We start from the raw sequence: 57,671 nt of genomic DNA, 5'->3' as shown, positions 1-57,671 counted from the left end.
GCTCCGACGCCGCCGCCACGGCCGCCAGGATGTATCCCGCCTGGGCGATGGACGAATAGGCCATGAGCCGCTTGACGTCGGTCTGCCGGAGCGCCGCCACGTTGGCCACCGTCATCGTCAGCACGGCCAGGACGACGAAGGCGGTCTGCCAGGCCTCCTGGGCTCCACCCATCCCGCCGTAGAACACCCGCAGGATGGCTGCGAACGCCGCGCCCTCCGACACCACCGCCAGATAGGCGGTGATGGGCGTGGGTGCGCCCTGGTAGGCATCCGGCAGCCAGAGGTGGAAGGGCACGGCGCCGGCCTTGAAGGCCAGCCCCGCCAGCAGGAAGGCGACCCCCAGGGCCAACATCGGCACCGGCACGCCGGCGGCCGCCTCGCCCTGCAGCACCTGACCGACCTGGCGCGCCAGCTCGACCAGGTCGAAGGTGCCCGTGACACCGTACACCAGCGAGACGCCGAAGAGCAGGATGCCCGAGCTCAAGGCCCCGTTGAGGAAGTACTTCAGCGCCGCCTCCTGGGAGCGCGGGTCGGTGCGCATCAGCCCCGCCAGGGCGTAGGAGCTCAGCGACAGCAGCTCCAGCCCCAGGTAGAAGGTCAGCAGGTTGGCCGCCCCCGCCATGAACAGGGCCCCGGTGGTCGCCAACAGCAGCAGGCTGAAGTACTCGCCCGGGGCGATGCCGCGCTGGGCCACGTAGTCGATCGACAGCAGCGCCACCAGTGCGGTGGCGATCAAGAACACCGCCTTGAAGAACGCGGCGTAACCGTCGCTGGACACCATGCCACCCAGGATGGGACCCGGCTGGGCGACGTCGCGGCGGATGACGATCATCGCCACGACGACGCCGAGCACGGCCAGATAGCCGATCCAGTCGCGGCGCCCTGCGGCCGTCCCCGGGGCCGCCGCGCCGGTCTCACCGCCCTGCCCCGCCGCCTCGTCGCGCCCGCCGGCGAAGGCGTCGGCCAGCAGGAGGACCATGGCCGTCACGGCCAGCACGATCTCGGGCAGGAGATAGATCAGTTCCCCGGCCGACAGCACCGGCATGCTCACATCCCTCCCAACTTGGCGACGAACTGGGCGACGGGCGTGCTCAGCACCTGGGTCAACAGGCCGGGCATCCACCCCAGCAGCAGCATGGCCGCCACCAGCGGCACGAAGGTCGCCAGCTCCCGCGGCGTGACGTCAGGGAGCCCGCTCCACTCGGGCCTCGGAGCGCCCATGGTCACCCGCTGCAGCATGGTCAGGTTGTACATCGCCGCCCCGACCAGCCCGACCAGGGCGACGTAGACCGCGGTGGGGAACACCGGCAGCGTGCCCATCAGCGTGAAGAACTCGCCGATGAAGGTGCTGAACCCGGGCAGACCCAGGTTGGCGAAGGCGGCGATGCCCAGGAAGGTGGCCCCCACCGGCGTGGTGCGGAACATGCCGCCCAGCCGGTCGAAGTCCCGGGTGTGGGTGCGGTCGTACCAGAAGCCGACCAGCAGGAACAGCAGCGCCGACGCCAGCCCGTGGGCCACCATCATGAAGACCGCCGCCATGGTGGCGGACTGCCCCGCCTCCAGGATCACCTGCGGGTCGCGCCCCGCCAGCTGGGCGGCCTGGGCGACCCCCGGCGCCGCGGCGGCCGCCGCCAGCGCCAGCACCACGAACCCCATCTGGCTGACCGAGGAGTAGGCCACCAACCGCTTGAAGTCCCGCTGCCCCAGGGCGGTGAAGGCGCCATAGAGGATGGCGACCACGGCCAGCGTCGCCAGCGCGCCGGCCAGGTCGCGGGCCACGTCGGGCAGCGTCGGCCACGTGATCCGCATCATGCCGTAGGTGCCCAGCTTCAGCAGCACCGCCGCCAGGATCACGCTGATGGGCGTCGGCGCCTCGACGTGGGCGTCGGGAAGCCACGTATGGACGGGCCACATGGGCGTCTTGATGGCGAACCCGACGAAGAGCAGCAGGAACAGGGGCAGCTTGAGGGCCTCGGGCACCGCCGCCGGGGCGCGCCGCGCCAGCTCCACCATGTCGAAGGTGCTGGCGCCGGTGAGCAGGTAGAGTGCGAGGATGCCGACGATCAGCACGATGCTGCCCACCAGCGTGTAGATGAAGAACTTCAGCGACGCGTAGTCCCGCCGCGGACCGCCCCAGACCCCGATGAGGAAGTACATCGGGATCAGCGACAGCTCGAAGAACACGTAGAAGAGCAGGTAGTCCAGGGCCAGGAACACGCCGAAGATCCCGGTGACCAGGAGCCCCAGCAGCACCCAGTACTCCTTGACCCGCTCCTCGATGCCCCAGGAGGCCAGCGCCGCGATGGGGGCGATCAGCGCGGTCAAGGCCACCAGCGGCAGCGACAGGCCGTCGACGCCCAGGTAGTACCAGGCGCCCAGGGTGGGGATCCAGCGGTAGCGCTCCACGAACTGGGGCCCGCCGGCCGCCGGGTCGAACCCGGCCCACACCGCGGCCACCAGCAGCAGCGGCACCGCCATCGCCACGGTGCCCACCAGGCGAATGGCCCGGTGGTTCTCGCGCGGGATCAGCAGGGTCAGCAGCGCGCCCGCCGCCGGCACCCCCAGGATCAGGCTCAGGTAGGGCAGCGACGCGGACATCACCACAGGCCTCCCGTCCGTTGCAGGATCAGCAGCGCCAGCAGCACCACCCCGGCGAACAGGGTGAGCATGTACCCCTGGACCAGGCCGGTGGACCAGCGCCGCACCACCTCGCCCACGCCGGCCACCAACCCGGCCACCCCGTTGACGATCCCGTCGATCACCAGCCGATCGAACCCGGCCGCCAGCCGCGCGACCCAGGACGAACCGGCCAGCACCACGACCTCATAGGCCCGGTCGAAGAACCACTTCTCCTGGAGGACGAAGTAGGGCGTCGCCAGGGCGCTGCGCAGCGTCGCCGGCGAGATCCACCCCAGCCCGTAGACGACGATCCCCAGCAGGATGCCCGCCACGGCGAACAGCGTGCCCGTCAGGACCACCAGCGACTCCGGCTCGTGGGCGGCCTGGTGCTCCCCGAAGGTGATGAACTCGTGGACCGGCGCACCGAACAGCGCCGGCGCCAGGAAGCCGGCGGCGAAGGCGGGGATGGCCAGCAGCACCAGCGGCCAGCGCAGCTCCGGCCCGCCCTCGTGGGCATGGGCGAACCGCTGCTCGTCCCGCGGCCTGCCGAAGAAGGTCAGTACCACGGCCCGCGTCATGTAGAAGGCGGTCAGGCCCGCCGTCACGGCACCGACCCAGAACAGCACCGGATAGCGGGAGTGATAGGCGGCCAGCAGGATCTCATCCTTGGAGTAGAAGCCGGAGAAGGGCCAGATGCCCGCCAGCGCCAGCGTGCCGACGATGAAGGTCAGCGCCGTCAGCCTCATCTTCCGGCCCAGGCCGCCCATCTCGCGCATGTCCTGCGTATGCACCGCGTGGATCACCGCGCCGGACCCCAGGAACAGCAGCGCCTTGAAGAAGCCGTGGGTCCACAGGTGGAACATGGCCGCGCTGTAGCCGCCGACGCCCAGGGCCATCACCATGTAGCCGAGCTGGCTGACCGTCGAGTAGGCCAGCACCTTCTTGATGTCCGTCTGGACCACGGCGATGGTGGCCGCCAGGAAGGCGGTGAACGCGCCGAGGAACGCCACCACGGCCAGCGCCGTGGGCGCCTCGGCGAAGATGAAGTAGGTCCGGGCGATGAGGAACACGCCCGCCGCGACCATGGTGGCGGCGTGGATCAGGGCGCTGACCGGGGTCGGGCCGGCCATGGCGTCGGGCAGCCAGACGTGCAGCGGCGCCTGGGCCGACTTGCCCACCGCCCCGCCGAAGATCAGCAGCGCGGCGACGGTCATCGCGCGGGTGAAGTCGGGCGTCCCCGCGCCCGCCTGCTGCTCCACCCACGCCTGCCAGTCCGCGAAGCGCAGGCTGCCCGTCAGCTGGAACATGTACCAGAAGCCGGCCATCATCAGCACGTCGCCGATGCGGGTGGTGATGAAGGCCTTGTACGCCGCCGCCTGGTTCTCCCGCTCCTCGAACCAGTGACCGATCAGCAGGTAGGAGCAGGCGCCCATGATCTCCCACCAGATCAGCCAGAACACGGCGTTGTCGGCGATCACCAGCCCCAGCATGCCCGCGGTGAACAGGGAGATCAGGGCGAAGTACCGGTTGTAACGGGCGTCGCCGTGCATGTAGCCCAGGGAGAAGACGTGCACCATCAGGCTGACGAAGGAGACCATCAGCAGCAGGGCCGCCTCCAGGTTGTCCACCCGGAAGCCGACGTCCAGCGCGAAGGAACCGAACGCCAGCCACCGCCAGGCGGCCTCGTAGGCGTCCGGCCGCGCCACGGCATCGCGGAACACCCCGAGCGACAGGGCCGTCGCCGCCAGCATCCCCGCGACGCCGATCCAGCCCGCCCGCTCGCCCAGCCGGCGGCCGACGAACACCGTCAGGACGAAGGCCGCCAGCGGAAAGAGCGGGATCAACCAGGCCGACTCCACCACGCCGCCTCACCTCGCACTCCCGTCCGTTCCCTCATCCATCGGCCCATCGCCGGTACGCCGCCGGCAGTGGGCGGTCGGCCGCCCCACCGCGCGATCCGCCGACCCAGCGCGTCAGCCGCGCATCAACCGGATCTTGTTGATGTCCACCTCGCCGCGCCGCCGGACCACCATCAGCACGATGCCGATGCCGATGGCCGCCTCCGCGGCGGCGATGGCGATGATGAACAGGCCGAAGATCTGCCCCTCCACCGACCCCGGGTCCAGGTACCGGTTCAACGCCACCAGGTTCAGGTTCACGGCGTTGAGCATGAGCTCGATGCACATCAGGATCCGGATGGCGTTGGTGCGGGTCAGCGCACCCCAGAGGCCGAGGCCGAAGAGCAGGGTGCCGACCACCAGGTAGTCCAGCAGCGGAACGCCGCCCATCACCGGCCCACCTCCCTGGCGGTCCCGGCCGCCACCGCGGCGCCCGCGCCGGAGGTGCCCCCCTGCGTCCCCGACACCGCACCGGATGCCGCCGGCTCCGCCGCGGGCCGTCCGCCGCCGGCGGGGGACGCCTCCCCGCCGCCGGCATCGGGGGTCGCCGGCGCGACCCGGCTGCGGGTGCGGCCGCGTTCCTCCGCCGCATCGCGCCGCGTCAGCCCGATGGCACCGATCAGGGCGGCCAGCAGGGCCGCCGAGGCCACCTCGAAGGGCACCGCGTAGCGGGTGAACATCTCCCCGCCGATGGCGCGCAGGTCGTCGGCCACGGGGTCACCCAGCGGCACCCGCGGCAGCTGGGCCGCCGCCAGGCCGGCCAGCACCACGGCCACCAGGACGCCCGCCACGACCACCGGGATCCACCCGTAGTACGGCGAGCGCAGGCGGCGGCGCAACCGCTCGGCGGGCGGCAGCTCGCCGGGGCCCCGGAGCTCCTCGGGGTCCGAGAGCATGATGGCGAAGACCACGACGGTCAGGATGGCGCCGACGTAGACCAGCACGTGGAGCAGGGCGAAGGTCGGAGCCTGGAGCAGGATGAACAGCCCCGCCATGCCCACGAAGGTCAGCCCCAGGAACAGGGCGCTGTGGGCGATCTGCTCGCTGGTCACCACCCGCCAGGCGCCCAGCAGCACCACCGCCGCCAGGATGGCGAAGGCCACGGCGCCGCCGCTCATGGCTTCTCGCCCCCGGCCAGCCGGACGGCGTCGTACTGCTTCCAGATCTCCGCCAGCTGCTCCTTGTTGAAGATCAGGTTGGGCACGGAGTAGTCCGCGATCTCGAAGTGGTTCGCCATCTCCAGGGCATCGAAGGGGCAGGCCTCGACGCACAGGTTGCAGACCATGCACCGCGACATGTCGATGTTGAAGACCTTGGGTCGGCGCAGGCGCTTGCCCTTCTCGTCGGTCTCCTCGATGACCTCGATGACGTTGACCGGGCACGAGCGGGCGCAGAGCCCGCACGCCGTGCAGTTGAGCTCGCCGGTCTCCAGGTTGGTCTTCAGCACCGGGATGCCGCGGTAGCCCTTGGGCAGGTCCGGCCGCTCGTCGGGGTAGTTCACCGTCACCGGCGGCCTGGCGGCCGATCGCCAGGTGACGGCGTGCCCGATCACCACGCTCTTGGCCGCCTGCCAGATCTCCGCGAGGATGCTCACCCACCGTCACCGCCTTTCAGACCAGGAACAACCCGGTGATCACCAGGTTGAGCAGGCCCACCGGCACGAGGAACTTCCAGCCCAGGTCGAGCAGCTGGTCGATGCGGATCCGCGGCAGCGTCCAGCGGATCCACATGGCCAGCAGGACGAAGGCGTACGTCTTGATCAGGAACCACACCACCGGCGGCAGCAGGGGTCCGTTCCACCCACCGAAGAACAGGCTGGCCGCGATGGCCGACATGGTGAACAGGTTCGTGTACTCGGCGAACATGAACATGCCCCAGCGGATGCCGCTGTACTCGGTGAAGTAGCCCGCCACCAGCTCCGACTCGGCCTCCGCCATGTCGAAGGGCGTGCGGTTGAGCTCGGCGATGGCGGCGATCAGGAAGACGATGAAGCCGAGGAACTGCGGGAACACGAACCAGTAGGTGCGCTGGGCCTCGACGATGTCCTGGAGGCTGAGGCTGCCCGCCAGCATCACGACGCCCAGCACCGCCAGCACCAGCGGGATCTCGTAGGCCATCAGCTGCGCCGCCGCCCGCATGGCGCCGATCAGCGAGTACTTGTTGTTGGACCCCCAACCGGCCATGAAGATGCCGAACAGGGTGAAGGACGAGACGGCGCTCAAGAACAGCAGGCCCAGGTTGAAGTCCGGCTGCACGCCGAAGTCGGGCCCCACGGGCAGGATGACGAACAAGAGCACCGCCGGCGCGAAGACGACCACCGGCGCCGCCGCCCAGACCCAGCGATCCGCCGCGGCCGGCATCACGTCCTCCTTGGAGAACATCTTGATGGCGTCGGCGATCAGCTGCAGCCATCCGTGGGGCTTGCCCACGCGGTACGGGCCCACGCGGTACTGGATGCGCGCCGACACCTTGCGCTCCAGCCACACGAGGAACATGAAGTTGAGCCCGATGAAGGCGAGGGCGATGGTCGCCTTGAGGATGGCCCACAGCACCGCCACCAGCCCCTCCGGCATCAACGGTCGACCTCCCCGAGGACGATGTCGATGCTGCCGATGATGGCCACCACGTCGGCGACCAGGTGCCCCCGCGCCAGGAGGGGCAGCAGCTGCAGGTGGACGAAGCAGGGCGACCGCCAGCGGGCCCGGTAGGCGTTGGTGTCCCCCGCCGCCACCAGGTAGACGCCCACCTCGCCGCGCGGGCCCTCCACCCGGTGGTAGACCTCGCCGTACGGGCGGATGGCCCGCGGGACCTTGGCCATCACCGGGCCGTCGGGCAGCTCCTTGACCGCCTGGCGGATGATCTTCGCGCTCTCCAGCATCTCGTACATGCGCACCACGGCCCGGTCGTAGACGTCGCCGTTCTCGCCCACCGGGACGTCGAACTCGAACCGATCATAGGGCAGGTAGTTGTCCACCTTGCGGACGTCGTACTTGACGCCCGAGCCGCGCAGGACCGGTCCGCTGGCCCCGTAGGCGATGGCCACCTCCGGCTTGAGCACGCCGATCCCCTTGGTCCGGCGGACGAAGATGGCGTTGTCGATGAGCAGCCGCATGAACTCCGGCCAGTAGGTGCGCTCCAGCTGGTCGAGGAAGGCGAGCAGGTCGTCGAGCCACCCGTCGGGGACGTCGTTGCGCATGCCGCCGATGCGCAGATATCCGTACAGGAACCGCGCCCCGGTGGCCCGCTCGAACAGCTTGTAGCAGTACTCGCGCGCCGTGAAGGCGTGCAGGAAGGGCGTCACCGCCCCCATGTCCAGCCCGAAGGTGCCGAACCACAGCAGGTGGCTGGTGATCCGCTGCAGCTCGGAGAAGATCACGCGCAGGATCTGGGCGCGCTCGGGGACCTCGATGCCCGTCAGCTTCTCCACCGCCTGCACCAGCGCGAGCTCGTTGGTGATGGCGGCCAGGTAGTCGTTGCGGTCCGAGAAGGGGACCGTCATCGCATACGTCATGTACTCGGCGATCTTCTCCCAGTTCCGGTGCAGGTAGCCGATGTCCGGCTGCGCGTCGACCACCCGCTCGCCGTCCAGGGTGAGCACCACCCGCAGCACGCCGTGGGTGCTGGGGTGCTGCGGCCCCATGCTCATGGTCATGGTCTGGCGCCCGCCGTCCAGGGCCTCGACCCGCACCCGGTCGCCCAGGCGCGGATCCAGCTCCAGCGGCTGCACCGGCTCCTGCGTCAGGCTCACGGCCCTCACCTCGCCTTCCGTCCACCCGCTCCCCACCGTCGCCCCATCGCCCGCCCTCGGGCAGGCACCGGGGGTCCCGTCCGCGCCGCTCGCCTCCCCCCGGCGCGCCCGACTCCCTCCGCGCCGTCCCGCGGCGCGCCCTCACCGCGGACGCACCTTGCGCTCCCGCTTGGGCCGCCGGTCGACGAAGTCCTTGCGCAACGGGAAGACGTCGTCGGGCGTCCAGGGCGGCATCAGGATCCGCCGCAGGTCCGGGTGGCCGCGGAAGCGGATCCCGAACATGTCGAAGGCCTCCCGCTCGTGCCATCCGGCGCCGGGCCAGACCTCGACCACGCTGGGGACCTCGGGGTGGTCCTTGCCCACGTTGACCTTGACCGTCAGCCGCCGGCGGTGCCCCACGCCCCGCAGCTGGTACACCACCTGCAGCGCGTCCTTGTAGTCGACGCCGCACAGGTCCGAGAGGTAGTCGAAGCCGAGCTGCGGGTCGTCGCGGAGGAACCGGGCCACCTCGAGCCACCGGTCCACCGGCACGGTGACGATGGGGCAGCCGTCGGCCGTGGCCGCCACGGGCTCGAAGTCCACGTCCGGGAAGGCCTCGCGCAGACGGGCTACCACGGGGTCGGTGGCCGGTTCCTCCCCCGCGCCCTCGGCCGCCGCCTTCTTCTTCGCCTTGGGGTCCACGAACGTGCCCTCGGCCGGCAGGGGCAGGGCCTCCAGCAGGGGCTTGTCGTCCTGGTGGATGTGGATCGGGCGGTCATCCCCGGCTTGCCCGGGCGCCGCCTCGGAGCGTTCCGCCACAGGTCTTCCCCCCATCGTTCCGGCGCGGTCTGGTGGCGTCCTCGCGGCCCGCGGCCGACGGGGCCGGCTTGCCATGGGGCCCATCGGGCGCAGGGGCGCCGCCGCGGCCGACGTCGGCCCGCCGGCGTCCCAACGCGCCTGCTCCCGGGCTCCCGGCGCGACGCGTCACGGCGCCCAGGCAAACGCCAGCCCCGCTCCCCGCGGGGCTGCGCCGTCTTCCGCTGGTCAGGCCGGCAGGTTCGCCCGGGCCACCTTGTCCTGCAGTTTCATGATGGCGTAGATCAACGCCTCCGGCCGCGGCGGGCAGCCGGCCACGTACACGTCGACGGGGACGATCTTGTCGACGCCGTCCACCACGTTGTAGCCCTGGTAGTACGGCCCGCCGTTGGAGGCGCAGGCCCCCATGGCGATCACGTACTTGGGCTCCGCCATCTGGTCGTACAGCGTCTTGATCACCGGCGCCATCTTCTCCGTGACCGTGCCCGCCACGATCATCAGGTCGGCCTGGCGCGGCGAGGCCCGGAACACCGAGCCGAGCCGGTCCAGGTCGATGCGCGAGGCGCCCGCCGCCATCATCTCGATGGCGCAGCACGCGATCCCGAACAAGAGGTACCAGAGCGAGTTCTTGCGACCCCAGTTGACCAGGGTCTGCAGGTTCGTGGTGATGACCCCGGGCAGGTACTCCCACACGCCCGGCAGGCGCTCCGCGGCGCGGTCGATCAGGCGGTCGGGATCCGTCTCGTCCCAGGCCACGTCGGCCAGGGTGATGCCCGACGGGCCCGTGACCCGCGGGTTGCTCACGCCCATCGTAACACCTTCTTCTTCCACGCGTAGACCAGGCCCACCGTCAGCATCCCGATGAACACGGCCATCTCCACGAAGGCAAAGGGCCCCATCTGGGCCAGCTCGCGGAACCGCACGGCCCACGGGTAGAGGAAGACCACCTCGACGTCGAACACCAGGAAGATCAGGGCGAAGACGTAGTAGTGGATGCTGTAGCGCACGCGGGCGTCGCCGTAGGGGCGAATCCCCGTCTCGTAGGTGGTCAGCTTACTGGGGTCGCGCCAGTCGCGCCGCAGCAGCCGGCTCAGGGCCACGTTGACCATCGGGAACGTGACCCCGGCGACGAGGAAGACCAGGACGTCGATCCAGACCCGGGAGTCCAACTGGCCGCCCCCCGTTTCCCCACCGGTGGACGCCACCGCGGCGGTGGCCACCGGTATAGAAAGGCGACGGGCGGGACTTCGTGAAATTCGGAACATGACGGAGCCCGCCCGAAAGCCATCCACATTATATGGAGAAGAAAAATTCGGTGTCAACCAAAGGCGCGGCAGCGCCCGCCGGGGCCCGGGGCGCCACCGGGACGGCGGGCAACGCGCCCCGCCCGGCATGGGGGTGTCGTCCCGGCGCCGACCGGACGCCGCGTGCACCCCCTCCCGGCGCCACCCTGACCGGCCCGGTGCCGTCGCCGCGGGGTTCCCCACGCCCGACGCGATGGTGACCTCCCTGGTGCCGAACCCCCCCTGCACGACGGGGGCACGCTCCCGCCACGCCATCGAGGCGATCGGCGATGACGACCCGGTGCTCGCGGCCGGCTTCCGCGCCACGAGGAGCGGGGGCGTCGGCGACCGACCCCGGCACCCGGGCCCCTTGGCGATGTCACCCGCCGGCTGCGCCGACGGCCGGTTCGTCCCCCGCATCGGCCGGGTGCCAGGCCGCCACGTTCCAGAGGAACCCGCCCGGCGAGCCGCTGATGGGCCCCGCCACCTCCGGGCGCACCGCCAGCACCTGGATCTCCTGCCAGAGGAACAGGGCCGGCTGCAGCTCCACCAGCCGCTCCTGGACCTTGCGGTAGGTGGCACGGCGGTCGCCCCCGCGGCGCCCGGCTTCGAGCAGCCGGTCCAGCTCGGCGTCGTGCAGGCCGGTGAAGTTTAGGTGGCCGCCCGAGTGCCACAGGGCGTAGCCGTCGGGGTCGACGCCCACCCCGACCCCCAGCAGCGCCGCCTGATACCGCCCCTCCCGCAGGGCGGCCACCAGCTCGCCCCATTCGAGCCGGCGCACCTCGACGGCGATCCCCACCTGCCGCAGCCAGTCGGCCAGCATGACCGCGGCCTGCTCCCGGTACCGGTTCTCCCGGTGGGTGAGGAGCTCGATCACCAGGGGCCGGCCGTCCCGCTCCCGGATGCCGTCGCCGTCGACGTCGCGCCAGCCTGCCGCCGCCAGCAGGTCGCGGGCCGCCTGGGGATCGTGGCGGGGCAGGGGCGCGGGGCCCGCCCACCAGGTGCCCGGCAGGGCCGGGGACGTCAGGGGCTCGGCATACCGCCCGAAGAGCTCGCCCACCAGGGCCTGTCGATCCACCGCCAGGTCGATGGCCCGGCGCACCGCCGGGTCGGCCAGCACCGGGTCGCGCAGGTTGTAGGCCACATAGGTGTAGCCGAGGTCGGGGAACTCCACCAGCCGCAGGGGCGACCCGCTCTCCACCGCCTGGCGGGCCGCCTCCGGGGAGAGGCGGCCGGCGTCCACCTCGCCGTCGAGGATCGCCCGGTCCAGCTCGTCCTGGTCGCGGAAGAACCGCACGACCACGACGGGATAGCCCGGCGTCGCGGCCGGCGGCAGGTCGTCCCGCGCCACCAGGCGCGCCTCCACCCCGGGCACCCAGCTCTCCAGCCGGTACGGCCCGGAGCCCACCGGCGCCCTGGTGTGGAAGGGGTGTTCGGGGTCGAGGGCCTCCGCCTGGCTGGCGAAGGCGTGGGCCGGCACCACCGGGAGGGTGAAGAGCTCCAAGGCCGGGGCGTAGGGCTCGGCGAAGGTCACCACGACGGTGCGCGGATCCACGGCCCGCACCGCCCCCTGGGCGAGCCACCGCGCGTAGGCCGCCTGGGCCCGCTCCTCCCAGGCGTCCGCATCGATCCGGCCCGCCTCTCGCTCCCGATCCAGCCGCTCCAGCTCCGCGAGGTACTCCGTCGCACCCGCCAGGGCCGCCAGGTTGGACGCACCCATCCGATCGGCCGCGGGATGCAGGCGGGCCGTCAGGGAGAACACCACGTCATCGGCCGTCACCGGCTGGCCGTCCTGCCAGGTCGCCGCCGTCAGGTGGAGGGTGTAGGTGCGGCCGTCGTCGCCGACCTCCCAGGAGACGGCCAGATCGGGTTCGACCTCCATGCGGTCGTTGTAGCGCACCAGGCTGCGGAACAGCAGGGGCTGCAGGGGATGCCGCTCGGTGAGCAGCGGGTTCCAGCCCTCGAAGCCGCCGAGGCTGCCGATCACCAGCTCGGGAGCGCCGCGGTCCGCGCCCGGCCCCGGCGCCGGCGTCGCGGCCGACCCGGCGGGCGCCGTGGGCGTGCGGCGGGCGGGGCCCGCCGCACGCCACACGCCGGCCACGGCGATCAACACCAGGGCGAGGATGAGCGCCGCCCCCAGCCGGCGCCGCAGGTTCAGGGTCTGCTCGGACAACCGGCATCCTCTCCCCGTTGCGGTGAACCCGGGGACGAACCGGCCCACGCGCGGCGGCACGACGGCGGCCGTGGGGCGGGCGCCCTCCCGGGGCGGCCCGGTCCGCCCCCGGCCGGCGGGGGCGGACCGGGCCCAAGACGCGCGGGCCGCGCGCCGCCGTCGCCGATCCCGCCCCGACCGACCCGATGCGGCCGCGCCGGCGCGAGCCCACGCCTAGCGCCGCCGCGGCAGCTCGACCAGCCGCGCCCGGGCCTCGCCGCCATCCAGCTCCAGCCACGCGTAGCTCGGCGCCGGGGCCCGCCGCGGATCCGTCGGCGAACCCGGGTTCAGCAGCAGCACGCCCTCCCGCCGCTCGATCAGCGGCTGGTGGCTGTGCCCGAAGATCACCACCGCCGGCCGCGGTTCGTCCGCGGCGAAGGCCTCCAGCGCGCGCCCCGGGGTCGTGGGCGCCCGGCCCAGGTGCCCGTGGGTCACCCCGACCCGCACCCCGTCGCGCTCGAAGACCGCCCGGGCCGGCAACCGGCGGCACGCCTCCGGGTCATCCACGTTGCCGTGGACGGCGATCACCGGCGCCAGCAGGGCCAGTTCGTCATAGACGTCAAGGCTCACCAGGTCGCCGGCGTGGACGATGAGGTCCGCCTGGGCGGCCGCTTCGAGCACGGACGGCGGCAGCGACCGGGCCCGTCCGGGAAGGTGGGTATCGGAGAGCACCAGGACCCTCGTCGGCACGGCGCCGGCCTCCCCCCCTCGCCCCGCGGACCGCGCATCAGGCGCCGACGTCCACGGCCGCGCCCGTCTCCGCCGCCACCCGGGCGAGGTAGCCTTCCCGCAACCGGGCGAAGACCGGCCCCGGGCGGCCGTCGCCCACCGGCCGGCCGTCCACCTCCACCACCGCCAGCACCTCGGAGTTCGTGCCCGAGAGGATGACCTCCGACGCCCGCTCCAGCCACTGCACGGGGATCGCCTGCTCCCTGACGGGGATCCCCGCCTCCCGGGCCACCTCCAGCACCACCATGCGGGTGACCCCGGGCAGGATGTTGGCCAGCGGATGGGTGTAGAGGACGCCCTCCCGCACCACGAACACGTTGCTCGACGTGCCCTCGGTGAGCAGGCCGTCGCGGACGAACAGGGCCTCGTAGGCCCCCGCCCGGGCCGCCCGCTGCTTCGCCAGCACGTTGGGCAGCAGGCCCGTGGTCTTGACCCAACACAGGCCCCACCGGTTGTCGGGTACGGTGATCGCCTTGACGCCGCGGCGCACCGCCTCGGCGGGCGGCGTGCCGCCGGGCCGGGCGATGGCCACCACGGTCGGCTGGAGGCCGTCCGGCCAGGCATGGGCGCGGGGCGCCACCCCGCGGCTGACCTGGACGTACACCGACCCGTCCCGCACCCCGTTGCGCCGGATCAGCTCCTCCAGCACCTGGGTCCAGCGGGCGCGGTCGTAGGGCAGGGGGATCTCCAGGGCGGCCGCGCTCTGCTCGAGGCGCTCCAGGTGGTCGTCCAGGCGGAAGAACCGGCCGCCGTAGCAGCGGATCACCTCGTAGATCGCGTCGGCGAAGAGGAAGCCGCGGTCTTCCACCGGCACCACGGCCTGGTCATACGGGACGAAGCCTCCGTTCAGGAAGACGACCTCCGGCGGCAAGGGGTTCCCCTCCCTCTCCGGACCCGGTCCGGCGCACGCCGGCGACGGTGGCCCGGACGCATTCCAACCCGTCGGGCCGGTACAGGGCGTTGCCCACCACCACGGTATGGGCCCAGGCGGCCATGGCCGCCGCCTGCTCGGCGGAGGCGAGTCCCCCGCCGTAGAAGAGCCGGGCCCGCCTGAGGACGCCGGCGGCCGCCCGGACCCACGCCGGCTCCCCGTACCGGCCGCTGTACTCAATGTACACGATGTCGGCTCGCAGGAGCCGCTCGGCCACCGTCGCCCAGGCCGCCACCTCGTCCGGCCCGGCGGGCGGACGGGCGGCCGTCAGGCGCGCCACCGTGGCGTCCGGGTTGCAGACGACGTACGCCTCCGTCACCACCCGGTCCCAGGGCACCGGGATCCCGGGGGCGATGCGGTCCAGCCGCTCGAGGGCCTCGCGGTGCGCCCCCACCAGCCAGCGCGGATCGCCGGTGTTGAGGACCATGGGGATCAGGTACCAGTCCGCCCCGGGCACCACCGCCTCGGTGCTCGAGACCTCCACGGCCACCGGCAGCCCGCTGGCCCGGGCCACCGCCATCAGCTGCACCACCGCGTCGCGGCGGATGCCGTCGCTGCCGCCCAGGATCAGGGCGTCGGTGCCGGTGGCGGCCAGCCGGCCCACCACCTCGGGGGCGATGGGACGGGCGGGGTCCAGCTTGACCGCATGGCGCCAGCGGCGCCAGTCGCCCCCGTCCATGGCGCGAACCTCCTCCGGACGCCGGGCGCGACCGGCGGGACCGGCACAGCGTGCCCGGCCACCGGGGCCCTCCCGGCGATCTCGCGCCCGGCGTCGCCGCCCGCCCAGGGTTCGGCACCGGTATCGCAAGACCCTGCCACCACGGAGGGAGACGTCGTTCCCGTCACCATGGCCGCGCCGGCCCCGGGCTCCGTCGTCCCGGCGCCGGCCAGCGCCCCTCCGCCAAGAGCCAGGCGCACGGCAGCACCACCAGGGTCAAGGCCGTCGAGGTGAAGAGCCCCCCGACCAGGACCGCCGCCAGCGGCACCTCCAGCTCGCCGCCCCGCCCGGGGGCCACCACCATGGGCAGCGACCCCAGCAGGGTGGTGAGCGCCGTCATCAGCACGGGCCGCAGGCGGCGGCACCACGCGAGGCGGATCGCCGCCGCCGCGTCCATCCCCGCCGCCCGGTGGCGCCGGGCGGCGTCCACCAGGACGATCCCGTTGTTGACCGCGATCCCGGCGAGGACGATGCCGCCCATCACCGCGGTCAGGCCGATGGCGTGGCCCACCGCGGCCAGCCCGGCCACCGCGCCCACCAGCGCGAGGGGCAAGGTGACCATCATCAGCAGCGGGTGCACCAGGGATTCGAACTGGGCCGCCATGGCCATGTAGATCAGCAGCAGCGCGCCCGCGGCGGCGGGCCCCAGCGTGGCGAAGCCCTCCTGCATGAGCACGGCGGTGCCGGCCGGTTCGACCGCCGCGCCGGGCGGCAGCACGGCCGCCACCTGGCGCCGCGCCCGCTCCACCGCGGAGCCCAGGTCCGTGCCCGCCGGCCGCGCGGTGAGGGTCGCGGCCAGCCAGCCGTCCCGGCGGACCAGCGCGGCCGGCGTCGCGTCGGGCCGCAGGGCCGCCAGCTGGTCCAGGCGCGTCCAGCCGCTGCCGCCGGCCAGGGGCATCCGGGCCAGCACGCCGCCCGCCGCCGGCCGGGCTCGATCCCCGATCCCGGACGGCGCAGGCAGCGGGCCGCCGCTGGGCGGCGCCGCCCCGGCCGCAGGGGCCGGGGGGATGCCGGCTGCCGCTCCGCGGGGTGCGTCCCCGCCCGCACCGGGACCCGCGAGGCCCGCCCCGGTCGCCACCTCGCCGGCTGCGGTCCTCCCCTCGCCGGTCCCGGCCGGTGCCCCGGCGGCCTCCGTGCCGGGGTCGGTGCGCAGGACCACGGGCAACCATCGGCCTTCCACCCGCGCCCGGGCTACGGTCTCGCCCGCCAGGGCCAGCCGCAGCTGTTGGCCGACCTGGGCCGGCGCTAGGCCGAAGCGAGCCGCGGCCGCCGCGTCCACCCGGACCGCCAGCCGCGGTGCGGTGCGGTCGAGGTCCACCGCCACGTCCACCAGGCCGGGCACCGCGGCCAGGGCCCGCCGGGCCCGCGCGGCCGCCTCGGCCAGGGTGACCGGGTCCGGCGCCCGCAGGACCAGCTCGACCACGGGCGCACCGGCCCCCACGTCGGCCCAGAGGTTGCGCGGCTGCACGTGGACCTGCGCCCCGACGCGGTCCAGGGCGGCCTTCGCCTCCTTGGCGAGGACCCGCCGGATCCGCTCCGCGACCTGGGCGGACGAACCGGCGTCGTCGGCCAGCTGCACCCGCACCAGCCCCTGGTGGGTCGATCCCTCCTCGCCAGCCCACGGGTCGCCGCCGGCGCGGGCGATGACCGTCTCCACGCCGGGAAGCCCCAGCACCACGCGCTCCACCCGCTGGAGGGCCGCGGCGGTGAGCGCCAGGGCGCTGCCCTCCGGCAGGGTCACGGTCACGTCCACCGCCCCCTCGTCCACGGCGGGCAGGAACTCGGTCCCCAGCCGCGCCGCGACGGGGAGCGAGGCCAGCACCACCACCAGCGCGACCGCCAGCGTGGCGGCCGGCCGGGCCAGGCAGGCCTCCACCGGGCGGGGCAGCGGCAGCGGGCCGGGATCGGACGGGCCGCACGGACCGGTGCCGGCCGCCACGACGGGCGACGGCGTCCGGCGCCGCGCCGCGGGGGCCGGTTCGTCCAGGCACCAGGCGGCCAGGGCGGGGACGACGGTCACGGCCACCAGCAGCGATGCCGCCTGGGCCAGGCCGTTGGCCAGGGCGAGGTCGCGGAAGAGCTGGCCGGCCAGTCCGCCAAGGAACAGCACCGGCAGGAAGACGATCAGGTTCGTCACCGTCGAGGCGGCCACGGCGGCGGCCACGTCGGCGGTCCCGCGGTCGGCGGCCTGCCGGGCGGGCAGCCCCTCCTGGTGGCGGCGGGCGATGCTCTCCAGCACCACGATGGCCTGGTCGATCAGCACGCCGGCGCTCAGGGCCAGGCCGCCGAGGCTCATGACGTTGAGCGTCATGCCCAGGAGGTGCATCGCCGCCAGGGTCGTACAGGCGCTGATGGGGATGGCCAGGGCGATGACCGCCACGGCGCGGCCGCGGCGGAGGAAGAGCCAGAGGACGGCGACCGCCAGCAGGCTGCCCACCAGCAGCGACTGGCCGACGCCGCGCACCGCCTGTTCCACCATCCGGCCGGCGTCGTAGGTGATCGTGGCCTCCCAGCCGGGCATCGACGCCAGGCCGGCGTCCAGGGCCGCCCGCACCGCCCGGCTGACGGAGACTGTGTTGGCCCCCGGCTCCTGGTAAACCACGAGTCCCAGGCCGTCGCGGCCGTTGAGCCGCTCCACCTCCGCCGGCGGGTCCCGGCGCACGTGCACCGTGGCCACGTCGGCGAGGCGGACCGGGACGGCGCCGGCGAGGACGGGCCGGGGGACGCCCGCCATCGGGGCCGGCGCCAGCACCGTCGCCGGCGAGGAGAGCCCAACCACGACGCGCTGCAGGTCGTCCAGCCGGTGGAACCCGCCCTCCACCTCCACCGGCCACCGGCGGGTGCCGTCGCCCCCGGCGACGGCACCCGCCGGCACGGAGGCCGCCGCCGCAGCCACGGCCGCCTGGACCTGGCCCGGCGCCAAACCGTGCCGGCGCAGGGCCGCCGCGTCCAGCACCACCTCGACCCGCTCCGCGGGCGTCCCCCGCAGGCTGACGGCGGCCACGCCGGGCACCGCCTCCAGCCGCGGCACCAGCACCTCCCGCACCTGGCGGGCGCGCTGGGCCGCGTCGCCGGGACCCGCCAGCCCGATCTCCATCATCGGCAGCTGCGTGGGGTCGAAGCGCAGGATCTGCGGCCGGCCGGCGCCGGCGGGCAGGGGGACCGCGTCCAGGCGCTGGACCACCTGCTCCCGCGCCGTCTCGAGATCGGTGCCCCAGCGGAAGCGGAGGACCACCGTGGCCATCTCGTCGCCGGAGCGGGCGATGACCTCCTGCACTCCGCTGACGGTGCGCAAGGTCTGGCTCAAGGGCTCGCCCAGCAGCTGGTCGATGGCCTCGGGCGAGGCGCCGGGGAGGGAGGTGACCACCGTCAGCACCGGCGGGTCCAGGGCGGGAAGCAGGCCGACGGGCAGGGTGCGCAGGGCGAAGAGGCCGGCCCACACCAGGACGCCCATGGCCATCACCGTCGCCACGGGCCGGGCGATGGCCCAACGCCAGACGGCCACCGGGGACCCTCCCGAAAAGGACCGGCGGCGCCGCCGCGCCGCCGCTCTCCAGGATGGCCCACCGCTGGCCGTCCTATCCGCGGGCGCCCGCTCCGCGTCCGCCCCCCGGGCCCTGACCGACCGCGCCCCGGGCGCTCGATCGGCATACGCACCGACCGGGTCCCGACCGCGCCCCCCCCGCATGCCGAGGCGGCCATCGCGGCCCCGCTCGAGGTACCGCCCGGGCCGTGAGCCGCCAGGGGCACGCAGGAGGGACAGGGCCCTTCGCCCGCGGCCCCGGGGGGCGCCTACCCGTCCAGCCGCTCGCGCAGCAGCTGGTTCACCCTCCTACAGCGCGGCCGCCGCTGTGGTCCTGATGGCTACCCGTCCAGCCGCTGGCGCAGGAGTTGGTTCACCCGCTGCGGGTTGGCCTTGCCCTGGCTGTACCGCATCACCTGGCCGACCAGGAAGCCCAGGGCGTTGGTCTTGCCGCCCTTGTAGTTCGCCACCGCCTCGGGGTTCTCCGTGATGGCCCGCTCGACCCACTGCACCAGTTGGACCTCGTCGGTGATCTGCACGAGCCCCCGCTCGCGGACGATGGCCTCGGGGTCGCCGCCCGTCTCCAGCATCTCGGCGAAGACCTGCTTGGCGATCTTGCCGCTGATGGTGCCCTTGTCCACGAGCTTGAGCAGCGACGCCAGCTGCTCGGGACCGAAGGGCAGGTCCTGGACCGAGCGGCCGGTGGCGTTGAGGTGGGCCAGGAGCTCGCTCATGATCCAGTTGCTGGCCGCCTTGGGCGCCACCCCGGCCGCCACCACCCCCTCGAAGAACCGGGCCAGGGCCGGGTCCGCCGTGAGGACGCCCGCGTCGTAGGCCGGCAGGCCGAGTTCGTCCACGTAGCGGGCCCGCCGCTGGCGGGGCAGCTCCGGCAGCCGCGCCCGCAGCCCCTCCACCCACGCCTCGTCCAGCACCAGCCGCGGCAGGTCGGGCTCGGGGAAGTAGCGGTAGTCGTGGGCCTCCTCCTTGCCCCGGGAGGGCCGGGTGACGCCCCGTCCCTCGTCCCAGTGGCGGGTCTCCCGCTGGAGCTGCTCGCCCCGGCGCACCGCCTCCAGGTGGCGCGCCACCTCGTACTCCAGGGCCCGGACCACCGAGCGGAAGGAGTTGAGGTTCTTGATCTCGGTGATGGGCGTCCGCAGCTCGCCCCCGTCGGGGCCGGCGCCCGCCACCACCACGTTGACGTTGGCGTCGCAGCGCAGAGAGCCCTCTTCCATGCGCACGTCGGAGACGCCCGTGTACAGGATCGCGGTCCGCAGCTCCTGGAGGAACAGGCGCGCCTCCTCGGGCGAGGCCAGATCGGGCTCGGTGACGATCTCGATCAGCGGCACCCCCGCGCGGTTGAAGTCCAGCAGCGTGCCCGTGGCGTCCTGGTCGTGGAGGGACTTGCCGGCGTCCTCCTCCAGATGCAGGCGCCGGATGCGGATGCGCTTGGGGCCCGCCGGCGTGTCGATCTCCACCCAGCCGCCGCCGGCCAGGGGCTGGTCGTACTGGGAGATCTGGTAGCCCTTCGGGAGATCGGGATAGGTGTAGTTCTTCCGGTCGAACTTGGTCTCCCGGGCGATGCGGCAGTTCAGGGCCAGGGCCGCCAGGGCCGCGTACTCCAGGGCCTGCTGGTTGAGCACCGGCAGGGTGCCGGGCAGGCCCATGCACACCGGGCAGACGTGGGTGTTGGGCTCGGCTCCGAACTGGTTCGGACAGTTGCAGAAGATCTTGGTGCGCGTCCGCAGCTCCACGTGGACCTCCAAGCCCACGATCACCCGGTAGCGCAGGCCGTCCCGCTCCTGCCACGTTTCCGCGGACGAACCGGCCGCAGGCCGCGGGCCGGCGGAGGCCGGGGTCGCGACGGCCTGCCCTGCGGCAGTATCGCGAACCGCGTCCGCGGTCGCCGGGGCCTTTGGTGTGGCAGCCCGGGACGGCATCGCCGCGGCGTCGCGGGGGCGATGGGCTCCCGCCGTCCCCGTCATGCGGCAACCCTCCCCACAGGCGGCCGCAGGTCCAGCCGCAGCCGCTGCTCGATGGCGTAGGCCACCCGCAGCACGGTGTCCTCCGCGAAGGGCCGCCCGATCACCTGCAGGCCCACGGGCAGCCCGTCGACGAAGCCGCAGGGGACCGACACCGCCGGCAGGCCCGCCAGGTTGACGGGCAGTGTGCAGATGTCGGCGGCGTACATGGCCAGGGGGTCCTCGGTCCGGGCGCCCAGCGGGAAGGCGACCACAGGCGACGTGGGGGTGATCAGCACGTCGAAGGTTGCGAACAGGCGGTCGAAGTCGTCCTTGATCAGGCGGCGCACCTGGAGCGCCTTGCGGTAGTAGGCGTCGGCGTAGCCCTCCCGCAGGGCGAAGGTGCCCAGCAGGATGCGCCGCTTGACCTCCGCGCCGAACTGCTTGCGGGTCTCGAGGTACATCCCCTCCACGGTGTCGGCGTCGGCGCGGTTGCCGTAGCGCACCCCGTCGTACCGCGCCAGGTTGGACGACGCCTCCGCGGTCGCGATGAGATAGTAGGCCGGCAGGGCGTGCTCGGCCGAGGGCAGGGAGGTCTCCTCGGCCGTGGCGCCGTCGGCGACCAGCCGCTCCACCGCCGCGCGCACGGCCCCCGCCACCGCCGCCTCCACGGCGTCGCCGAAGAACTCCCGGGGCAGCCCGATGCGCAGCCCCTTCACCTCGCCCGTCAGCGCCTCCCGCCACGAGGGCACCGGCACCGGCGCGGAGGTGGCGTCGGCGGGGTCCGGGCCCGCGATGGCCTCCAGCACCAGGGCCGCGTCGGTGACGTCCCGGGTCAGCGGGCCGATCTGGTCCAGGGACGAGGCGAAGGCGATCAGCCCGTAGCGCGAGACCCGGCCGTAGGTGGGCTTCAGACCCACCACGCCGCAGAAGGCCGCCGGCTGGCGGATGGAGCCGCCGGTGTCCGAGCCCAGCGCGGCCGCCGCCTCCCCCGCCGCCACGGCCGCCGCCGACCCGCCGCTGGAGCCACCCGGGACCCGTCCGAGGTCCCACGGGTTGCGGGTGGTGCGGAAGGCGGAGTTCTCGGTGGACGAGCCCATGGCGAATTCGTCCATGTTGGTCTTGCCGAGGATCACCGCGCCAGCGCGGCGCAGCCGCTGGACGGCGGTGGCGGTGTAGGGCGGGCGGTAGCCGGCCAGCAACCGCGAGGCGGCGGTGGTCGGCACGCCCTGGATGCAGAGGTTGTCCTTGACGGCGACCGGGATGCCCGACAGCGGTCCCACGGGCTCGCCCCGACGGCGCCTCTCGTCTTCCTCGCGGGCCTGGCGGAGCGCCAGCTCCGCGGTCACCGTCAGATAGGCGCCCACGGTGCCGTCCAGCGCCTGGATGCGGTCGAGGAAGGCCTGCGTCAGCTCGCGGGCGCTGACCTCGCCGGCCGCCAGGCGCTGGGCCAGGCGGTGGACCGGTTCGTAGCAGAGTTCGTCCATCACTCGATCACCCGGGGAACGCGCAGGAACGGCCCGCTGCGGTCGGGGGCGGCGGCCAGCAGGGCCTCGCGGTCCGTGCCCGGCCGCGGCTCATCGGGTCGGGTCACGTTGGCGAGGCTCGCCAGGACGTGGGTTAGCGGCGCCGCGTCGCCGACGTCGACCCGGCGCAGGCGGGCCATGGCCTCGACGATCCGCTCCATCTGGGCGGCCAGGCGCTCCTCCTCGGCGGGATCGAGGCCCAGCCGGGCCAGGGCGGCGATCCGCCGCACCTCCTCCCGCGTGATCTCGGCCATGCTCGTCCTCCTCTCGTGCGGCCATTATACACCAAAGGCTCCCCCACCCCGGACGAACCGGCATCCCCCTCAATGAACGGGCGGGCAGCCGACCGCCCAGGACCGGCGCGGCCCGCGCCGGGGCGAGTCGGCTCCCGCCGGGGCGACGGTCGCGACGTGGTCGCGGCCTCCCGCCCCGACGAAGCCGGCCCACCGCGGACAGGGGCGCAGGTGGCGAGGGGCGACGGGGTTCGGGGTGGGCGGGGGCGAGCGGGCGGCCGAGCGGCCGACCGAGGCCTAGCCGCAGATCAGGCTCTCCAGGTCCCGCGGGTAGTCGGTCAGGATCTCGATGCCCTGGTCCGTGACTAGCACCGTGTCCGAGTGGCGGAAGCCGCCCATGCCCGGCACGTAGAGGCCGGGCTCCACCGTGAACAGCATGCCGGGCTCGATCACGGTCTCGTCGCCCACGTCCAGGAAGGGCGCCTCGTGGCCCAGCAGCCCGATGTTGTGGCCCACGTGGTGGCGCCAGTAGGGCCAGAGGCCGTGTTCGTCGTAGTACCGGCGCACCTCCCGGTCCACGGCGGCGCAGGGGACGCCCGGCTTGATGGCGGCGAAGGCGACCTCCTGCAGCGCCACCATGTGCCGGAAGAACCGGGCCTGCTCGGGGCTCGGCTCGCCGACGAACATGGTGCGCTCCAGCTCGCTGCAGTACCCGCCCACGTGGGCGGTGGCCCCCGTCACCAGCACGTCGCCCGGCCGGAGCACGGCGTTGATGGTGACGGCGTGGGGCAGAGCGCTGTTCGGCCCCACCTGCCCGCGGAAGCCGGCGTGGGCCGAGGGCGGGACCACCGGCCTGGCCTCCCCGCATGCCTGGAGCATCGCCATGGTGGCCTCGTGGGAGGCGCGGTGGCTGATCGCCACCTCGCTGGCGCCAGCGGCCGCGTATTCCTGGAGCAGCCGGTGGGCGCGCCCCGCCCAGCGGCAGCTCTCCCGGATCAGGGCGATCTCCTCGGCCGACTTCACCATCCGGTGCCGCTCGATCAGACGGGTGTCCACGGTGATCCGAGCGTCCGGCAAGAGCTCGGCCAGGGGCGGGCCCTGGTATCCCCACGCCGAGGCGTAGCCCGCGGCCTCGGCCAGGAGGTGGGCCCGGGCCAGGCCGCGGTCCCGCAGCCACCGCGCCAGGTGCTCCATGGGGTGGACGTCCCCCGGGTACTCCGGGTAGTCGCGGACCTCGTCGACGCGCGCCGCCATCTGGGCGTGCTCGCGTTCCAGGCGCGGGACCAGCAGCCCGCAGCGGCCGCTCTCCTCGAGCACCAGGGCGATGGGGCGCTCCGTGGGGATGAAGTGGAAGTTGGTCAGGTAGAAGATCGACGTCGGGCTGTACGCGACGAAGGCGGCGGCGCCCCGCCGGCTCGCCTCCTCCAGCACGCGCCGACGGCGGCGCTGGAGCTCCGGGTCGCTGATCCGCCACATCGTCCCGCCTCCCCCGATCCGGGACGCCGGCGCGGCGGCCGGGTTGAGGCCGTCGGCCGCCCGCCGGTCGCCGCCGCTGGGCCGGTCCGGGGCCCACACCCGCAGTCCCCGATTCGTCCGATGGGGCGCGCCCCTCAGCCGCGCGGGGGCACCGACGGCGCATCGGCGCGGGCCGCGGCCGGCCCGGTGGCTGGCGCGTCGCCCGGGGCTTCCTCCATGCGGCGGAAGACGTACGCCAGGAGAGCCCCCGACAGGTTGTGCCAGACGCTGAAGATGGCGCTGGGCACGGCCACCAGCGGCGTGAAGTGGGTGGCCGCCAGGGCGGCCCCGAGGCCGGAGTTCTGCATGCCCACCTCGATGGCCAGCGCCTTGCGCTTGGACAGGGTCAAGCCCACCGACCGCGCCGCCAGGTAGCCGAGCGCCAGGCCGAAGAGGTTGTGCAGGATCACGACCAGGATGATGGACAGCCCGCTGGTCGCCAGCGGGTCGCGGTTGGCGGCCACCACCGCCGCCACGATGGTGACGATGGCGGCCACCGAGACCAGCGGGAGGGCCTTGACCGCCGCCTCGGCCGGCCGGCGGAAGAGCCCCTTCACGATCAGGCCGGCCACCACCGGCAAGATGACCACGTTGACGATGGACCAGAACAGCGACGCGGCGTTGACGGGGATCCAGCGGCTGGCCAGGAGGAGCATCCACAGCGGCGTGAGGAAGGGCGCCAGCAGCGTGCTGGCCGTGGTCATGGCCACGGACAGGGCCACGTCGCCCCGCGCCAGGTAGGTCATGACGTTGGAGGCCGTGCCCCCCGGACAGGAGCCCACCAGGATGACGCCGACGGCGATCTCCGGCGGCAGGTCCAGCAGCCGCGCCAGGGCGTAGCCGACCAGCGGCATGATCAGGTACTGGGCCACCACGCCGATGGCGACCTCCCGCGGACGGCGGAGCACCGCCCGGAAGTCCGCCGCCGACAGGGTCAGGCCCATGCCGAACATGACCACGCCCAGCAGCGGCACGATGTACGCCGAGAGCTCCCGGAAGGCGCCCGGGAAGGCATAGCCGAGGAAGGCGAAGAGCAGCACCCACACGGCGAAGGTGTCGCCGACGAAGCGGCTCCATCGGGCCACGGATTCCATTGGCGGTCCGGCACCTCCTGCCCATCGCGCCTCGCGAGCCTCTGCGGAGCCCACGACAAGGGGTGCGCCCCGAGGGGGCCTTGCGACCGCACCCCATCTCGCGCCGTGGCCCGCAGCGCTCGCCGCACCACGGCACGCCGTGCCGCGGGCCTACGTCCGGGCGAACCGGTCGAGGATGCGGATCACGTGCTCGATGCCACGGTAGTAGTCGTCCACGTAGACGTTCTCGTTGGGCGCATGGACCAGCGAGCCGTGGTGGCCGATGCCCACCCCGTCCACGGTGGCGGTGAGCCCGATGCGGTGGAACAGGAACATCGGTCCCGTCCCCGCCGTGCGGGGGCGCACCACGGGTTCGACGCCGTACACCTCCTGGGCCGTGTCGCGGATGACCCCCACCAGGGGGTGATCCGGATCGGTCTGGGCCGGGTCCTCCGGCCCCAGGACGACGATCTCCAGGTCGTCGAAGCCGTGCCGCGCCAGGTGGGCCCGCAGCTTGGCGAGGATGTCGTCGGCCCGCTGATCCGGCACCAGCCGGAAGTCGATCTTGGCCCGCGCCTCCCGGGGCAGCACCGTCTTCGTGCCGGGACCGGTGTAGCCGGACACCAGGCCGCAGATGGTGCAGGTGGGGGCGTAGAGCAGCTTCTCCTGCAGCGCCGGCCCCCGCAGCCCGCCGATGAACTGCCGCAGCCCCCAGCTGCGTAGCATCTCCTCCTCTTCCAGCGGGTACCGCTCCAGGAGCCGCCGCTCGGCCGGGGTGGGGCCGCGCACGTCGTCGTAGAAGCCGTCGATGCGCACCCGGTCGGTGTCCACGTCCTTGAGGGTGGCCAGGGCCTGGACCAGCCGCCAGGCCGGGTTGGGCACGATGGCCGCCAGGCTGGAGTGGAGGTCCTGGTTGGCCGCCCGGGCCACCAGCTCGACGTACAGGATCCCCTTGCACCCCGCGGAGATCACCGGCCGTCCGCGGGCGTCCTTGCCACCTGACTCCCACACGACCCCGTCGGCGGCCAGGCGATCGCGGTAGCGCTGCATGAACTGGTCCAGGTGGACGCTGCCGATCTCCTCCTCCCCCTCGACGACGAACTTGACGTTGACCGGCAGGCGCCCCTCGCCCTGGAGCCACGCCTCCACCGCCTTGATGCGCGTCATCAGGTTGCCCTTGTTGTCCGCCACGCCGCGGGCGATCAGCCGCCCGTCGCGGATGGCGGCCGCGAAGGGGTCGACCTCCCATTCCTCCAGCGGCTCCGGCGGCTGCACGTCGTAGTGGTTGTAGAACAGCAGGGTGCGGGGCGCCCCCGCGTCGATCTCGCCATAGACCACGGGGAAGCCGCCCTCCAGGGGCACCACCTCCACCTTCGCCCCCAGGGCCTCGAGCATCACCGCCACCTGCTCCGCGCAGGCCTCCATGCCCAGGTTCTGGGCCGCCACCGACGGCTGGCGCAACAGGGTCCGCAGATCCTCCAGGGCCGCCTCCCGGTGGGTGCGGGCGTATTCCAGGGCACGTTGCACGGCGGTCCCTCCTCTCGGCGATCGATCGGTGTGGGGGGAAGCGGCACCGCCACGCGACCGGCCGGCCTATTCCAGCGGGAAGTGGCAGGCCACCGCGTGCCCCGGCGCCACCGGCCGCAGCACCGGCGGCTCCTCCCGGCACCGCGGCTGGGCGAAGGGACAGCGGGGGTGGAACCGGCACCCCGCCGGCGGATTCGCGGGCGAGGGCACGTCACCCTGCAGGACGATGCGCTCCCGGCGCCGGCGCGGATGCGGGACGGGCACCGCCGAGAGCAGGGCCGCCGTGTAGGGATGGGCCGGGTGGCCGAAGAGCTCGTCCACCGGAGCCACCTCCACCAGCTGGCCGAGGTACATCACGCCGACGCGGGTGGATACGTGGCGCACCACGTTGAGGCCGTGGGCGATGAACAGATAGGTCAGTCCCAGTCGCTCCTGCAGGTCGGCCAGCAGGTTCAGGATCTGGGCCTGGACCGAGACGTCCAGCGAGGAGACGGCCTCGTCGGCGACGACGAACCGGGGGTTGAGGGCGATCGCCCGGGCGATGCCGATGCGCTGACGCTGGCCGCCGGAGAACTGGTGCGGGAAGCGGTGCCGCCAGGCGGGGTTGAGGCCGACCAGCTCCATCAGCTCCACCACCCGCCGCTCCCGCTCCTCCCGCCGGCGCATCCCGTGCACCCGCAGGGGCTCGCCGATGATGTCGGCCACGGTGAAGCGCGGGTTCAGGGAGCCGAAGGGGTCCTGGAAGATGATCTGCATCTGGCGGCGCATCCTGCGCATGGCCGCCGGCGGCAGCGCCAGCAGGTCCTGGCCGTCGAACCAGATCCGCCCGGCGGTGGGCGGGATCAGCCGCAGGATCAGCCGGGCCAGGGTCGACTTGCCGCAGCCCGATTCGCCCACCAGGCCGAAGGTCTCGCCGGGGTCGATCTCCAGGGACACCCCGTCGACCGCCCGCACGTGAGCGACGGTGCGGGCGAACAGGCCGCGGGTGATGGGGAAGTACTTCTTCAGCCCCTCCACCCGGACCAGCGGGGTCGTGCCGTCGCCTTGCCGGGCCGGACCGTCCGCCGCGGGGGCGCCGGGGACCGCGGCGCCGCGCCGGGCGGGCGGCGCTGCCGGTTCCTGGACCGCCATCAGGCCGTCACCTCCCCCGTGCCGTCCTGCGCCTCGGCGGCGGAGCCGGCCGGTCCGCCCGCCTCGCGCCCCATCCCCTGGCCCGCCACCTGCTCGACCAGCCAGCAGGCCACCCGGCCTTCCTCCCACGGCCGCAGGGGCGGCGCCTCACGCCGGCAGCGTTCCTCCGCAAGGGGGCAGCGGGGGTGGAACCGGCAGCCCGGCGGCATGCGGTCGATGCTGGGCACGGCGCCGGGGATGGCCCGCAGACGCCGGGGGCGGGGCCCCTCCAGGTCCGGGACCGAGGCCAGCAAGCCCGCGGTGTACGGATGGGCAGGTCGCTCGAAGATCCGCTCCACCGGCCCCTCCTCCACCACGCGGCCGGCATAGAGGACGACGATGCGGTCGGCCATCTCCGCCGCCACGCCCATGTCGTGGGTGATCAGCAGGATGGCCATCCCCATTTCGGCCTTGAGCCGCCGCAGGAGCTCGAGGATCTGGGCCTGGATGGTGACGTCCAGGGCGGTGGTGGGCTCGTCGGCGATCAGCAGCCGCGGCCGGCAGGCCAGGGCCATGGCGATCATCGCCCGCTGGCGCATGCCGCCGGAGAACTGGTGGGGGTACTGGCGCGCCCGCACCTCGGGTTCGGGGATGCCCACCAGCCGCAGCATCTCCACCGCTCGGGCCCAGGCCTCGGCCCGGCCCTTGCCCTCGTGGAGCATCACCGCCTCGGCGATCTGGTCCCCGACGGGGAAGACCGGGTTGAGGGCGGTCATGGGCTCCTGGAAGACCATGGCCACATGGCGGCCGCGGATGCGGCGCATGGCCGCCTGGCTGAGGCCCACCAGGTCAGTGCCATCCAGGAGGATGCGGCCGCCGAAGATGGCGCCGTTGTCGTACTCGAGGAGGCGCATGATGGCCAGGGAGGTCACGCTCTTGCCGCTGCCCGACTCGCCCACCAGACAGACGGTCTCGCCGACGTCGACGTGGAAGCTGACATCGTCGACGGCCACCAGGGGCCCCTGGGCGGTGAGGAACCCGGCGGTCAGGTTCTGGACCTCCAGCAGCGGACGCCGTTCGCGACGGTGGGGCGTGGCAGCGGCCGCGGCGGTCGCCGTGCCCGCTCCCGGCCGCGGCGGGACCTGCTGGGCACGGCTCACCGACCGTCACCTCCCGCCCGGCCCCGTGTACCCTGGACCGGCAGCCCGCCCGCCTGCGCTGCGGGCACCCGGCCGAAGGCGACGGCCACGCGCCCGCGCAGCCCCGGCCCGCGCCGTACCCGCTCCTTCTGCCGCGGGTCCAGGGCGTCGCGGATGCCGTCGCCCACGAAGTTCACGGCCAGCACCGTGAGGAAGATGCAGGCGCCCGGGTAGACGGCCAGCATCGGGTTCGTCAGCATGTACTGCTGGGCGTTGTTCAGCATCTGCCCCCAGCTGGTATGGGGCGGCTGGACCCCCAGCCCCAAGAAGGACAGGGCCGATTCGGCCAGGATGGCGCCGCCGATCATCAAGGTGGCGTTGACGATCAGCGGGGCCGTGGCGTTCCGCAGCAGGTGGTGGACGATGATCTCCCAGGCCGGGGTGCCGATGGCCCGCGCCGCCTCCACGTACTGCATCTCCCGCAGTTGGAGGAACTGGCCCCGCACCAGGCGGGCCACGCCCATCCAGCTGGTCAGCACCAGGATGAGGATCAGGTACGTGAAGTGGGTGCCGAACATGGCCAGCACCAGGATGTTGAGGAACAGCGCCGGGAAGGACAGCATCACGTCGATCAGCCGCATCAGCACGGTGTCCACCCAGCCGCCGAGGTAGCCGGCCAGGGCGCCGATCAGCGATCCCAGGAGCACCGTGCCCGCCGCCACGCTGAAGCCCACCAGCAGCGACACGCGGCTGCCGTGGATCAGGCGGGAGAGGATGTCCCGGCCGATGCCGTCGGTCCCCAGCCAGTGCTCGCGGCTGGGCGGCGCGTCCACGTTGAGGAGGTCGATCTGCTCCGGCGGATAGGGCGCGATCCACGGCGCCGCGATGGCCACCCCGATGAAGAAGAGGAGCACGACGAGGCCCGCCACCGCCCACGGGTTGCGGAAGAACCGGCGCACGGCCACCCGCCAGAGCACGTCCGGCGCGCCGGCGTCTGCGGCATCCGGGGCCGGTTCGTCCGCCCCGGTCCAGCCGGGCCGGCCGGGATCGGGCCAGGGGAAGGGCTGACTCATGCCGCCTGCACCCCCTTGCCCGTCAGCCGCACCCGCGGGTCGATGACGGCGTAGAGGATGTCGGCCAGCAGGTTGCCCAGCACCACCACCACGGTGACGATCAGGGTGATGGCCATCAGCACCTGGTACTCGCGGGCGAAGGCCATCTGGACGAAGAGCTGCCCCATGCCCGGCCAGTTGAACACCGCCTCGGTCAGGGCGGCCCCGGAGACGATGAAGGGCAGGTCCAGGCCCAGGATGGTGACGATGGGGATCAGGGCGTTCCGCAGGGCGTGGCGGAAGATCACCCGGCGCTCGGGCACCCCCTTGGCGCGGGCGGTGCGGATGTAGTCCTGGCCCAGGACCTCCAGCATGCTGGCGCGGGCGTACTTCAGGTAGGCCGCCAGGTTGATGATCACCAGGGTGGTCACCGGCAGCACCATGTGGTGCAAGAGGTCCAGGAGGTCGCCCTCCCGGCCGTAGGTGTACATGTTGGAGAGCGGGAACCACTGGAGCTTCAAGGCGAAGGTCTCCTGGAGGATGATGCCGAGCCAGAAGGACGGCATGGCGAAGCCCGCGTAGCCGATGAGGGAGGCCACGGTGTCCGAGAAGCCGTACGGCCGGGCGCTGTTGTAGACCCCCCAGGGGATGGCGATGAGCAAGGTGAGCAGCCACGCCGTACCCATCAGGATCAGGGTGTTCTTGAAGGTGGGCCAGATGATCTCGCCCACCGGCCTGTACCCCTTGTAGGTGTGGCCGAGGTCCCCCCGCAGCAGGTCGCCGAGCCAGTCCAGGTACTGCACGGGGATGGGGCGGTCGAGCCCCAGGTTGTGGATCTGCTGCTGGATGGCCGCCGGCGACATCCCCGGCTGCAGGAAGTACTGGATGGGACCCCCCGGCGCCAGGTGGATGAGGGCGAAGGTCACCACCGAGACCAGCCATAGCACCAAGAGCGATTGCAGGACCCGGCGCACCAGGTACTCCAGCAAGGGTGCGACGCCCCCTCGTCGACCGAATGCCGGACGGGACCGGCGGGGGGCGTCGATGCCGCCCCCCAGCCTGCGCCGTGCCCGGGCGCTAGCCCGCCCCGGCACCCGCTCGCCCCCGCCGCGGCGGCGGGCGGCGACGCCGGCTCGAGGCCGCCGCGGTTCGCCGGCGCCCCGGCCACGGCCCCGGTCCCGTCCCTCGTCCCTCACGCCCGCGGCCTCACTGGCCGCCAGCGTCCGCCAACCACCACTTCTCCATGTTGTACTGCCAGCCGTCGGGCAGGGTCAGGACGGGCTTGTCGGCCTCCTGCCACTGGACCCGGTCGCTGTACGCGGCAATCACGTTCTGCGTATAGAGGAACACGTACGGGAGATCCTCCGAGATCAGGCGGGCGATCTCCGCGTAGACCTGCTTGCGCTCCTCCTGGTCGGTGGTGGAGTAGCCCTCCACCCAGAGCCGGTCGATCTCCTCGTTCTTGTACCAGCCGGAGTTCTGCCCGTTGGGCGGGAAGTACCTGGAGCTGAAGATCGACTCGGCGTCGGGGTCGAGGGTCAACCGCCAGCCGATCAGGATCGCCTGGTACTTGCCGGGGATGATGTGGTTGTCGACCCAGCTGGAGAAGTCCAGGGTCTCGATGTTGACCTGGATGCCCACGTCCTTGAGGTTCTGCTGGATGACCGCGGCCACCTGCTCGCGCCGCTCGTTGCCGGCATTGGTCTGCAGGGTGAACTCGAACCGGTGCCCGTCCTTCTGCAGGATGCCGTCGGGACCCGGCGTCCAGCCGTCCTCCGCCAGGAGCTGCTTGGCCTTCTCCGGGTCGTACGGGTAGTTGACGGCCGTGCCCGCGTCGGCCCACGACCCCGGCAGGAAGGGCCCGTTCAGCAGCTGGCCGTGTCCCTGGAGGATGCTGTCCACCATGCCCTGGCGGTTGATGGCGTAGGCGATGGCCTGCCGCGTCTTCTGACTCGCCCAGGGCACGAAGCCGTCGGGGAAGTTGTCCGGGTTGAAGTTGAAGCCCAGGTAGTCGTAGACCGGCCCCGGCGACTCGAGGATCTGGATGCGCTCCTTGCCTTGCAGGGCCGGCAGCGTCTTGACGTCCACGCCCGGCAGGACGTCGATCTCGCCGTTCAACATGGCCTGGGCCAGGGTGTTCTGGTCGGCGTAGATCTTGAAGACCACCTTGTCGATGTAGGGCTCCGGCCCCCAGTAGTCCGCGTTGCGCTCCAGGGTGACGTATTGCTTCTGGGTCCACTCGGTCCACTTCCACGGCCCGTTGGTCACCGTCTCGGACGGGTCGGTGCCGTAGGGGTGCTTCTGCAGGTCCCCGGGGCCGACGCCCTCGAAGACGTGCTTCGGCAGCGGCTGCAACCCGGCCAGGGTGTACAGGAAGGGAGCGTAGACCTGCTTGAGGGTCACCCGCACCGTCTGCGGGTCCACCACCTCCACCTTCTCCACCTTGTCGAAGTTTGCGATGGCGGGCGAGCCCACGTCGGGGTTGCGGTACATCTCGATGGTCCAGGCGACGTCCTCCGCGGTGACGGGCTGGCCGTCCGTCCACTTGGGCCCTTCCTTGAGCTTGACCGTGTAGGTCAGCTCGTCCTCGCTGATCTCGGGCAGCTCCGCGGCCAGGGACGTCTCGTCCACGATGACGTTGCCCTGTGGGTCCACGTCGTAGAGCGAGGCCAGGACCAGGTTGGCGACCTCCTGGGACGGCACGTCGTCGATGAAGAGCGGGTTGATGGTGATGATGTCCGAGAAGGTGCCCACCGTCAGCGTGCCGCCCTTCCTGGGAGCGGCCTCCTCCGTGGGCTCCTGCGCCTGGCCGGTCTCACCCTGGGCGGGCGTCGGCCCCCCTCCCCGGCCGCATGCCACCAACACCAGCGCCGCGATCAGACACAAAGCGAGGATGCCGCCGCGTCGGCCCTTCGCAAGCACCCTCCCGACCCCCTTCGCGTTCGGACCTCCCGTCCCGGTGCCCCACGCTCCGGGACCGGCTTCCGGCGACGGACGAACCGGCTGCCCTCGCGGGGCGCGACGGCGACCGAAACGGACGGCACCCCGCCCGGCGGTGGCCTGCGCCCCCCAACGCGCCACCTCGGCATCCTCACCCCCCATGGGGCGACCCCGGTCTGGCCGCCGCCCGCACCGTGGCCGTCCCGGTGGGTTCCAGTCGACCGCACCGTGGCCGACCCGGTGGGCTCTGGTCGCCCCGACCAAGGCCGGCGGGTGGCAGCCACCGGACCGTGGCAATCCCGATCTGTGACAGTCGGTTGTGGACAGCTATACCACGCCCGCGCCGGAGTTCCTTCCATTGAACTGGATGCTTTTCCAAGGATTTGGGCTGGATCGCGTCCCCTCGCGCGGCGGCCGTCGAGACCTGCGGGCCGGGGTGCCGCGGCTCGCCGGTGCGGGCCCCCCGCAGCGCACCATGGGATGGCGCTGCACCGGCTCGTCCATCGCCAGGCTATGCACGACGCCTCACCGGCATGACCGGTCGCGGCCGGGAGCCGCCCGGCGTCGCGCCGGCCACGGCCGATGGCGAGGAGCCGCAGACGCCAAAGGGCCCCGCTGCTGCGGGGCCCTCGGCTCAAAGCCATGGGGTGGTCATCGCATCCGGGCCGAGAGAGGCCGGGGCCTGCGAGGATCAGGCCGCGTTCGTCCCCTTGACCAGGTGGCAGGCCGCCCAGTGGCCGGGCGCGATCTCCTCCAGCGGCGGTCGCACCTCCCGGCACACCTGCTCCGCCAGCGGGCAGCGGGTGCTGAAGGGACACCCCCGCGGCGGATCCAGCGGGCTCGGCACGTCGCCCTTGAGCACGATCCGCTCGCGGGTCCGCTCGACGGTCGGGTCGGGGATGGGCACGGCCGAGAGCAGCGCCTGGGTGTAGGGGTGCTGGGGCCGCAGGTAGAGCTCGTCGCTGGGCGCCAGCTCCATGATCTGCCCCAGGTACATCACCGCCACCCGGTCGCTGATGTGCTTCACCATGGACAGGTCGTGGGCGATGAAGATGTACGTCAGCCCGAACTGCTCCTGCAGGTCCGTCATCAGGTTGACGATCTGGGCCTGGATGGACACGTCCAGGGCGGAGATCGGCTCGTCGGCGACGATGAACTCCGGGTTGACCGCCAGGGCGCGGGCGATCCCGATGCGCTGGCGTTGGCCGCCGGAGAACTCGTGGGGGAAGCGGCCGGCGTGCTCGCGGTTCAGGCCCACCAGGTTGAGGAGCTCGTGGATGCGCTCCGTCCGCTCTTTGCGGCTCTTCACCATCCCGTGCAGGTCCAGGGCCTCGCCGATGATCTCCGACACCAGCATCCGGGGGTTCAGGGAGGCGTAGGGGTCCTGGAAGATCATCTGGGCGCGACGGCGGAAGCGCATCAGGTCCTTGCCGGTCAGCTTGTGCACATCCTGGCCGTCGAACAGCACCTGGCCTGCGGTGGGCTCGTACAGCCGCACGATGGTGCGGCCGACGGTGGACTTGCCGCAGCCCGACTCGCCCACCAGGCCCAGCACCTCGCCGCGCCGCAGGGTGAAGCTGACGCCGTCCACCGCCTTGAGGACGGCACCGCGCCCCACCTCGAAGTACCGCTTGAGGTCGCGCACCTCCAAAAGCGGCTGCTCGCCCGGGGTCGCGGCGTCCTGGTCGCCGCCGGCGTCGCGGACCGCCTCGGCCGTCGTGGCTCCGCCCTTGGCCACGGCTCACGCCCCCCTTTCCTCGGCATTGAGGCCCACCACCGGCGCGTAGGGATGGTGCAGCCAGCACTTGGCCAGATGGCCGGGCCGGATCTCCTCCAGCTGCGGGTCGTACGTGTGACAGACGCGCATGGTGTACGGGCAGCGGGCGGCGAATGCGCACCCCGCCGGCGGCGAGAACAGGTCCGGCGGCGTTCCCGGGATCGCCTGGAGCCGCTCCCGCCGGTCGTCCAGGCGCGGGATGGAGCGCAGCAGCGCCTCGGTGTACGGGTGCTTGGGATGGTGGAAGATCTCCTCCGCCGTCCCCTGCTCGACGATCTGCCCGGCGTACATCACCGCGATGCGGTCGGCCATGCGCGCCACCACGCCCAAGTCGTGGGTGATCAGGATGATCGCCGTTCCCAGGCGCCGCTTGAGATCCTGCATGAGCTCGAGGATCTGCGCCTGGATAGTGACGTCCAGGGCCGTGGTGGGCTCGTCGGCGATGAGCAGCGCCGGGTTGCAGGCCAGGGCGATGGCGATCATCGCCCGCTGGCGCATGCCGCCGGAGAACTGGTGGGGGTACTGGCGCACGCGCTCCTCGGGGTTGGGGATCCCCACCATCCGCAGCAACTCGATGGCGCGCGCCCGCGCCTGGTCGGGTCGCATGCCCTGGTGCTTGATCAGCGGCTCCGCGATCTGGCGCCCGATGGTCATGGTCGGGTTGAGGGAGGTCATGGGGTCCTGGAAGATCATGCCCATGGACCGCCCCCGGATCCTCTGCATCTCCCGCTCGGGCAGGCGGACGAGATCCTTCCCCTGGAAGCGGATGGACCCGCTGACGATGCGCCCCGGCGGCACGGGGATCAGCCGCATGATGGTCTGGGCCGTCACGGACTTGCCGCAGCCCGACTCGCCGACGATGCACAGCGTCTCGCCCTTGTAGAGGTCGAAGGAGACGCCGCGCACCGCCTGGACCTCGCCGCCGTGGGTGCGGAAGTGGACGCGCAGATCGCGAACCTCCAGCAGCTTCTCCATGGCTTTCGTCCTTTCTACCGGGCCCGGAGACGCGGGTCGAGGGCGTCCCGCAGGCCGTCGCCCACGGCGTTGAAGGCGAACATCGTGATGCTGAGCGCCAGGGCCGGGAAGGCGAATTGCCACGGCCAGATGCGCATGACCGTGTACGCCTCGTTGATCAAGGTGCCCCAGCTGGCGCGCGGCGGCGGCACCCCCAGGCCGATGAAGCTGAGGAAGGCCTCGCCGAAGATGGCTCCCGGCACCGTCAGGGTCAGGCTGACCAGGATCGGGCCCATGACGTTGGGCACCAGGTGCCGCAGGATCAGGGACATGGTCGGCACGCCCAGCACCCGCGCCGCCAGGACGAACTCCATCTCCCGGAGCTGCAGGATCTGGCCGCGCACCAGGCGCGCCATGCCCACCCAACCGGTCAGGCCCATGGCCAGGATGATGGTGGGCAGGCCCGGGTTCATCACCACAAGCAGCAGGATCACCAGCAGCAGGTAGGGGATCCCGTACAGGACGTCGACGATGCGCATCATGATCTCGTCGACGCGGCCGCCCAGGTAGCCGGCGATCCCGCCGTAGAGCACGCCGATGACCAGCTCCAGGAGCGCCGCGACGATGCCGATGAACAGCGAGATGCGCCCGCCCATCCAGACGCGGGTGAACAGGTCGCGGCCGATCTGGTCGGTGCCGAACCAGAACTGGGCCGAGGGCGGCTTGTTGATGTTGGCGTAGTCCTGGTAGTCGAAGGTGTGCCCCTGCACGTGGTAGGAGACCACCGGTCCCAGCAGGGACCCCAGGGCCATGAAGATCAGCAGCACCAAGCCGACCATGGCCAGGCGATTGGCGCGAAAGCGGATCCATGCGTCCTGCCAGAAGGTCAGGCTCGGCCGGACGATGGCCTCGGCCTCGCCCGCGGCCACGGGCGCCGGCTGGAAGAGATCCGGCGTCAGCTCGGGAGGTCCGGCCGGCGCCGAGGGCGCCGCGCGGTTCACCGCCATGGACTCACCCCCTGGCCCGGTTCGTCAGACGGATGCGCGGGTCGATGATCCCGTAGGACAGGTCGACCAGGAAGTTGGCCACGATCAGGAACAGGAAGTAGAACACCGTGGTGCCCAAGATCAAGGGATAGTCCCGCTGATAGACGCTCTCAACGTAGTACTTGCCAAGGCCGGGGATGCCAAAGATGGCCTCGATCACCACGGTGCCCGTCAGGATGCCGGCCACCAGCGGCCCCAGCAGGGTGACGATGGGCAGGATCGCGTTGCGCAGGGCGTGGCGCCAGATCACCTCGCCCTGGGAGAGGCCCTTGGCGCGAGCCGTGTTGATGTAGTCCTGCCCCAGGACGTCCAGCATCTGGGTCCGCATCATCCGCACCAGGGTGGCCAGCATGGTCCCGCCCAGCGCCAGGGACGGCAGGATGGAGGTCTTCCACGTGCCGTCCCACAGGACCGGCACCCACCGCAGCTTCACGGCGAACAGCCACTGAGCGAACACGGCGATGACGAAGCTGGGCACGGAGACGCCCAGCACGGCGATGATCATCGCCGTGTAGTCCGGCCAGCGGTTGCGCCACAGGGCCGCCACCGTCCCCAGGGTGAGGCCCACGACCACGGCGAAGAGCAGCGCCTGGCCGCCGACCCAGGCCGACTCGGGGAAGCCCTCGGCGATCATGCGGTTGACGCTCCGGCCGATGTTCTTCAGCGAGACGCCGAGGTCGCCTTGCAGCAGGTTGCCCCAGTAGCGCAGGTACTGCTCCCACAGCGGGTCGTTGAGCCCGTACTTGTCCATCATCAGGGCCAGGATCTCCGGCCGGAGCCGCGGATCGGCGAAGGGATTGCCGGGGATCGCGTGCATCATCACGAAGGTCACCGTCACCACGGCCCAGATGGACACCAGCATGAGCACCAGCCGCTGCACGATGTACCGAGTCATCCGTCTTCCCCCCCTTCCTGCCCGGCGGCCCCGGCCTCCGGACGGACGAAATCCCGGCCCGAGGCCGGGATCCGTCGCCGTGCCAACCGGTCTCGCCGTCGCCGCCGGGGTGACGGCCGGGCGCGACGGGACGGGGCCGGGCTCCTCCGGCCGCTGCCCCGCCGCGCCGACCGTCAGCCGTGTTGCGCTGCGTCGTCGCGCGGAAGCCTCACTGGCCGCGGCCCTCGGTGTACGCCCACTTGAGCTCGGGGCTGTAGCCGATGGCGCGGCGGATCACGTTCTTGACGTAAGGCTTCTGCGCGTACGGCACCTCGCGGTGGTAGATCGGGATGATCGGATAGTCCTGGGCGATCAGCTTCTCCAGCTCGATGGCGATCTCCCGCTGCTTGGCGGGGTCGGTCTCGTTCTGGAGCTGCTCGACCAGGCGATCGTACTCGGGGTTGCAGTACTTGCCGTCGTTGTAGGGCCCGTCACACACCCACATGTCCAGGAACGTCAGCGGGTGGTCGTAGTCCGGGCCCCAGCCGGCCATGATGATGTCGAACTTCTGGGTCCGCTGCCGCTCCAGGCGCTCCTCGAAGGGCACCTGGACGATCTGCACATCGATCCCCAGGTTCTGCTTGAACTGCTGCTGGAAGAACTCCAGGCGCGTCTTGACCACGTCGCCGTTGTCACCGACGAACTCGAGGGTCGGGACGTCGGTGATGCCCTCCTCCTGCAGCGCCTGCTGCCACAGCTCCTTGGCCTTGGCCGGGTCGGCCTTGGTCGGGATCAGGTTCAGCGGCCGGACGTACTTCTCCTCTAAGCTGACGCCCGGCTCGCCCGGCGCCGTGATCACCGGGTTGGTGTAGCTGGTCGCCGGGATGCCGATGCCCTTGTTCAGGGCGTTGATGAAGGTCTCCCGGTCAACGGCCAGGGACAGCGCCTGGCGCGCCTTGGGGTTGTTCCACGGCTTCTTGGTGGTGTTCACCACCAGGTAGAACGTGGCGCCGTCGGCGTAGCGACCCAGCTCGTCGGGGTGGTTCTGCTCGAACTGCTCCTTGAACTCCGCCGGGACGCCCGTGGCATCGAGTTCGCCGGCCTCATAGGCGTTGATGTAGGCCGCGGCGTCGCTGATCATCGCGAACTCGACGTAGTCGAGCTTGACGTTCTCCGCATCCCAGTAGTTCGGGTTCTTCTCGATGCGCAGCGAGTTGTTGTGGTTCCACTCCTTGACGATGAAGGGTCCGTTGTAGACGGCCTTGTCGGCATCGGTGGCGAAGGCGTCACCGTACTGCTCCACGATGTCCTGGCGCACGGGCTGCCAGGACCCGAAGGTCAGCAGGTTGAGGAAGAAGGGCACGTTCTTGCTCAGGGTGACCTTCAGCGTCTTGTCGTCGACGACCTCGATGCCGACGTTCTTCAGCGCTTCCTCGACCTTGGCGTCGTCGCCCTCGCAGGACCCGTCGTCGCCGCAGGCCGCCGCCACGGCGTCGCCGCCCTTGATGTAGGGATAGACGATGTAGGAGTACTGCGACGCCGTCCGCGGGTCCATGGCCCGCTTCCACGCGAAGGCGAAGTCGTTGGCCGTGACGGGCTTGCCGTCGCTCCACTGGGCGTCGCGGAGGTGGAAGGTGTAGGTCAGCCCGTCCTCCGAGACCTCCCAGCTCTCGGCCATACCGCTGCCCTCACGGATCTCGCCGTTGGGATCCTGGCGCACCAGGCCCTCGTAGGTGGCGCCGATGATGGTGAAGGAGACCTCATCGGTCGCCAGCTGCGGGTCCAGGCTCGGCGGCTCGTCGCCGAGGTTCAGCCGCAGGTAGCTGGGGCTATCCGGGCCCCCGGCCTGCTGGGACTCCCCCTGCTGCTGCCCCTCGCCGCTCTGCTGGCCGCCGCCGCTGCCGCACGCGGAGAGGACCAGGGCGGCTGCCACCAGCAGGCTAAACACGGAAAACCACTTGCGGTTGCGCCTCAACACGGGTACCCCCCTGATGCAGGTTTGCGCCCTCGGGGCGCAAGACCGGCCGAAGCGGGGATTCACCTCCTTTCGCCGGCCATTTTTCGACAATGAGCATACACTGCGGCATTCTTCGCGCAAGCCACACAATTTCCTGCTCCAGCGCCACCCGCTGCCGGCAAATCCCCGCAACCCCGACCTGGACCTTGCTCCCAGCCCGCGGGGTCACGCCCCCCCAACGGTCCCCCAGGCACCGGCCACCGGCAGCCGCTCCGCCAGGTGGCAGGCCACCCGGTGGTCGCCCTCGATCGCCCGCAGGGCCGGTTCCTCCTGGCGGCAGACGGCCTCGGCGAAGGGACAGCGGGTGTGGAACCGACAGCCCGCCGGGGGGTTGGCCGGCGACGGCACGTCGCCCTGCAGGACGATGCGCTCCCGCCGCCGCTGTCGCGGCGGGTCGGGCAAGGGGACCGCCGAGAGCAGCGCCTGGGTGTAGGGGTGCAGCGGTCGGCGGAACAGCTCGTCGGTGGGCGCCAGCTCCACCAGCTTGCCCAGGTACATTACCCCCACCCGGTCGCTGATGTGCCGCACCACCGACAGGTCGTGGGCGATGAACAGGTAGGTCAGGCCGAAGCGGGCCTGCAGGTCTTCGAGCAGGTTGATCACCTGGGACTGGATCGAGACGTCCAGGGCCGAGACCGGCTCGTCGCAGACCACGAAGCGCGGGTTCAAGGCCAGGGCGCGAGCGATGCCGATGCGCTGGCGCTGGCCGCCGGAGAACTCGTGAGGGTAGCGCCGCGCGTGGTCGGGCGAGAGGCCCACCAGCTCCAGCAGCTCCGCCACCCGCTCCTGGAGCGCCCGCCCGCGGGCCAGGCCGTGGACGGCCAGGGCCTCGCCGACGATCTCGCCCACCGTCCGGCGCGGGTTCAGGGAGCCGAAGGGATCCTGGAAGATGATCTGCATGTCCCGCCGCAACCGGCGCAGCTCCGGGCCCCGCAGCCGGAACACGTCCCGGCCGTCGAAGCGCACCGTGCCCGCGGTGGGCTCCAGCAAGCGCAGGATCAGCCGTCCCGTGGTGGTCTTGCCGCACCCCGACTCGCCCACGAGCCCCAGCGTCTCGCCCTGGTAGATGTCCAGGTCGATGCCGTCGACGGCCCGGACCCAGCCCCGCGGCCGGCCGAGCCAGCCGCCTCCCACCGGGAAGTGCTTCTTCAGGCCGCGCACCTCCACCAGGACGCGGCTCATGCCAGACCCCCCTCCGCCCGCGGGGGCGCGGCCGTCACGGGGATCGTCGCGGCCGCCTCCGGGCGGACCGCCTCGGCCGCCGTCCCCGGCCCGCCCACGTCGGCCGGGGCGAGGCCGTCAGGGACCGCCGGCCCCGTACGGGCCGACGTCCGCGTCGTGCCTGCCGATCCCAGGGGGCCTTGCTGGGCCTCGGTGCCAGCTCCGCCCCGCCCCCTCGCGCCCTGCGCAGGGCGGTCCCGCCCGGCCGCCGGGGGAACCGCACCGGGCTCGGCCGTCGCCGCGCTGGCGCCGGTGCTGCCGGCGGCGCCGGCGCCGCCGGCAGCCGGTTCGTCCCGCAGCCAGCACGCCACCCAGCGGCCGTCGCCGGCGGGCTGCAGGGCCGGCTCTCGCTGGCGGCAGATGTCCATCACGTACGGACAGCGGGGGTGGAACCGGCAGCCCGACGGCAGGCGGGCGGGGTTGGGCACCTGGCCGGGGATCACGTGGAGCCGGTCCTGGCGCCGGTGCAGCTGGGGCATGGACTGCAGCAGCCCCTCGGTGTACGGGTGGAGCGGCCGCGCGAAGAGGTCGTCCACCGGGGCGGACTCGACGATGCGCCCGGCGTACATGACCAGCACGCGATCGGCCATGTCGGCCACCACGCCCAGGTCGTGGGTGATCAGCAGGATGGCGGTGCCCAGCCGCCGCCGCAGATCCTTCATCAGGTCGAGGATCTGCGCCTGCACGGTGACGTCCAGGGCGGTGGTCGGCTCGTCCGCGATCAGCAGCTGGGGCTCGCAGGCCACGGCCATGGCGATCATCACGCGCTGGCGCATGCCGCCCGACATCTGGTGGGGGTACTGGCGCGCCCGCGCCTCGGGGTCGGGGATGCCCACCAGGCGCAGCAGCTCCACCGCCCGCTCCCACGCCTCGCGCCGCGACAGCCGGCGATGCCACCGCAGCGCCTCGGCGATCTGCGCTCCCGCGGTGAAGACCGGGTTGAGGGACGTCATCGGCTCCTGGAAGATCATCGCGATGCGGTTCCCGCGGATGCGCCGCATCTCCGCCTCGCTGAGGCGCAACAGATCGCGGCCCTCGAACAGGATGGAGCCGCCGGCGATGCGCCCCGGGGGCGAGGGGATGAGCCGCAGGATGGAGAGGGAGGTGACGCTCTTCCCCGATCCCGACTCCCCCACCAGACCGACCGTCTCCCCGCGGTGGATGGTGAAGCTGACCCCGTCCACGGCGGCGAATCGGCCCGCTTCGGTGTGGAACTCGGTGCGCAGGTCGCGCACCTCGAGCAAGGGCTCACCGACCTTCGGCAAGGGTGCATCCTCCTGGAAGCACAGCGTGGCGCACCCCCTCACGAGGGGGCGCGGCCGACCAGCCGCAAGAACGCCTGTTCGTCCAGGACGGGGATGCCGAGCTCGCGGGCCCGGCGCAACTTGGAGCCGGCCCCCTCCCCCGCCACCACGTAGTCCGTCTTGCGGCTGACGCTGCTGGTCGCCCGGCCGCCCAGCGCCTCCACCAGCGCCTCGGCCTCGTCGCGGGTCATGCTCTCCAGGCCCCCGGTGAAGACGAAGGTCTTGCCGGCCACCCGCGCCCGCACCGCGGGCGGCACCTCGGGGACGGCGGCCCCTGACGGGGCACCCGTCGCCTGTGCCTCCAGGCCGTCGCGGCCCTGCCCGCCCGCGCCGGCCGCCGAGGCCGGGACGAACGCGGCCTCCCCTGCGCCCGGGCCCGGGCCATGCCCGGCGGCGGCTGCCGCCGGGACGCCGCCCGCCCCCGTGCCGCCGGCCGGGCCGCCGCCGCCCGCCCTGGCCGCGGCGGCTGCCGCCTGGGCGGCCGCGCTGCCCGGCTCGGGCTCGCCCGCCGCCGCCCGCACCCCCGCCTCGGCGAGGCGGCGGATCAGGTCGCGGTTGTGCTCATCGCGGAAGAAGGCGACCACGCTCTCGGCGATGCGCGGGCCGATCTCGGGGACGGCCATCAGCTCGTCCGGCCCGGCCCCCATCAGCCGGTGGATGGTGCCGAAGTGCCGGGCCAGCACGCCCGCCACCCGCTCGCCGACGAAGCGGATCCCGAGACCGTAGAGCAGGCGGCGCAGGGGCCGCGCCCGCGAGGCGTCGATGGCGGCGATCAGGTTGGCCGCGGACTTGGGCCCCATGCGCTCGAGCTGGGCGACGGGCTCCGCCTCCAGATGGTACAGGTCCGCCACGTCCCGCACCAGGCCTCGCGCCACCAGCTGCTCGATGATCGCCGGCCCCAGTCCCTCGATGTCCATGGCGTCCCGGGAGGCGAAGTGGCGGATGCGCTCCAGCTGCTGGGCAGGGCAGGCGGCATTGGGGCACCGGGTGGCCGCCTCGCCCCCCACCCGCACCACCGGGCTGCCGCAGGCGGGGCAGCGCTCGGGCATGGTGAAGGGCCGCTCGGCCCCGGTGCGGGCCTCCTTGACCACCTCCACCACCTCGGGGATGATCTCCCCCGCCTTGTGGACCACCACCAGGTCGCCGATGCGCACGTCCTTCTCCCGGATGTAGTCCGCGTTGTGCAGGCTGGCGCGGCTGACGGTGGTCCCCGCCAGCAGCACCGGATCCAGCACCGCCACCGGGGTCAGGGCGCCGGTGCGGCCGACGCTGACCTGGATGTCCCGCACCCGCGTCCGCGCCCGCTCCGCCGGGAACTTGTAGGCGATGGCCCAACGCGGGCTGCGGGCGGTGGCGCCCAGCCGCCGCTGCTGCGCCAGGTCGTCCACCTTGATCACGATGCCGTCGATCAGATAGGGCAGCTCGTGGCGCCGCCGGGACCACTCCTCGATGAACGCCAGCAGCTCCGCCAGGCTGGTGCAGCGGCGGGCGTGGGGATTGACGGGCAGGCCCCACTGCCGCAGGGCCTGGAGCACCTCCCACTGGCTGCGCGGCGCGACCGCGCGGTCGCCCTCCCACCCCGCCAGCCCGTAGACCCACAGGTTCAGGGAGCGGGAGGCGGTGACCGCCGGATCCAGCTGGCGGACGGAGCCCGCGGCGGCGTTGCGCGGGTTGGCGAAGGGGGGCAGGCCCCGCGCCTCCTGCTCCTGGTTGAGCCGGCGGAAGGCGTCGAAGGTCATGTACACCTCGCCGCGGATCTCGACCCGCCGCGGCACCGGCCGCTCGCGATCGCGCAGGCGCAGGGGCAGGCTGCGGATGGTGCGCAGGTTGGCCGTCACGTCCTCGCCGGCCTCGCCGTCGCCACGGGTCGCCCCGCGGACGAACCGGCCCTCCTCGTAGGTGAGGGCGACGGAGAGCCCGTCGATCTTCAGCTCGGCCACGTAGGCGACGGCATCGCCCACCGCCCGCCGCACCCGCTCGTCGAAGGCCTCCAGCTCCTCGCGGCCGAAGGCGTTGTCCAGGCTGAGCATGGGCTCGGCATGCTCGACCCGGGCGAAGGGTGCGGCGGGCCGCCCGCCGACCCGTTGGGTCGGGGAGTCGGGTGTGACGATCTCCGGGAACCGCGCCTCCAGCTCCCGGAGCTCCCGCATCAGGGCATCGTAGGCCGCATCGTCGATCGCGGGCCGGTCGAGCACGTAGTAGAGGTAGTCGTGGTGGCGGATCTGCTCCCGCAGTTCCTCGGCCCGCGCCCGGGCGGCCGCCAGGGCCTCCCCCCGGGCGGCATCGCCCGCGCCCTTGCCGGACCCGCCGCTTCCGCCGTTGGACCGGTGCTCGTCCACGTCCATCCCCCCGTCGCCCCTGCCCGCCGGCGCCGCCCGCCCCGGCCCGGCCGCACCCGCGCCCGGACCGGCTCCGTCCTGCGGGTCGCCCTCACGCGCGCCGTAGATTGGCGTAGCGGACGATGAAGGTCTTCAGCCCGGCGTCGGGGAACGCGATGGTGACCTCGGCGTCCTCCCCCTCGCCGCGGCGCATCACGATGGTCCCCTCGCCGAAGCGCGGGTGGACGACCCGCTCCCCCGGCCGGAACCCCTCCCCTCCGGCGAGCGCGGCCTCGGCGCGGCGCGCGCCGTCGCCGTCAGCCGTCCCGCCGGCGGTGCGACCCGGCTCCCGTCCCCCCCAGTCGGGCGCCGTCCGGGTGCGCCCGTTGCGAGCGGCGCCCACGGACGGACCGCCGCGGTGGCGATCCCGGCCGTACGCCCCGCCGACGCGATCGAACCGGCCCGTCGCACCCCACCGGGCACCGCCGCCGGGCCAGCCAGCCCCGCCCGGCGCCCCCGCGGCCTCGCCGCCGTCGGCGGCCGGTTCGTCCGCACCGGGGAGCAACCCCTGCCACTCCAGGTACCGCGCGTCGGCCTCCTCCAGGAAGCGGGAGGGCACCTGGCGCCGCGTGGCGCCGAACAGGGTGCGCTGGCGGGTGAAGCACAGGTAGAGCCGCTGGCGCGCCCGCGTCATGCCGACGTAGCAGAGGCGCCGTTCCTCCTCCAGCTCCTGGGGGTCGTCCAGCGACCGGCTGTGGGGGAACACCCCCTCCTCCATCCCCGTGATGAAGACCACGTCGAACTCCAGGCCCTTGGCGCTGTGGAGGGTCATCAGGGAGACGGCGCGGGCGCCCTCCTCCAGCTGGTCGACGTCGCTGACCAGGGCGACCTCCGCCAGGAAGTCCACCAGCGGCGCGTCGCCGGGACCGCGCTGGCGCTCGAAGTCGCGCGCCACGGAGAGCAGCTCCTCCAGGTTCTCCAGCCGCGTCCGGGCGTCCGGCGTCCGCTCCTGCTCCAGCATCTCCCGGTAGCCCGTGCGGTCCAGGGCGAAGGCGATGACGTCGTAGGCCGGCCGCTGCTGCGCCAGGGCGGCGAGATCGGCGATCACCTCGCCGAAGGCCGCAAGGGCCGCGGCCTGGGGGCGGGTGATCCCGGGGATGGCCTCCGCCTGGGCCAGGGCGTCCAGCAGGCCCACCCCTGCCCGGTCAAGATGGGCCTCCAGCCGCGCCAGGGTGGCCTCCCCGATGCCGCGCCGCGGCACGTTGATCACGCGCCGCAGGCTGATGCGGTCGTCCGGGTTCACCGCCAGGCGCAGGTAGGCCAGGATGTCCTTGACCTCCTTGCGCTCGTAGAACTTCAGGCCGCCCACGATCCGGTAGGGGATGCCCCGGCGCAGCAGGGTCTCCTCCACCACCCGCGACTGGGCGTGGGTGCGGTAGAGCACCGCCATGTCGCCGTATTCGTACCCCTCGTCGTGGAGCCGCTCCATCTCCCGGGCGACGAACCAGGCCTCATCGTGCTCGTCGGCGGCGCCGAAGACCACCACCCGCGCCCCCTCGCCGTGGACGGAGCGCAGCTGCTTCTCCTTGCGCTGGGTGTTGTGCTCGATCACCGCCTGGGCCGCCGCCAGGATGGAGGCCGTGGAGCGGTAGTTCAGCTCCAGCCGCACCACCCGCGCATCGGGATAGTCTTCCTCGAAGCGCAGGATGTTGGTGATGTCCGCCCCGCGCCAGCGGTAGACGCTCTGGTCCGGGTCGCCCACCACGAACAGGTTGCGGTGCCCCGCCGCCAGCAGGCGCAGCAGCCGGTACTGGGCGTGGTTGGTGTCCTGGTACTCGTCGACCAGGATGTGGACGAACCGGCGCTGGTAGGAGGCCAGCACGTCGGGCGCCTCTTCGAACAGGCGCACGGTCTGCATCAAGAGGTCGTCGAAGTCCATCGCCCCGTTCTTCTGCAGCCGCTCCTGATAGGCGGCGTAGACGGCGGCCACCTGCTGGCGGTAGAAGTCCCGGTGCCGGGCGGCGAACGCCTCCGGCCCCAGCAGCTGGTTCTTCGCCGCGGAGATCATCGCCCCGACGGCGTTGGGCGGGTAGCGGGTCTCGCTGAGGTTGCGCTCCTTGAGGACCTCGCGCAGGACGGTGCGCCGGTCGTCCTCGTCGAGGATGACAAAGTTCCGGTCGTACCCGACCCGGTGGCCGTCCCGCCGCAGGATGCGGACGCAGCTGGCGTGGAAGGTGCCGATCCACATGTCCCGCGCCTGGGCCCCCACCAGCTGCTCCACCCGTTCCCGCATCTCCCGGGCCGCCTTGTTGGTGAAGGTGATGGCCAGGATCTGGTGGGGCGCCACGCCCTGCTGGAGCAGGTAGGCCACCCGCCGGGTGAGGACCCGCGTCTTGCCGCTCCCGGCCCCGGCCAGGACCAGCACGGGGCCCCCGGGATGGGTCACCGCCTCCCGCTGCGCCGGGTTGAGATCCGCCAGCAAGTCTGCCAAGTCGCGTACCTCCCGTCCGCCGCACGGCCTGCCTCTCCGAGGACCGGCCGTGCCGGTGCCGGCCACCCGGCCTGGCGGCGAGGGCCGCCCGCCGGGACACGGCCTCGCGAACCGCCCCCGCCGCCGACGACCCCAGCTGGCGTGCCATCCACCCCGCCCCGCCAAGGCCCGTCCCCGACGACGGCGGCGATTCCCGTCCGGACCGGATACGTCGCCGCGGCGGCCCTCCGCCCTGCCCGGCCGGGGGACGAACCGGCCGCCCGGCCCGGCTCGAGGGTCCCGGCCGCTTCGTCCGCAGGGTGGTCTCCGACGGCTCCCCACCCGCGTCACGCCGCCGCACCCGCGGGTCGCCGCGGCCACGAGCCGCTCCGCCGGACGGGACGGCACCGGCGACGGGATCCATGCCAACGGATCCGTGTGCACGCCCCGACTCCGTGGCGACGCCCCGACGCCTCCGTCGGCCCGTTCGCCTGCGCTGCCGGCGGCGGCCCGGTGGCGACAGGTCCGCCGCCGCCGGCACCGGGCCGGGGCACCGTGCCCCCTCCCCCGCTCACGGGCCCTCCCCGTCGGCTTCGTCCCGGGGTCCCGCCACCGGCAGTACCACCCGCATGCGCGTGCCGCGGCCCACCTCGCTGTCGACGTCGATGTGCCCCCCGTGGTTGCGGACGATGCCGTAGCTGACGGCCAACCCCAGGCCGGTGCCGCCCTCCTTGGTGGAGAAGAAGGGATCGAAGATGCGATTCAGGTGCTCGGGCGGCATGCCCGTCCCGCGGTCCTCCACCTCCACCAGGACGGTCCCCGCCGCGGGGTCGTGGGAGGCCCGCAGCCGCAAGACGCCGCCGCCCGGCATGGCGTCCAGGCCGTTGCGCATCAGGTTGAGGAAGACCTGGCGCAGCTGGGCCTCATCCGCGGTCACCGGCGGCAGCGGTTCCACGACCCGCAGTTCCACGGAGCACCCGCGGGCCACCTCGTCCATGCGGACCATGTCCACCAGTCGCCGCAGCAGGGCGCCCACATCCACCGGCCGCAGCCGCGGCTTGGGCGGGCGGGCCAGCAGCAGCAGGTCGTTGACGATGCCCTCGATGCGCTCGATCTCCTGCAGGACGATGTCGATGTAGCCCGCCAGCTCCCCCTCCACCCGGCGCCCGATCAGCTGCATGAAGCCCTTGATGGCGGTGAGGGGGTTGCGGATCTCGTGGGCCGCGCCGGCGGCCAGCTGCCCCACCGCCGCGAGGCGCTCCGAGCGTCGGGCCCGCATCTCCAGCTCCCGCTCCTGGGTCACGTCGCGCAGGAGGACGATGGCCCCGGCGCGCTCCCCCTCGGAACCGACCAGGGGGAACGCCTGCGCCGTGACCAGGAGGGGCGCGCCCTCCCGCGTCGCGAACTCCCACAGGCGGGGCGGCAGGGGATCGTCCGCGGCCAGCTGCTCCAGCAGCATGCTATCACACGGGGTGTCACTGCCCAAAGGACGCGGCGGGTGCAGCGCGTCGTCGGGAAAGCCGGCGCGACGCAACAGCTCGACCGCCGTGCAGTTGGCCAGCGTCAGGGTGCCTGCGGCGTCGGCCGCCACGATGCCGGTCCCCACCTGCTGGAGGATCAGGTCCTGGAAGCGCTTGAGGGCGGTCAACTCCTGCAGCCGCACCTGCGCCTGCTCGAAGAGGCGGGCGTTGTCCAGGCTCAAGGCGGCCTGGCTGGCGAGGACGTCGATCAGGCCCCCATCGGCGAAGGAGTAGGGTGGCGGCTGGTCGCGCACCACCGCCACCGCCGCCAGCAGCTTGTCGCGGGCCACCAGGGGCACCGCCAGCACCCAGCGTCGGTGACCACCCAGCAGCCAATCCGGTCCCTGCTCCGGCTCGAGGCGCGCCACCACCGTGCGGCGTTCCTCCACCAGGCGGTGGAAGGGCGGCCGGTGCAGGCCGAGCTCCCGCCCCACCAGGCCGGGCGGCGCGTTGCGCAGCGTGCCGACGCGCAGGACGCCGGGGGCCGAGGCCGGCACCAGCCAGAAGACCCGGCCCCCGAGCACCTCGAAGAAGGTGTCGACGACCCGCTCCGCCACCTCGTCGGGCCGCAGGGTGGCGTTGATCACCCGCGCGAAGTGGGACAGGGCCACGACCCCGCCCACCGCCTGCCGCAGCAGCTGGTCGTCGTGGAAGGCGGCGGGCCGGCCCTGGGCGTCGCGCCCCTCCTCCCGGACGAACCGGCGCAGCTGGTCGGCGGCCGCGGCCAGCTCCCCGGCGACGGTCACCAGGGGCTCTCCGAATTCGCCCACCACCGACCGCACCCTGGCCAGGGCGGCGACGGCGTCGGGATCGTACCGGCTGCCCGCGCGGGACCGCACCGCCTCCCACGCCATCTCCGGGTCCCCCCAGCGCTGCAGCGCGAACAGGTAGGCCTCGGCCACCGCCAGGATGCGACTGGCGAGGGGAATGACGGTTCCCGCCAGTCCGTCGGGACCGCCGGTGCCGTCCCAGTGCTCGTGGTGGTGGCGCAGGATCCGCGCCACCGGCTCCAGCACCGCGATGCGGGCGACCTCCCGCGCCGACACCAGGGCGTGCCGCACCAGCTGTTCCGGCGACGGATCGCCGTCGCCCACACCGGGCGGTCGCGGTCCCCCTGCTTCGTGCAACAGGGCGGCCTGCCGCAGGTTGTCCAGATCGCGACCCCGCACCTCCAGGCCCTCGGCCATCTCCGTCACCAGGCGCACGAGGTGCTCGGCGCGACGCAGCGCCTTCGGGTCGGCGTGCAGCGCGCGCAGGAATCGCTCCACGGCTCGTTGGCGGAGGCTCCGCGTCCAGATCGACGTCCCGAAGTGATGGGCCAGGGCGAGAAAGGGGAATGCGGCAAGGGCCCCGGGCGGGTAGTCGTACCGGGTGAAGAGCACGTACACCCCCACCGCAAGCAGCCAGGAGACCATCAGTCGCCAACTGTCCTCGATCACGTAGGTCTGCCACTGCTGACGGAACGGGATGCGCTTGTACAGAGCCAGGGCGGCCGCCACCAAGCCCGTGTTGACCAGGCCGAAGCCCGCGGCACTCGCCAGGTACGGGATGATCGAGTCCCATCCGTCCAGGGGCTGTCCCCACTCGCCGCCGCTGACGCGGAAGATGGCGGCCGCCGTCAGCACGGCCAGGATCGTCTGACCCACATTGAACGCGGTGACGAGGAAGGGCGGACGCCGCCACAAGGCGGCGAAGCACCAACCCACGACCTCCGCCCACATCGGCACCGCGGGGCCGAGCAGCCACAGGGATACCAGCACCACCAGGGCGCCGATCGAGACGGCCTCGCCGCTCGCGGAAACGACCTGGTACAGCTCCGCCACCAGCAGGGCGCCACCCAGCAGCACCGCCAGTGCGGGAGGGGGTGCACTGGTGGAGACGACGAGGATCACCAGTCCGAGAAGACCCGCCGCCGCGACGCCTGCCATGTAGCGAGCCACGACCCCTGAGGGTTTCATGGGGACTCCACTTCGCTGGGGCACCGTGCAACCCTCCCCGGCACCGAGGGGCGCCGACCCTCGCGCCCGCTGGCTCCATGTGGCAGCCTGACCCCCCGAAGGTGCCGTTGCTCAAGGGGTTCAACCACGATGAAGGCCGCGTTCTCCTCAAGAACGCGGCCTTGAACGGGGTCCTTCGCGGTGGTCCCCGACCGCTGGTGATCCGCTACGCCTCCGGTCGTCGATCGATCGCGGACGGGTCAGAAGGCGGCCCCAACTCGGTCAACATGCCAATGCCAGATGACCGGTGCCGGCCCGCCCGGGCCGGGTGGGCATCTGCCCCTTTACACCCCACCACGACGTGTGCTTCGATGAAACCGGTCTGCCTAGCGGGTGGGGTGGAGCCACGAGCCGGCACCGGCCTCCGGCCACGACGCTAGCCGATGGGCCAGCTGGTCTGCGCAGCGAGGGCGACGACCACGCCGGTCAGGATGCTGGCCGCAGCCATGGCGAGACGGTACAGCATGGCTTCACCTCCCATCCTTCCACCCGGCCGGTGCCGCCCGCCCACCCGCGGGCGGCACCGGCCTTGCCAGGCTTTCCCGGCCCTTTCACCCCCTGCCTACGACACGATCTCGACGATTCCTCCTAGATTCCGAAAGAATAGGACCAGAAAGTGATGGTTTTCGACAAAATTCGCGCTCAAGCCAACGGTCGCGCCGGTGAATCCCCCGAGCCTCTGCCGTCTTCTCGACGGTCGTCGGCGTCCCGGTCATGGACTCGCCATCCGATGGCGAAACCTGTCTGGGACCGCGGCGGCAAGCCGGGCGGCCCCGCCGGTTCGTCCGGGGTCCCCGTCACTCCCACTCGATGGTGGCGGGGGGCTTGGAGGTGATGTCGTAGACCACGCGGTTGACGCCCTCCACCTCGTTGACCAGCCGGCGCGCGATGCGGTCGAGCACCTCGTGGGGCAACCGCACCCAGTCCGCGGTCATCCCGTCGTCCGAGGCCACCACCCGCACGGCGACCGCCTCGCCGTAGGTGCGACGATCGCCCATAACCCCCACCGTGCGGGCTCCCGTCAGGACGGCGAAGGCCTGCCAGACCGAGCCCTCCAGCCCTGCCCGACGGATCTCCTCCCGGACGATCCGGTCGCACGCCCGCAGGCGCCGGAGGCGCTCGGGGGTGACGGCGCCCAGGGTCCGGATGGCGAGCCCCGGTCCCGGGAAGGGATGGCGCTCGATGAGGGCCGTCGGCAGCCCGAGCCGGCGCCCGACCTCCCGCACCTCGTCCTTGAACAGGTCGCGCAGCGGTTCCACCAGCTCGAAGTCCAGGTCGGGCGGCAACCCGCCCACGTTGTGGTGGCTCTTGATGGTGGCGGCCGCCCCGCCGCCGCTCTCGATCACGTCCGGATAGGTCGTCCCCTGGACCAGGTAGGGGATCGGCCCCAGCTCGGCGGCGAGGCGTCGGGCCTGTTCCTCGAACACGCGGATGAAGGTCTCCCCCACGGCCTTGCGCTTGGCCTCGGGGTCGACCAGGCCAGCGAGCGCATCGAGGAAGCGGTCCCGCGCGTCGACCACCCGCAGGTCCATGCCGAGCCCGGAGAAGGTGGATCGGACCTCCTCGACCTCGCCCTCCCGCAGGAGACCGGTGTCGACGAACACGGCGACCAGCCGCGAGCCGATGGCGCGATGCACCAGCGCGGCCGCCACGGCCGAGTCGACGCCGCCGCTCAGCGCGCACAGGGCACGGGCCCCGTCGAGCCGCCGCCGCAGGGCCGACACGGCCCGCTCGACGAAGTCGGCCATGGACCAGCCGCCCCGGCAGCCGCAGACCCGGAAGAGGAAGTTGGCCAGGATGTCCCGGCCCCGCGGCGTGTGGGCGACCTCGGGGTGGAACTGGACGCCGAGCCAGCGCCCGTCGCCCCCCTCGATGACCGCGTACGGCGCATCCGCGGTGTGCGCCAGGACGGTGAAGCCGGGCGGCAGGACCTCGACCCGATCGGCGTGGCTCATCCAGACGTCCACCCGCGCGCCGAGGCCCGCCAGCAGGCGGCCGGGTTCGTCCACGTGGAGGGTGGCGGGGCCGTACTCCCGGCGTGCCGCCGGGACGACCCGGCCCCCGAGCTGGTGGACCATCAGCTGCATGCCGTAGCAGATGCCGAGGACCGGCACCCCGGCCTGCCAGAGCTCGGGGTCGCATTGCGGTGCCCCCGGCTCGTAGACGCTGGCGGGGCCGCCGGAGAGGATCACCCCCCGCGGGCGGTGGCGAAGGATCGCGGCCAGGGGGGCGTGGTGGGGCAGGACCACCGAGTACACCCCGAGCTCCCGCACCCGCCGGGCGATCAGGTGACCGTACTGCGAACCGAAGTCGAGGATCACCACGCGCTCTTCGGGTTCCACCAGAGACGGCTCCCCTTCCATCCCGACCATGGCCATCGCTCCCTTCTTGCCCGGCACGGGCGGAGCGCAAGGGTGAGACGCGGATACCGGGACCGCGGCCGGTTCCCGCGGGCCGCGGACCGGGGGCAGAGACGACTCGAGAGCGCCGGCGTAGCGTCGATCGATGTCACAACGTGATATCTTAACGCGATATCTTAGCAGGACCATGGGTTTTGAACAGGTCCGTGGGCGGGTCGGCCGCCAACCCGGGATGGCCGGAGCGGGGAGGGATTGCAGTGGCGGAAGGCCGTCAGTCCTTGACGGTGCACGTTCCCAGCGATTTGTTGGCATGAAGGAGCGGATCGTGGGCTCCGACACCGGCGTCCTCGTCGTTCCTGACGCCCGATGAACCGGAGGACGCCGCGGCAGTTCTGGAACATGCCAAGCCGCCGCCGCGGGCCGCGGGGCGATGCCCCGCGGCCCGCGGCGCCCCGGCCGGTTCGTCCGCCGCGCCAGCGAAGGGCGGTAGCCCCGCTTGAGCAAACAGGGGCGGGGTGCCCGCGCCTCCCGCGCGGGCACCCCGCCCCGGCCACGGCCCAGCGGGCGACGGACTCAGAAGTCCATGTCGCCCACGTTGCTGCCGGCCGCCTCCTTCTTCTCCTCGGGCAGGTCGGCCACCAGCGACTCGGTGGTCAGCACCATGGCGGCGATGCTGGCCGCGTTCTGCAGCGCCGACCGGGTCACCTTGGCCGGGTCGACGATGCCGCGGGCGAACATGTCGCCGTACTCGCCCGTCAGGGCATCGAAGCCCTCGTTGTCCGGCAGCTGCTTGACCCGCTCGACGACCACCGAGCCCTCCATACCCGCGTTGGCCGCGATCTGGCGCAGCGGCTCCTCCAGGGCGCGGCGGACGATCTCGATGCCCATCCGCTCGTCCTCGTTGCGGGCCTCCACCTTGTCCAGCGCCTTGATGGCGTGGACCAGCGTGGCACCGCCACCGGGGACGATGCCCTCCTCCACCGCCGCCCGCGTGGCCGAGAGGGCGTCCTCGATGCGGTACTTCTTCTCCTTCATCTCCACCTCGGTCGCAGCGCCGACCTTGATCACGGCCACGCCGCCGGCCAGCTTGGCCAGCCGCTCCTGCAGCTTCTCGCGGTCGAAGTCCGAGGTGGTCTCCTCGATCTGCCGCTTGATGACGTTGATGCGGGCCTTGATCTTCTCGGGATCGCCAGCGCCCTCGACGATGGTCGTGTTCTCCTTCTCCACGACCACCTTCTTGGCCCGGCCGAACATGTCGGGCGTGACGTTCTCCAGCTTGATGCCCAGGTCTTCGGAGATCACCTGGCCGCCGGTGAGGATGGCGATGTCCTCCAGCATCGCCTTACGCCGATCGCCGAAGCCGGGCGCCTTGACCGCGCAGGACTGCAGCGTGCCGCGGATCTTGTTGACCACCAGGGTCGCCAGCGCCTCGCCCTCGACGTCCTCGGCGATGATCAGCAGCGGCTTGCCGCGCTCCACCACCCGCTGCAGCACCGGCAGCAGGTCGTTGACGGACGAGATCTTGCGGTCGGTGATCAGGATGAAGGGCTCCTCAAGGACGGCCTCCATCGCCTCGGCGTCGGTGACGAAGTACGGCGACAGGTAGCCCCGGTCGAACTGCATGCCCTCCACGACCTCGACGGTCGTGTCCAGGGTCTTGCTCTCCTCGACCGTGATCACGCCGTCCTTGCCGACCTTCTCCATGGCGTCGGCGATCATCTTGCCGATCTCTTCGTCGTTGGCGGAGATGGAGGCCACCTGCTGGGTCGCTTCCTTGGTCTCGACGGGCTTGGCGATCCGCTTGATCTCATCGACGACGGCGGCGACCGCCTTCTCGATGCCCCGCTTGACCAGGATCGGGTTCGCGCCGGCGGCCACCACCTTCATGCCCTCGCGGACCATGGCCTGGCCCAGGACGATGGCGGTGGTGGTCCCGTCACCGGCCACGTCGTTGGTCTTGGTCGCCACCTCCGTGAGGAGCTTGGCGCCCATGTTCTCGAAGGGGTCCTTCAGCTCGATCTCGCGGGCGATGGTCACGCCGTCATTGGTGATGGTCGGCGAGCCAAACTTCTTCTCCAGGACCACGTTGCGGCCCTTGGGCCCCAGGGTGATCTTGACGGCGTTGGCGACGGTGTTCAGCCCCTTCTCCAGGCTGCGCCGCGCCTGCTCGTTGAAGACCAGCTGCTTCGGCATGCCGCCTTCCCTCCTCGGTCACGAACGCTCACTGGATGACCGCCAGGATGTCGCGCTCGCTGAGGATCAGCAGCTCCTCGTCATCCAGCTTGACCTCGGTGCCGGCGTACTTGGAGAAGATCACCCGGTCGCCTTCCTTGACCTCGAGGGGGACCTTCTGGCCGTTCTCGAGGATGCGGCCCGTGCCCACGGCCAGGACCTCACCCTGCTGCGGCTTCTCCTTGGCCGTGTCCGGCAGGATGATCCCGCCCTTGGTCCGCTCCTCCTCCTCGATCACCTTGACGACCACCCGGTCGCCGAGAGGGCGCAGCTTCACCGACACGGTCCCTCCCTTGGGCTGCGGCTGAACGCTCACCGCCGTCCACCTCCCTGGTGCGCTGAGGGTTCGGCTCCGGGGCGCCCGGCCACAGCGGTCGAATGGTGGCGTGATCGGATCTGGCAGGATCGCTGCCCGGCGGGCCCGAGCCCCCGAGCCGCGGGACGCCTGTCCTGTTAGCACTCCCCGTCGGAGAGTGCTAAGCCATCGACTATGGTAAGGCGGCCAGAAACGGTCGTCAACCCCCGAATTGGCCGCCGCTCCCATGCTTGCCGCTATTGCTTCTGCCCCGCTCGGCCCCGGATTATGCGCCGCGTGCGCCGGCACGCCGGTGCGGACGAACCGGCTCGGCGCCCCCCTCCCGACGGCGAAGGACCCCGACGCCTCGCGAGGCGCCCGTAGGTTCCCACGCGTCGGCGACGGGTGCGGCGATGGGTGCAGCGGTCGGCGGATCTCAACGGGTGTCGCGATGCCCGCCGCCGTGGAGGATGGCGACGGCGTGGTCCAGCAGCGGTGCGAGGACCTCGAGGCACTCGGCCACGCCCCGCGGGCTGCCCGGCAGGTTGACGATCAGGGTGCGCCCCCGGATGCCCGCCACCGCCCGGGAGAGGTAGGCCATCGCATTGGCCGCCCCGGTCGCCGCCCGCATGCGCTCGGGAAGGCCCGGGACGACCCGCTCCACCACGTCCAGCGTCGCCTCGGGGGTGACGTCCCGGGGGCCGAGGCCCGTGCCGCCCGTAGTCAGGATCAGGTCGGGGATGGAGGCGGCACCCTCCTGCGATGCGGTCCCATCCGACCCGTCGTCCCCGTCGCGGGCAGCCGCCGCTCCCCGCCCGTCGGCCACCGCGGCCAGCCAGCGGGCGATGGCCCGGCGGTCGTCGGGCACCACGCCGCGGGCCACCACCGCGAACCCGCGCTCTGTGGCCCATCGCGCCAGGTAGTCCCCGCTCGCGTCCCGGCGCCAACCCTGGCTGACCCCGTCGCTGACGGTGAGGATCGCCACCCGCACGGCCAACGCCCCCCCGTTCCGACGCCGCGCCGCCCCGCGCGGCTGCGGGTCGCGACACGCGCCTCCGCGCTCCCCTGGGTCCGCCGGAGAGACCCGTCAGCGGGACCCGCCGCCCTCCGCCCGGGTGGCTTCGGGCCGGACGGGCTCGCCCACCGCCTCCCAAGGCGGTTCGCCGGCCCGCCAATAGTCGCCGCTGCGCCCCCCCGTCTTGCGCACCAGGCGGATCCCCTCGACGACCATCCCCTTGTCCAGGGCCTTGCACATGTCGACCAGCGTCAGGGCGGCCACCGCCACGGCCGTCAGGGCCTCCATCTCCACCCCCGTGCGCGCCGCGGTGCGCACCGTCGCCTGGATCTCCACCGCGTCCTGCGTCAGCCGGAAGTCGACGGCGACGGCGTCCAGGGGCAGCGGGTGACACAGGGGGATCAGCCGGCCGGTCTCCTTGGCCGCCAGGATCCCCGCCACCCGGGCGACGGCCCACACGTCGCCCTTGGGCACGTCGCCGGCCCGCAGGCGGGCCAGGGTGGTCGGCGCCATGCGCACCCGGCCCCGCGCCACCGCCTCCCGCACCGTCACCGCCTTCCCGCTGGTGTCGACCATCTGCGCCCGGCCTGCGGCGTCCAGGTGCGTCCACGCCGGCGCCCCGGACGGGACCGGCGCGGCCGGTTCCTCCGCCGGAGAGGGTACGACCCGCCGGCCACCGGCGTCCTCGCCCCGCGCCCCCGGTGCGGCGGGCGCCGGCTCCCCTCCGGCGGACGCCCCCGCCGGGCGGTCCCCCTCCGGTCCCCCGGCCCGGTCGGAGGGACGGGCTCGCTGCCTCACCAGGGGATCACCTCCACCTCGGCGCCGGCCGGCAGCTCGTCGATGGCCATGGGCAGGTGCACCAGCCCCTGGGCCCCGGTCAGGGCGGTGATCAACCCGGACTTGCGCGGTTGCGGCCGCGCGGCATACTCCCCACCGCGCCAGAGCAGGGCGACGGGGACGTACTCCTCGCGGCCGGCCGGGCGCCGCAGGGCGGTCTCCAGGCGGGCGCGGATCCGTGGGCCGGGTCCCGCCGGCGGCTCGAGGCCGAGCCAGCGGAACACCACCGGCCGCACCAGCAAGCGATAGACCACCAGGGCGGACACGGGGTTGCCCGGCAAGCCGAAGACGGGCTTGCGCCCCGCCATGGCGAACAGCGTCGGCTTGCCCGGCTTCAGGGCGACGCCGTGGAGGATCACGCCAGGCGGCTCCAGCTCCGCCGCCAACTGGGCCGTGAGGTCGCGCTCGCCCACCGAGCTGCCGCCGGAGATCAGCACCAGGTCCGCTTGCTGGAGGGCGCGCCGCAGCGCCTCCCGGAAGGCAGCCGGCTCGTCGGGCACGTAGACGGGTTCCAGGGGCTGGGCGCCGTCCTGCCGCAGGGCAGCCGCCAGCGCCACCCCGTTGATGTCGCGGATCTGGCCGGGCGCCGGCGTCCGCTCCGGGGGCACGATCTCATCGCCGGTGAGCAGCAGCGCCACCCGCGGCGGGCGGGTGACCGGCACCCGCGTGACGCCGGCCCCAGCCAGGGCCCCCAGCTCGGCCGGACCGAGCCGGCGCCCCGGCGTCAACAGCGCCAGGCCGGCGGCGGCGTCTTCGCCCCGGGCGATAACGTTGTCGCCCGGGCCCGCGAACCGGTGCACCAGCAGCCACGACCCCTCGCGGGTGGTGTGCTCGAACATCACGACGCAGTCGGCGCCGGGCGGCAGCATGCCCCCGGTGGGGACGGCCACCGCCTGGCCGGGTTC

43 protein-coding genes (2 of these 43 only partly in view) are annotated in these 57,671 nt (G+C 72.7%); all 43 read right to left on the bottom strand.

The window, feature by feature from the left end:
- Positions 1-1,045, bottom strand: the 5' portion of a protein-coding gene (locus Q5761_RS01435) for an NADH-quinone oxidoreductase subunit N (protein WP_318750902.1). The gene continues 503 nt to the left of window position 1, outside the view; only the first 1,045 of its 1,548 coding nucleotides appear in the window; it begins with the start codon at positions 1,043-1,045; the stop codon falls past the left edge of the window.
- A 2-nt stretch (positions 1,046-1,047) separates the two neighbouring features.
- Positions 1,048-2,598, bottom strand: coding sequence for a complex I subunit 4 family protein (locus Q5761_RS01430; RefSeq protein ID WP_318750901.1), 1,551 nt, complete (start codon positions 2,596-2,598; stop codon positions 1,048-1,050).
- On the bottom strand, positions 2,598-4,478 hold the full coding sequence (gene nuoL, locus Q5761_RS01425) for an NADH-quinone oxidoreductase subunit L (RefSeq protein WP_318750900.1): 1,881 nt from the start codon (positions 4,476-4,478) through the stop codon (positions 2,598-2,600). The genes Q5761_RS01430 and nuoL overlap by 1 nt, the downstream gene beginning before the upstream one ends.
- 114 nt (positions 4,479-4,592) lie before the next feature.
- The gene (nuoK, locus tag Q5761_RS01420; RefSeq protein WP_318751580.1) at positions 4,593-4,907 is read right to left on the bottom strand and encodes an NADH-quinone oxidoreductase subunit NuoK; all 315 of its coding nucleotides are present in this window, start codon (positions 4,905-4,907) and stop codon (positions 4,593-4,595) included.
- Positions 4,907-5,635, bottom strand: a complete 729-nt coding sequence (locus Q5761_RS01415; protein ID WP_318750899.1) for an NADH-quinone oxidoreductase subunit J — start codon at positions 5,633-5,635, stop codon at positions 4,907-4,909. The genes nuoK and Q5761_RS01415 overlap by 1 nt, the downstream gene beginning before the upstream one ends.
- Positions 5,632-6,111, bottom strand: a complete 480-nt coding sequence (locus tag Q5761_RS01410; protein WP_135224828.1) for a NuoI/complex I 23 kDa subunit family protein — start codon at positions 6,109-6,111, stop codon at positions 5,632-5,634. The genes Q5761_RS01415 and Q5761_RS01410 overlap by 4 nt, the downstream gene beginning before the upstream one ends.
- Before the next feature lie 16 nt (positions 6,112-6,127).
- The gene (gene nuoH / locus Q5761_RS01405; RefSeq protein ID WP_135224827.1) at positions 6,128-7,090 is read right to left on the bottom strand and encodes an NADH-quinone oxidoreductase subunit NuoH; all 963 of its coding nucleotides are present in this window, start codon (positions 7,088-7,090) and stop codon (positions 6,128-6,130) included.
- Positions 7,090-8,265, bottom strand: coding sequence for an NADH-quinone oxidoreductase subunit D (locus Q5761_RS01400; RefSeq protein WP_135224826.1), 1,176 nt, complete (start codon positions 8,263-8,265; stop codon positions 7,090-7,092). The genes nuoH and Q5761_RS01400 overlap by 1 nt, the downstream gene beginning before the upstream one ends.
- A 141-nt stretch (positions 8,266-8,406) precedes the next feature.
- Positions 8,407-9,063 (bottom strand): NADH-quinone oxidoreductase subunit C, encoded by a 657-nt coding sequence (locus tag Q5761_RS01395; RefSeq protein ID WP_318750898.1) that lies wholly within the window; start codon positions 9,061-9,063, stop codon positions 8,407-8,409.
- Between the two features lie 225 nt (positions 9,064-9,288).
- Positions 9,289-9,870: an NADH-quinone oxidoreductase subunit B gene (locus tag Q5761_RS01390; RefSeq protein WP_135224824.1), complete on the bottom strand. Its 582-nt coding sequence runs from the start codon at positions 9,868-9,870 to the stop codon at positions 9,289-9,291.
- Positions 9,861-10,169, bottom strand: a complete 309-nt coding sequence (locus Q5761_RS01385) for an NADH-quinone oxidoreductase subunit A (protein WP_243123832.1) — start codon at positions 10,167-10,169, stop codon at positions 9,861-9,863. Before Q5761_RS01385 ends, Q5761_RS01390 begins: the two co-directional genes overlap by 10 nt.
- Before the next feature lie 553 nt (positions 10,170-10,722).
- Positions 10,723-12,516, bottom strand: a complete 1,794-nt coding sequence (locus Q5761_RS01380; protein WP_318750897.1) for an ABC transporter substrate-binding protein — start codon at positions 12,514-12,516, stop codon at positions 10,723-10,725.
- Positions 12,517-12,729: 213 nt separating this feature from the next.
- Complete coding sequence (locus Q5761_RS01375) at positions 12,730-13,245, bottom strand: metallophosphoesterase (protein ID WP_318750896.1); 516 nt, start codon at positions 13,243-13,245, stop codon at positions 12,730-12,732.
- A gap of 37 nt (positions 13,246-13,282) precedes the next feature.
- Entirely contained in the window at positions 13,283-14,155 is an 873-nt protein-coding gene (gene dat / locus Q5761_RS01370; protein WP_318750895.1) for a D-amino-acid transaminase, read from the bottom strand.
- On the bottom strand, positions 14,109-14,894 hold the full coding sequence (locus Q5761_RS01365; RefSeq protein ID WP_318750894.1) for a heptaprenylglyceryl phosphate synthase: 786 nt from the start codon (positions 14,892-14,894) through the stop codon (positions 14,109-14,111). The genes dat and Q5761_RS01365 overlap by 47 nt, the downstream gene beginning before the upstream one ends.
- A 163-nt stretch (positions 14,895-15,057) precedes the next feature.
- Positions 15,058-18,438: an efflux RND transporter permease subunit gene (locus tag Q5761_RS01360; protein WP_318750893.1), complete on the bottom strand. Its 3,381-nt coding sequence runs from the start codon at positions 18,436-18,438 to the stop codon at positions 15,058-15,060.
- A gap of 359 nt (positions 18,439-18,797) precedes the next feature.
- Positions 18,798-20,438: an Asp-tRNA(Asn)/Glu-tRNA(Gln) amidotransferase subunit GatB gene (gene gatB / locus Q5761_RS01355; RefSeq protein ID WP_318750892.1), complete on the bottom strand. Its 1,641-nt coding sequence runs from the start codon at positions 20,436-20,438 to the stop codon at positions 18,798-18,800.
- On the bottom strand, positions 20,435-21,901 hold the full coding sequence (gene gatA / locus Q5761_RS01350; RefSeq protein WP_318750891.1) for an Asp-tRNA(Asn)/Glu-tRNA(Gln) amidotransferase subunit GatA: 1,467 nt from the start codon (positions 21,899-21,901) through the stop codon (positions 20,435-20,437). Before gatA ends, gatB begins: the two co-directional genes overlap by 4 nt.
- Positions 21,901-22,194 (bottom strand): Asp-tRNA(Asn)/Glu-tRNA(Gln) amidotransferase subunit GatC, encoded by a 294-nt coding sequence (gatC, locus tag Q5761_RS01345; RefSeq protein ID WP_135224816.1) that lies wholly within the window; start codon positions 22,192-22,194, stop codon positions 21,901-21,903. Before gatC ends, gatA begins: the two co-directional genes overlap by 1 nt.
- A 276-nt stretch (positions 22,195-22,470) precedes the next feature.
- Entirely contained in the window at positions 22,471-23,649 is a 1,179-nt protein-coding gene (locus tag Q5761_RS01340) for a M24 family metallopeptidase (RefSeq protein ID WP_318750890.1), read from the bottom strand.
- Positions 23,650-23,783: 134 nt separating this feature from the next.
- Complete coding sequence (locus tag Q5761_RS01335) at positions 23,784-24,782, bottom strand: bile acid:sodium symporter family protein (RefSeq protein ID WP_318750889.1); 999 nt, start codon at positions 24,780-24,782, stop codon at positions 23,784-23,786.
- 150 nt (positions 24,783-24,932) lie between these two features.
- The gene (locus Q5761_RS01330; RefSeq protein ID WP_318750888.1) at positions 24,933-26,288 is read right to left on the bottom strand and encodes a M20/M25/M40 family metallo-hydrolase; all 1,356 of its coding nucleotides are present in this window, start codon (positions 26,286-26,288) and stop codon (positions 24,933-24,935) included.
- A gap of 66 nt (positions 26,289-26,354) precedes the next feature.
- Positions 26,355-27,419: a dipeptide ABC transporter ATP-binding protein gene (locus Q5761_RS01325; RefSeq protein WP_318750887.1), complete on the bottom strand. Its 1,065-nt coding sequence runs from the start codon at positions 27,417-27,419 to the stop codon at positions 26,355-26,357.
- A complete protein-coding gene (locus Q5761_RS01320) occupies positions 27,419-28,558 on the bottom strand; it encodes an ABC transporter ATP-binding protein (protein WP_413084543.1) in 1,140 nt (379 codons plus the stop codon). The genes Q5761_RS01325 and Q5761_RS01320 overlap by 1 nt, the downstream gene beginning before the upstream one ends.
- Positions 28,555-29,610, bottom strand: a complete 1,056-nt coding sequence (gene opp4C / locus Q5761_RS01315) for an oligopeptide ABC transporter permease (protein WP_318750886.1) — start codon at positions 29,608-29,610, stop codon at positions 28,555-28,557. The genes Q5761_RS01320 and opp4C overlap by 4 nt, the downstream gene beginning before the upstream one ends.
- Complete coding sequence (locus Q5761_RS01310; RefSeq protein ID WP_318750885.1) at positions 29,607-30,578, bottom strand: ABC transporter permease; 972 nt, start codon at positions 30,576-30,578, stop codon at positions 29,607-29,609. The genes opp4C and Q5761_RS01310 overlap by 4 nt, the downstream gene beginning before the upstream one ends.
- A gap of 217 nt (positions 30,579-30,795) precedes the next feature.
- Complete coding sequence (locus tag Q5761_RS01305) at positions 30,796-32,511, bottom strand: peptide-binding protein (RefSeq protein WP_318750884.1); 1,716 nt, start codon at positions 32,509-32,511, stop codon at positions 30,796-30,798.
- A gap of 709 nt (positions 32,512-33,220) precedes the next feature.
- Positions 33,221-34,267: an ABC transporter ATP-binding protein gene (locus Q5761_RS01300; protein WP_318750883.1), complete on the bottom strand. Its 1,047-nt coding sequence runs from the start codon at positions 34,265-34,267 to the stop codon at positions 33,221-33,223.
- Between the two features lie 3 nt (positions 34,268-34,270).
- Positions 34,271-35,281 carry an ABC transporter ATP-binding protein gene (locus tag Q5761_RS01295; protein ID WP_318750882.1) on the bottom strand — a complete coding sequence of 337 codons (1,011 nt, stop codon included), beginning with the start codon at positions 35,279-35,281 and terminating at the stop codon, positions 34,271-34,273.
- Between the two features lie 14 nt (positions 35,282-35,295).
- A complete protein-coding gene (locus tag Q5761_RS01290) occupies positions 35,296-36,267 on the bottom strand; it encodes an ABC transporter permease (protein WP_318750881.1) in 972 nt (323 codons plus the stop codon).
- 4 nt (positions 36,268-36,271) lie between these two features.
- A complete protein-coding gene (locus tag Q5761_RS01285; RefSeq protein WP_318750880.1) occupies positions 36,272-37,201 on the bottom strand; it encodes an ABC transporter permease in 930 nt (309 codons plus the stop codon).
- Positions 37,202-37,409: 208 nt separating this feature from the next.
- Positions 37,410-39,158 carry a peptide ABC transporter substrate-binding protein gene (locus Q5761_RS01280; protein WP_318750879.1) on the bottom strand — a complete coding sequence of 583 codons (1,749 nt, stop codon included), beginning with the start codon at positions 39,156-39,158 and terminating at the stop codon, positions 37,410-37,412.
- Between the two features lie 204 nt (positions 39,159-39,362).
- The gene (locus Q5761_RS01275) at positions 39,363-40,379 is read right to left on the bottom strand and encodes an ABC transporter ATP-binding protein (RefSeq protein ID WP_318750878.1); all 1,017 of its coding nucleotides are present in this window, start codon (positions 40,377-40,379) and stop codon (positions 39,363-39,365) included.
- Positions 40,376-41,683: an ABC transporter ATP-binding protein gene (locus tag Q5761_RS01270; protein ID WP_413084542.1), complete on the bottom strand. Its 1,308-nt coding sequence runs from the start codon at positions 41,681-41,683 to the stop codon at positions 40,376-40,378. Before Q5761_RS01270 ends, Q5761_RS01275 begins: the two co-directional genes overlap by 4 nt.
- 38 nt (positions 41,684-41,721) lie before the next feature.
- Entirely contained in the window at positions 41,722-44,067 is a 2,346-nt protein-coding gene (gene ligA, locus Q5761_RS01265) for an NAD-dependent DNA ligase LigA (protein ID WP_318750877.1), read from the bottom strand.
- A gap of 85 nt (positions 44,068-44,152) precedes the next feature.
- Positions 44,153-46,531, bottom strand: a complete 2,379-nt coding sequence (gene pcrA / locus Q5761_RS01260) for a DNA helicase PcrA (protein WP_318750876.1) — start codon at positions 46,529-46,531, stop codon at positions 44,153-44,155.
- Between the two features lie 550 nt (positions 46,532-47,081).
- The gene (locus Q5761_RS01255; protein ID WP_318750875.1) at positions 47,082-49,988 is read right to left on the bottom strand and encodes an ATP-binding protein; all 2,907 of its coding nucleotides are present in this window, start codon (positions 49,986-49,988) and stop codon (positions 47,082-47,084) included.
- Positions 49,989-50,824: 836 nt separating this feature from the next.
- Positions 50,825-52,399: a glutamine-hydrolyzing GMP synthase gene (gene guaA, locus Q5761_RS01250; protein ID WP_318750874.1), complete on the bottom strand. Its 1,575-nt coding sequence runs from the start codon at positions 52,397-52,399 to the stop codon at positions 50,825-50,827.
- A 561-nt stretch (positions 52,400-52,960) separates the two neighbouring features.
- Entirely contained in the window at positions 52,961-54,580 is a 1,620-nt protein-coding gene (groL, locus tag Q5761_RS01245) for a chaperonin GroEL (protein WP_135224802.1), read from the bottom strand.
- A 28-nt stretch (positions 54,581-54,608) separates the two neighbouring features.
- The gene (groES, locus tag Q5761_RS01240; protein ID WP_013494708.1) at positions 54,609-54,935 is read right to left on the bottom strand and encodes a co-chaperone GroES; all 327 of its coding nucleotides are present in this window, start codon (positions 54,933-54,935) and stop codon (positions 54,609-54,611) included.
- A 415-nt stretch (positions 54,936-55,350) separates the two neighbouring features.
- Positions 55,351-55,905, bottom strand: coding sequence for a MogA/MoaB family molybdenum cofactor biosynthesis protein (locus Q5761_RS01235; protein ID WP_318750873.1), 555 nt, complete (start codon positions 55,903-55,905; stop codon positions 55,351-55,353).
- A 96-nt stretch (positions 55,906-56,001) separates the two neighbouring features.
- Positions 56,002-56,727, bottom strand: coding sequence for a cyclic pyranopterin monophosphate synthase MoaC (gene moaC / locus Q5761_RS01230; protein WP_318750872.1), 726 nt, complete (start codon positions 56,725-56,727; stop codon positions 56,002-56,004).
- Positions 56,724-57,671: the 3' portion of a gephyrin-like molybdotransferase Glp gene (gene glp / locus Q5761_RS01225; protein ID WP_318750871.1), read on the bottom strand. Its footprint extends 438 nt past the window's final position; the window shows 948 of its 1,386 coding nt (coding positions 439-1,386); its start codon lies beyond the right edge, outside the window; the stop codon is at positions 56,724-56,726. Before glp ends, moaC begins: the two co-directional genes overlap by 4 nt.

The organism is Thermaerobacter composti (assembly GCF_033582035.1).
GTDB lineage: Bacteria > Bacillota > Sulfobacillia > Thermaerobacterales > Thermaerobacteraceae > Thermaerobacter > Thermaerobacter composti.
The sequence above is the reverse complement of the archived record's forward strand: the minus strand, read 5'-3'. Positions and strand labels throughout refer to the sequence as shown.

What these genes read in the sequence shown, in the direction of transcription:
- Q5761_RS01430 (WP_318750901.1), bottom strand. Translation starts at nt 2,598, where the DNA reads ATGTCCGCGTCGCTGCCCTACCTGAGCCTGATCCTGGGGGTGCCGGCG.
- nuoK (WP_318751580.1), bottom strand. Translation starts at nt 4,907, where the DNA reads ATGGGCGGCGTTCCGCTGCTGGACTACCTGGTGGTCGGCACCCTGCTC.
- Q5761_RS01415 (WP_318750899.1), bottom strand. Translation starts at nt 5,635, where the DNA reads ATGAGCGGCGGCGCCGTGGCCTTCGCCATCCTGGCGGCGGTGGTGCTG.
- nuoH (WP_135224827.1), bottom strand. Translation starts at nt 7,090, where the DNA reads ATGCCGGAGGGGCTGGTGGCGGTGCTGTGGGCCATCCTCAAGGCGACC.
- Q5761_RS01390 (WP_135224824.1), bottom strand. Translation starts at nt 9,870, where the DNA reads ATGGGCGTGAGCAACCCGCGGGTCACGGGCCCGTCGGGCATCACCCTG.
- Q5761_RS01385 (WP_243123832.1), bottom strand. Translation starts at nt 10,169, where the DNA reads ATGGTCAACGTGGCCCTGAGCCGGCTGCTGCGGCGCGACTGGCGCGAC.
- Q5761_RS01365 (WP_318750894.1), bottom strand. Translation starts at nt 14,894, where the DNA reads ATGGACGGGGGCGACTGGCGCCGCTGGCGCCATGCGGTCAAGCTGGAC.
- gatB (WP_318750892.1), bottom strand. Translation starts at nt 20,438, where the DNA reads ATGACGGGGACGGCGGGAGCCCATCGCCCCCGCGACGCCGCGGCGATG.
- gatA (WP_318750891.1), bottom strand. Translation starts at nt 21,901, where the DNA reads ATGGACGAACTCTGCTACGAACCGGTCCACCGCCTGGCCCAGCGCCTG.
- gatC (WP_135224816.1), bottom strand. Translation starts at nt 22,194, where the DNA reads ATGGCCGAGATCACGCGGGAGGAGGTGCGGCGGATCGCCGCCCTGGCC.
- Q5761_RS01340 (WP_318750890.1), bottom strand. Translation starts at nt 23,649, where the DNA reads ATGTGGCGGATCAGCGACCCGGAGCTCCAGCGCCGCCGTCGGCGCGTG.
- Q5761_RS01335 (WP_318750889.1), bottom strand. Translation starts at nt 24,782, where the DNA reads ATGGAATCCGTGGCCCGATGGAGCCGCTTCGTCGGCGACACCTTCGCC.
- Q5761_RS01325 (WP_318750887.1), bottom strand. Translation starts at nt 27,419, where the DNA reads ATGGCGGTCCAGGAACCGGCAGCGCCGCCCGCCCGGCGCGGCGCCGCG.
- opp4C (WP_318750886.1), bottom strand. Translation starts at nt 29,610, where the DNA reads ATGAGTCAGCCCTTCCCCTGGCCCGATCCCGGCCGGCCCGGCTGGACC.
- Q5761_RS01295 (WP_318750882.1), bottom strand. Translation starts at nt 35,281, where the DNA reads ATGGAGAAGCTGCTGGAGGTTCGCGATCTGCGCGTCCACTTCCGCACC.
- Q5761_RS01290 (WP_318750881.1), bottom strand. Translation starts at nt 36,267, where the DNA reads ATGGCGGTGAACCGCGCGGCGCCCTCGGCGCCGGCCGGACCTCCCGAG.
- Q5761_RS01285 (WP_318750880.1), bottom strand. Translation starts at nt 37,201, where the DNA reads ATGACTCGGTACATCGTGCAGCGGCTGGTGCTCATGCTGGTGTCCATC.
- Q5761_RS01275 (WP_318750878.1), bottom strand. Translation starts at nt 40,379, where the DNA reads ATGAGCCGCGTCCTGGTGGAGGTGCGCGGCCTGAAGAAGCACTTCCCG.
- ligA (WP_318750877.1), bottom strand. Translation starts at nt 44,067, where the DNA reads ATGGACGTGGACGAGCACCGGTCCAACGGCGGAAGCGGCGGGTCCGGC.
- Q5761_RS01255 (WP_318750875.1), bottom strand. Translation starts at nt 49,988, where the DNA reads ATGAAACCCTCAGGGGTCGTGGCTCGCTACATGGCAGGCGTCGCGGCG.
- guaA (WP_318750874.1), bottom strand. Translation starts at nt 52,399, where the DNA reads ATGGTCGGGATGGAAGGGGAGCCGTCTCTGGTGGAACCCGAAGAGCGC.
- groL (WP_135224802.1), bottom strand. Translation starts at nt 54,580, where the DNA reads ATGCCGAAGCAGCTGGTCTTCAACGAGCAGGCGCGGCGCAGCCTGGAG.